The sequence below is a fragment of the Comamonas sp. GB3 AK4-5 genome, assembly GCF_041320665.1.
Classification (GTDB): domain Bacteria; phylum Pseudomonadota; class Gammaproteobacteria; order Burkholderiales; family Burkholderiaceae_C; genus Comamonas.
Map to the genome: position 1 here is coordinate 3,082,600 of NZ_CP166730.1, position 55,463 is coordinate 3,138,062.

The 55,463-nt window shown below is 63.7% G+C and carries 52 protein-coding genes and 2 pseudogenes (2 of these 54 only partly in view); 25 read left to right on the forward strand and 29 right to left on the reverse strand.

Features of this window, described 5'->3' with window-relative positions:
- Window positions 1-8, forward strand: partial view of a hypothetical protein gene (locus ACA027_RS13895; RefSeq protein WP_370678809.1) — the 3' end only. Its footprint begins 448 nt before the window's first position; only the last 8 of its 456 coding nucleotides appear in the window; the start codon falls outside the window, past its left edge; the stop codon is at window positions 6-8.
- 130 nt (window positions 9-138) lie between these two features.
- Here the strand turns inward: ACA027_RS13895 and tsaA are convergent, their stop codons facing one another.
- Together tsaA and ACA027_RS13905 are read right to left on the reverse strand one after the other, a co-directional pair.
- Window positions 139-639, reverse strand: coding sequence for a tRNA (N6-threonylcarbamoyladenosine(37)-N6)-methyltransferase TrmO (gene tsaA, locus ACA027_RS13900; RefSeq protein ID WP_370678810.1), 501 nt, complete (start codon window positions 637-639; stop codon window positions 139-141).
- A 128-nt stretch (window positions 640-767) separates the two neighbouring features.
- A complete protein-coding gene (locus tag ACA027_RS13905) occupies window positions 768-899 on the reverse strand; it encodes a hypothetical protein (RefSeq protein WP_370678811.1) in 132 nt (43 codons plus the stop codon).
- Between ACA027_RS13905 and modA the strand changes: the two genes are divergently transcribed.
- From modA to ACA027_RS13920, 3 genes are all read left to right on the forward strand, one after another.
- Window positions 898-1,617, forward strand: a complete 720-nt coding sequence (modA, locus tag ACA027_RS13910; protein ID WP_370678812.1) for a molybdate ABC transporter substrate-binding protein — start codon at window positions 898-900, stop codon at window positions 1,615-1,617. The two genes, ACA027_RS13905 and modA, sit on opposite strands and share 2 nt — an antisense overlap.
- A 15-nt stretch (window positions 1,618-1,632) precedes the next feature.
- Entirely contained in the window at window positions 1,633-2,301 is a 669-nt protein-coding gene (locus tag ACA027_RS13915) for a molybdate ABC transporter permease subunit (RefSeq protein WP_370678813.1), read from the forward strand.
- Window positions 2,302-2,471: 170 nt separating this feature from the next.
- Window positions 2,472-3,545: a linear amide C-N hydrolase gene (locus ACA027_RS13920; RefSeq protein ID WP_370678814.1), complete on the forward strand. Its 1,074-nt coding sequence runs from the start codon at window positions 2,472-2,474 to the stop codon at window positions 3,543-3,545.
- A gap of 45 nt (window positions 3,546-3,590) precedes the next feature.
- Here the strand turns inward: ACA027_RS13920 and ACA027_RS13925 are convergent, their stop codons facing one another.
- Both ACA027_RS13925 and ACA027_RS13930 read right to left on the reverse strand, forming a co-directional pair.
- Entirely contained in the window at window positions 3,591-5,021 is a 1,431-nt protein-coding gene (locus ACA027_RS13925) for a sigma-54-dependent transcriptional regulator (RefSeq protein WP_370678815.1), read from the reverse strand.
- Window positions 5,018-6,877, reverse strand: a complete 1,860-nt coding sequence (locus ACA027_RS13930) for a sensor histidine kinase (protein WP_370678816.1) — start codon at window positions 6,875-6,877, stop codon at window positions 5,018-5,020. Before ACA027_RS13930 ends, ACA027_RS13925 begins: the two co-directional genes overlap by 4 nt.
- 126 nt (window positions 6,878-7,003) lie before the next feature.
- Here ACA027_RS13930 and ACA027_RS13935 point away from each other — a divergent pair, with 126 nt between their 5' ends.
- From ACA027_RS13935 to ACA027_RS13950, 4 genes are all read left to right on the forward strand, one after another.
- Window positions 7,004-7,657, forward strand: coding sequence for a DUF4166 domain-containing protein (locus ACA027_RS13935; protein ID WP_370678817.1), 654 nt, complete (start codon window positions 7,004-7,006; stop codon window positions 7,655-7,657).
- Between the two features lie 15 nt (window positions 7,658-7,672).
- On the forward strand, window positions 7,673-9,172 hold the full coding sequence (locus ACA027_RS13940) for a TIGR01777 family oxidoreductase (RefSeq protein ID WP_370678818.1): 1,500 nt from the start codon (window positions 7,673-7,675) through the stop codon (window positions 9,170-9,172).
- Window positions 9,173-9,326: 154 nt separating this feature from the next.
- Window positions 9,327-10,119, forward strand: a protein-coding gene (locus ACA027_RS13945; RefSeq protein WP_370678786.1) for an IS5 family transposase whose coding sequence is annotated in 2 segments (ribosomal slippage) — window positions 9,327-9,586 and window positions 9,585-10,119 — 795 coding nt in all. Because the reading frame shifts where the segments join, the coding sequence is not laid out codon by codon here.
- A gap of 67 nt (window positions 10,120-10,186) precedes the next feature.
- Window positions 10,187-10,738 (forward strand): GNAT family N-acetyltransferase, encoded by a 552-nt coding sequence (locus tag ACA027_RS13950; protein WP_370678819.1) that lies wholly within the window; start codon window positions 10,187-10,189, stop codon window positions 10,736-10,738.
- Window positions 10,739-10,861: 123 nt separating this feature from the next.
- On the opposite strand, the pseudogene ACA027_RS13955 reads toward ACA027_RS13950, so the two are convergent.
- The 8 genes and pseudogenes from ACA027_RS13955 to ACA027_RS13990 all read right to left on the reverse strand — a co-directional run.
- Window positions 10,862-11,002 (reverse strand): annotated as a pseudogene (locus ACA027_RS13955) (IS3 family transposase); the annotation flags it as partial.
- Between the two features lie 115 nt (window positions 11,003-11,117).
- Window positions 11,118-12,875, reverse strand: a complete 1,758-nt coding sequence (locus tag ACA027_RS13960; protein WP_370682587.1) for a biotin carboxylase N-terminal domain-containing protein — start codon at window positions 12,873-12,875, stop codon at window positions 11,118-11,120.
- Between the two features lie 13 nt (window positions 12,876-12,888).
- A complete protein-coding gene (locus ACA027_RS13965) occupies window positions 12,889-13,011 on the reverse strand; it encodes a hypothetical protein (protein ID WP_370678820.1) in 123 nt (40 codons plus the stop codon).
- A complete protein-coding gene (locus ACA027_RS13970; protein ID WP_370678821.1) occupies window positions 13,008-14,642 on the reverse strand; it encodes a carboxyltransferase domain-containing protein in 1,635 nt (544 codons plus the stop codon). The genes ACA027_RS13965 and ACA027_RS13970 overlap by 4 nt, the downstream gene beginning before the upstream one ends.
- A gap of 5 nt (window positions 14,643-14,647) precedes the next feature.
- On the reverse strand, window positions 14,648-15,418 hold the full coding sequence (locus tag ACA027_RS13975) for a LamB/YcsF family protein (RefSeq protein WP_370678822.1): 771 nt from the start codon (window positions 15,416-15,418) through the stop codon (window positions 14,648-14,650).
- A 19-nt stretch (window positions 15,419-15,437) separates the two neighbouring features.
- Window positions 15,438-16,103 (reverse strand): pyroglutamyl-peptidase I, encoded by a 666-nt coding sequence (gene pcp / locus ACA027_RS13980; RefSeq protein ID WP_370678823.1) that lies wholly within the window; start codon window positions 16,101-16,103, stop codon window positions 15,438-15,440.
- A gap of 11 nt (window positions 16,104-16,114) precedes the next feature.
- Entirely contained in the window at window positions 16,115-17,068 is a 954-nt protein-coding gene (locus ACA027_RS13985; protein ID WP_370678824.1) for a DUF979 domain-containing protein, read from the reverse strand.
- A gap of 2 nt (window positions 17,069-17,070) precedes the next feature.
- Window positions 17,071-17,799 carry a DUF969 domain-containing protein gene (locus ACA027_RS13990; RefSeq protein WP_370678825.1) on the reverse strand — a complete coding sequence of 243 codons (729 nt, stop codon included), beginning with the start codon at window positions 17,797-17,799 and terminating at the stop codon, window positions 17,071-17,073.
- A gap of 458 nt (window positions 17,800-18,257) precedes the next feature.
- On the opposite strand from ACA027_RS13990, the gene ACA027_RS13995 reads away from it, so the two are divergent.
- The 4 genes from ACA027_RS13995 to ACA027_RS14010 all read left to right on the forward strand — a co-directional run bounded on the left by ACA027_RS13995 (window position 18,258) and on the right by ACA027_RS14010 (window position 22,070).
- Complete coding sequence (locus ACA027_RS13995; RefSeq protein WP_370678826.1) at window positions 18,258-18,932, forward strand: GntR family transcriptional regulator; 675 nt, start codon at window positions 18,258-18,260, stop codon at window positions 18,930-18,932.
- Window positions 18,933-19,219: 287 nt separating this feature from the next.
- On the forward strand, window positions 19,220-20,203 hold the full coding sequence (locus tag ACA027_RS14000) for a TRAP transporter substrate-binding protein (RefSeq protein WP_370678827.1): 984 nt from the start codon (window positions 19,220-19,222) through the stop codon (window positions 20,201-20,203).
- 72 nt (window positions 20,204-20,275) lie between these two features.
- Window positions 20,276-20,782 carry a TRAP transporter small permease gene (locus tag ACA027_RS14005; RefSeq protein ID WP_370678828.1) on the forward strand — a complete coding sequence of 169 codons (507 nt, stop codon included), beginning with the start codon at window positions 20,276-20,278 and terminating at the stop codon, window positions 20,780-20,782.
- Window positions 20,775-22,070 (forward strand): TRAP transporter large permease, encoded by a 1,296-nt coding sequence (locus ACA027_RS14010; RefSeq protein ID WP_370678829.1) that lies wholly within the window; start codon window positions 20,775-20,777, stop codon window positions 22,068-22,070. The genes ACA027_RS14005 and ACA027_RS14010 overlap by 8 nt, the downstream gene beginning before the upstream one ends.
- A gap of 141 nt (window positions 22,071-22,211) precedes the next feature.
- Here ACA027_RS14010 and ACA027_RS14015 read toward each other — a convergent pair whose 3' ends face one another.
- Window positions 22,212-23,207 (reverse strand): Bug family tripartite tricarboxylate transporter substrate binding protein, encoded by a 996-nt coding sequence (locus ACA027_RS14015; protein WP_370678830.1) that lies wholly within the window; start codon window positions 23,205-23,207, stop codon window positions 22,212-22,214.
- Window positions 23,208-23,567: 360 nt separating this feature from the next.
- On the opposite strand from ACA027_RS14015, the gene ACA027_RS14020 reads away from it, so the two are divergent.
- On the forward strand, window positions 23,568-24,482 hold the full coding sequence (locus tag ACA027_RS14020; protein ID WP_370678831.1) for a CaiB/BaiF CoA transferase family protein: 915 nt from the start codon (window positions 23,568-23,570) through the stop codon (window positions 24,480-24,482).
- Window positions 24,483-24,738: 256 nt separating this feature from the next.
- Window positions 24,739-24,896 (forward strand): annotated as a pseudogene (locus tag ACA027_RS14025) (IS481 family transposase); the annotation flags it as partial.
- Window positions 24,897-24,939: 43 nt separating this feature from the next.
- Here ACA027_RS14025 and ACA027_RS14030 read toward each other — a convergent pair.
- Both ACA027_RS14030 and ACA027_RS14035 read right to left on the reverse strand, forming a co-directional pair.
- Window positions 24,940-25,800: an oxaloacetate decarboxylase gene (locus tag ACA027_RS14030; RefSeq protein ID WP_370678832.1), complete on the reverse strand. Its 861-nt coding sequence runs from the start codon at window positions 25,798-25,800 to the stop codon at window positions 24,940-24,942.
- Window positions 25,801-25,902: 102 nt separating this feature from the next.
- Window positions 25,903-26,880 (reverse strand): Bug family tripartite tricarboxylate transporter substrate binding protein, encoded by a 978-nt coding sequence (locus tag ACA027_RS14035; protein ID WP_370678833.1) that lies wholly within the window; start codon window positions 26,878-26,880, stop codon window positions 25,903-25,905.
- Window positions 26,881-27,099: 219 nt separating this feature from the next.
- Between ACA027_RS14035 and prpR the strand changes: the two genes are divergently transcribed.
- Complete coding sequence (gene prpR, locus ACA027_RS14040; RefSeq protein ID WP_370678834.1) at window positions 27,100-29,064, forward strand: propionate catabolism operon regulatory protein PrpR; 1,965 nt, start codon at window positions 27,100-27,102, stop codon at window positions 29,062-29,064.
- Window positions 29,065-29,253: 189 nt separating this feature from the next.
- On the opposite strand, the gene ACA027_RS14045 is transcribed toward prpR, so the two are convergent.
- The 4 genes from ACA027_RS14045 to acnD all read right to left on the reverse strand — a co-directional run bounded on the left by ACA027_RS14045 (window position 29,254) and on the right by acnD (window position 35,082).
- Window positions 29,254-29,673, reverse strand: a complete 420-nt coding sequence (locus ACA027_RS14045; protein ID WP_370678835.1) for a GntR family transcriptional regulator — start codon at window positions 29,671-29,673, stop codon at window positions 29,254-29,256.
- Between the two features lie 206 nt (window positions 29,674-29,879).
- The gene (gene prpC / locus ACA027_RS14050; protein WP_370678836.1) at window positions 29,880-31,055 is read right to left on the reverse strand and encodes a 2-methylcitrate synthase; all 1,176 of its coding nucleotides are present in this window, start codon (window positions 31,053-31,055) and stop codon (window positions 29,880-29,882) included.
- Window positions 31,056-31,192: 137 nt separating this feature from the next.
- On the reverse strand, window positions 31,193-32,422 hold the full coding sequence (prpF, locus tag ACA027_RS14055) for a 2-methylaconitate cis-trans isomerase PrpF (RefSeq protein ID WP_370678837.1): 1,230 nt from the start codon (window positions 32,420-32,422) through the stop codon (window positions 31,193-31,195).
- Window positions 32,422-35,082, reverse strand: a complete 2,661-nt coding sequence (gene acnD / locus ACA027_RS14060; RefSeq protein WP_370678838.1) for a Fe/S-dependent 2-methylisocitrate dehydratase AcnD — start codon at window positions 35,080-35,082, stop codon at window positions 32,422-32,424. The genes prpF and acnD overlap by 1 nt, the downstream gene beginning before the upstream one ends.
- A 293-nt stretch (window positions 35,083-35,375) precedes the next feature.
- On the opposite strand from acnD, the gene ACA027_RS14065 reads away from it, so the two are divergent.
- From ACA027_RS14065 to ACA027_RS14075, 3 genes are all read left to right on the forward strand, one after another.
- Entirely contained in the window at window positions 35,376-36,836 is a 1,461-nt protein-coding gene (locus tag ACA027_RS14065) for a short-chain fatty acyl-CoA regulator family protein (protein ID WP_370678839.1), read from the forward strand.
- 331 nt (window positions 36,837-37,167) lie between these two features.
- Window positions 37,168-38,037 (forward strand): amidohydrolase, encoded by an 870-nt coding sequence (locus tag ACA027_RS14070; RefSeq protein ID WP_370678840.1) that lies wholly within the window; start codon window positions 37,168-37,170, stop codon window positions 38,035-38,037.
- Between the two features lie 25 nt (window positions 38,038-38,062).
- Window positions 38,063-39,040 carry a tripartite tricarboxylate transporter substrate binding protein gene (locus ACA027_RS14075; protein ID WP_370678841.1) on the forward strand — a complete coding sequence of 326 codons (978 nt, stop codon included), beginning with the start codon at window positions 38,063-38,065 and terminating at the stop codon, window positions 39,038-39,040.
- 176 nt (window positions 39,041-39,216) lie between these two features.
- Here the strand turns inward: ACA027_RS14075 and ACA027_RS14080 are convergent, their stop codons facing one another.
- The 4 genes from ACA027_RS14080 to ACA027_RS14095 all read right to left on the reverse strand — a co-directional run bounded on the left by ACA027_RS14080 (window position 39,217) and on the right by ACA027_RS14095 (window position 42,164).
- Window positions 39,217-40,134, reverse strand: a complete 918-nt coding sequence (locus ACA027_RS14080) for a LysR family transcriptional regulator (protein ID WP_370682588.1) — start codon at window positions 40,132-40,134, stop codon at window positions 39,217-39,219.
- Between the two features lie 100 nt (window positions 40,135-40,234).
- Window positions 40,235-40,822 carry an HD domain-containing protein gene (locus tag ACA027_RS14085; protein ID WP_370678842.1) on the reverse strand — a complete coding sequence of 196 codons (588 nt, stop codon included), beginning with the start codon at window positions 40,820-40,822 and terminating at the stop codon, window positions 40,235-40,237.
- A gap of 178 nt (window positions 40,823-41,000) precedes the next feature.
- Complete coding sequence (locus tag ACA027_RS14090) at window positions 41,001-41,570, reverse strand: helix-turn-helix domain-containing protein (protein WP_370678843.1); 570 nt, start codon at window positions 41,568-41,570, stop codon at window positions 41,001-41,003.
- Window positions 41,571-41,783: 213 nt separating this feature from the next.
- Window positions 41,784-42,164, reverse strand: a complete 381-nt coding sequence (locus ACA027_RS14095; RefSeq protein WP_370678844.1) for a tautomerase family protein — start codon at window positions 42,162-42,164, stop codon at window positions 41,784-41,786.
- An 84-nt stretch (window positions 42,165-42,248) separates the two neighbouring features.
- Between ACA027_RS14095 and ACA027_RS14100 the strand changes: the two genes are divergently transcribed.
- The gene (locus ACA027_RS14100) at window positions 42,249-43,106 is read left to right on the forward strand and encodes a LysR family transcriptional regulator (RefSeq protein ID WP_370678845.1); all 858 of its coding nucleotides are present in this window, start codon (window positions 42,249-42,251) and stop codon (window positions 43,104-43,106) included.
- Window positions 43,107-43,210: 104 nt separating this feature from the next.
- Here ACA027_RS14100 and ACA027_RS14105 read toward each other — a convergent pair whose 3' ends face one another.
- The gene (locus tag ACA027_RS14105) at window positions 43,211-43,849 is read right to left on the reverse strand and encodes a LysE family translocator (RefSeq protein WP_370678846.1); all 639 of its coding nucleotides are present in this window, start codon (window positions 43,847-43,849) and stop codon (window positions 43,211-43,213) included.
- Window positions 43,850-43,996: 147 nt separating this feature from the next.
- On the opposite strand from ACA027_RS14105, the gene ACA027_RS14110 reads away from it, so the two are divergent.
- Window positions 43,997-44,986, forward strand: a complete 990-nt coding sequence (locus ACA027_RS14110; RefSeq protein ID WP_370678847.1) for a LysR family transcriptional regulator — start codon at window positions 43,997-43,999, stop codon at window positions 44,984-44,986.
- 391 nt (window positions 44,987-45,377) lie between these two features.
- Here ACA027_RS14110 and ACA027_RS14115 read toward each other — a convergent pair whose 3' ends face one another.
- Together ACA027_RS14115 and ACA027_RS14120 are read right to left on the reverse strand one after the other, a co-directional pair.
- Complete coding sequence (locus tag ACA027_RS14115) at window positions 45,378-46,823, reverse strand: IS1182 family transposase (RefSeq protein WP_370678848.1); 1,446 nt, start codon at window positions 46,821-46,823, stop codon at window positions 45,378-45,380.
- Window positions 46,824-46,951: 128 nt separating this feature from the next.
- Window positions 46,952-47,836 carry a hypothetical protein gene (locus ACA027_RS14120; RefSeq protein WP_370678849.1) on the reverse strand — a complete coding sequence of 295 codons (885 nt, stop codon included), beginning with the start codon at window positions 47,834-47,836 and terminating at the stop codon, window positions 46,952-46,954.
- 153 nt (window positions 47,837-47,989) lie between these two features.
- Here ACA027_RS14120 and ACA027_RS14125 point away from each other — a divergent pair, with 153 nt between their 5' ends.
- From ACA027_RS14125 to ACA027_RS14135, 3 genes are all read left to right on the forward strand, one after another.
- Window positions 47,990-48,961 (forward strand): IS481 family transposase, encoded by a 972-nt coding sequence (locus ACA027_RS14125; RefSeq protein ID WP_370678850.1) that lies wholly within the window; start codon window positions 47,990-47,992, stop codon window positions 48,959-48,961.
- A gap of 85 nt (window positions 48,962-49,046) precedes the next feature.
- Window positions 49,047-49,841: a hypothetical protein gene (locus ACA027_RS14130; RefSeq protein WP_370678851.1), complete on the forward strand. Its 795-nt coding sequence runs from the start codon at window positions 49,047-49,049 to the stop codon at window positions 49,839-49,841.
- A 126-nt stretch (window positions 49,842-49,967) separates the two neighbouring features.
- Window positions 49,968-50,760 (forward strand): IS5 family transposase gene (locus ACA027_RS14135; protein ID WP_370678852.1). Its coding sequence is split into 2 segments (ribosomal slippage): window positions 49,968-50,227 and window positions 50,226-50,760, totalling 795 coding nucleotides; the frame shifts between segments, so codons are not numbered across the junction.
- 175 nt (window positions 50,761-50,935) lie between these two features.
- On the opposite strand, the gene ACA027_RS14140 is transcribed toward ACA027_RS14135, so the two are convergent.
- Window positions 50,936-51,847: a DMT family transporter gene (locus tag ACA027_RS14140; RefSeq protein ID WP_370678853.1), complete on the reverse strand. Its 912-nt coding sequence runs from the start codon at window positions 51,845-51,847 to the stop codon at window positions 50,936-50,938.
- Window positions 51,848-52,116: 269 nt separating this feature from the next.
- On the opposite strand from ACA027_RS14140, the gene ACA027_RS14145 reads away from it, so the two are divergent.
- Complete coding sequence (locus ACA027_RS14145) at window positions 52,117-52,434, forward strand: hypothetical protein (protein WP_370678854.1); 318 nt, start codon at window positions 52,117-52,119, stop codon at window positions 52,432-52,434.
- A gap of 85 nt (window positions 52,435-52,519) precedes the next feature.
- Here the strand turns inward: ACA027_RS14145 and ACA027_RS14150 are convergent, their stop codons facing one another.
- Together ACA027_RS14150 and ACA027_RS14155 are read right to left on the reverse strand one after the other, a co-directional pair.
- A complete protein-coding gene (locus ACA027_RS14150) occupies window positions 52,520-53,527 on the reverse strand; it encodes a BMP family ABC transporter substrate-binding protein (protein ID WP_370678855.1) in 1,008 nt (335 codons plus the stop codon).
- Window positions 53,528-53,544: 17 nt separating this feature from the next.
- A complete protein-coding gene (locus ACA027_RS14155) occupies window positions 53,545-54,534 on the reverse strand; it encodes a Bug family tripartite tricarboxylate transporter substrate binding protein (protein WP_370682589.1) in 990 nt (329 codons plus the stop codon).
- A gap of 356 nt (window positions 54,535-54,890) precedes the next feature.
- Here ACA027_RS14155 and ACA027_RS14160 point away from each other — a divergent pair, with 356 nt between their 5' ends.
- A protein-coding gene (locus ACA027_RS14160; protein ID WP_370678856.1) for an MFS transporter crosses the window boundary here: on the forward strand, window positions 54,891-55,463 show its 5' end (the start). The gene runs 666 nt beyond the window's last position; only the first 573 of its 1,239 coding nucleotides appear in the window; its start codon is at window positions 54,891-54,893; the stop codon falls past the right edge of the window.

Sequence of the window (55,463 nt, forward strand, 5' to 3'; positions counted from 1 at the left end):
TGGCCTAACCAAAGCTCCGGCTAGGGCGAGCAAGCCCCGTGCCCCCCTCACCAACCCCGCATGCTTGCCCGGCCTGCGGGGTTTTTTGATGCCTCCGTCACTCCGGCAGTGGCCCGCATGGAACAGGCCGCGTCCTGGCTAGCGCATCCGGTCATCCGACTGGGTGGAAGGCAGCTTTTGCAGGCCTTGCTGAAACCAGCCTATGCGCTCGGTGTGGCGCTGGTCCAGGGCCGGCACATAGGGCTTGATGTCCAGCACCGGCGTGCCGTCAAGCATGTCATTGCCCTTGAAGTAGAGGCAGCCGCTCTCTACCTTGGTCAGCTGCACGATAGACAGGCCGATGCGGTTGGGCCGGGCCGGCGCGCGGGTGGCAAACACGCCGTGGCTGCTGTTGTCCATAAAGGGCACAACCTCCAGCTTCTCCACGGCCTGGTGTAGATGGGTGATGAAGATCAGGTACTCGAATCCCTCGATGTCGCGCAGGCCAGGCTGGAACTGCGGCAAGACTTGCAGCTGCCCTTCGACCTCCGCGGCCGCCACGGTCTGGATGGGCATGCCTTGTACCGAGTGAAAAGGACTGCGCACATAGCCAAGGGCTTGCATGGCGATGGGGGCCGCTGGGGCTGCGGGTTTATTCATAGAAATCCGATGGCGCAAAGCCTCCCTGCAAGCGCCAGACTGGGCAGCCAGGCGCCATGGAAGGCGGTGAAAAAGACAGAAACAGTTGCCTGCACTTCGTTATTCCGCACAGGGATAACGGTGCAGTATTATTGCGCGCCGCGTGGGCCACGCTCGGAGAGGGCGAACTGCGTGCACTGCATGCGCAGCACCGACTCAGCTCCGCCCCATTCCCCTTCGATTTCTCGCATCAACGCCTTGCCTGGGCACTGGAATTTCATGTTGCTACGTCTTTTTCTCGGCTGCGTTGCAGCTGCCTTCAGCTTGTCCGTCTGGGCCAGCGACAGCCTCTTGATTGCCGCCGGCGCCGGTTACCGCAAGCCGGTGCTGGAGTTGCTGCAGGCCTTCACCAGCGCCACGGGCTTCAAGGCCGAAGCCAGCTTCGGCAATATGAAGCAGGTCGAAGTGCAGGCCAAGCAAAACACCGACATCCAGCTGCTGATTGGCGACCGGGCTTTTCTGGAGCCCATGCAGCTTAGCCAGCGCTTTGAGCACCTGGGCACCGGCCGCCTGGTGCTGGCCACCGCCAAGGCCCACCCGCTCAGCTCCATCACCGAGCTGGGCCAGGCCCGGTTCCAACGCATTGCCGTGCCAGACCGCAGCAAGGCCGTCTATGGCAAGGCCGCTTTCAGCTGCCTGCAGCAGCAGGGGCTGATGCAGGCCGTGGGCAGCAAATTGATGGAAGTGGCCACCGTGCCCCAGGTCAGTGCCTATCTGGTGACCGGCGAAGTGGATGCCGGCTTTATCAATGCCACCGAAGCACAGGCTTTGAAGGACAAGGTCGGCGCCAGCATCGCCATAGACCCCGCATGCCATGACCCCATAGAGCTGAGCCTGGCCGTACTGGAAGGCCGCGACCGCAGCCCCGCCGCCCAGGCATTCATCGCCTTCATCACGACGCCGCAAGCCCGCCAGGTCATGCAGCGCCACGGGCTCTGAGCACCGGCCCCACCTGTGGAAACCCCGCTGCTGTGCGCCAGCGCGCCCCTGTGGCTCACGGCCGAGGTCATTGCCTGGAGTCTGCTGCTACAACTGCTCCTGGGTGGCAGCCTGGCCTGGTTGCTGGCACGCCGCACGGGCGCGCTCTACCAGTTGCTGGATCTGCTGGTCACCCTGCCCCTGGTCTTTCCGCCCATTGTGCTGGGCTATGGCATTTTGCTGCTGCTGGGGCGCCAGGGCTGGCTGGCACAGTGGCTGCCTGAGGCGCTGCAGCCCCATATCGTCTTCACCCCCACGGGCCTGGTGATTGCGGCCTTTGTGGCCGGCCTGCCGCTGATGATCAAGCCGGCGCAGAACGCCTTTGCCGCCACCCCGGCCAGCCTGCGCGAAGCCTCGGCCACCCTGGGCTGCACGCCCTGGCAGACTTTCTGGCAGGTGGAGCTGCCCCTGGCCCAGCGCGGCCTGGCCGCCGGCCTGGTGCTCGCGGGTGGCCGCGCCCTCGGTGAAGTCGGCCTGTCCCTGATGCTGGGCGGCAACATCGTGGGCCGCACCGAAACCTTGTCGCTGGCCATCTTCAACCAGGTGCTGGATGGCAATCTGGACTGCGCCAACCAGCTCTCCCTGCTGCTGTGCCTGCTGGCCGTTCCCGTGTTCTTGCTGCTGCGCAGACTGGGCACGGTGTGATACCCACACTGTCAGACAAACACCTGTCTGCACAGGGCATGCAAAGACAAACGGCAAAACAAGTGAGAATTTGCAAGATACAGCCTGTATAAGCAGCGCTGCATGTCTCACCCCATTACGCCCCTGCGTACCCTGTTGTGCACTCAGTTACGTACCCCGAGGAGAATCTGATGAAGAAAGAAACGCTACGCATTCGCCCCAAACTTGCCGCCCTGCTGTTGGGCACGGCCAGCCTGGCCGCCATCTCCAGCGCCTGGGCCTGCACGCGCCTGGTGTTTCTCGGCGCTAATGGCCAGGTGGTCACCGCCCGCTCCATGGACTGGAAGAGTGACATCGTCAGCAACCTCTGGGTGCTGCCGCGCGGCATGGAGCGCAATGGCCAGACCGGCGCCAACACCCTGCGCTGGACCTCCAAATACGGCAGCGTCATCACCTCGGGCTATGACATCTCCACCACCGATGGCGTGAACGAGGCCGGGCTGGCCGCCAACCTGCTGTGGCTGGTGGAATCGCAATACCCGGAGTTTGATGCCAGCAGCAAGCCGGGCCTGACGATTGCGGCCTGGGCCCAGTATGTGCTGGACAACTTTGCCACCGTGCAAGAGGCCGTGGAGGCACTGCAAAAGCAGCCCTACACCATCGTCTCGGACAATGTGCCGGGTGAGAACCGCCTGACCACGCTGCACCTGTCCATGTCCGACGCCAGCGGCGACAGCGCCATCGTGGAATACATAGGCGGCAAGCAGGTGATTCACCACAGCCGCTCCTACCAGGTGATGACCAACTCGCCCACCTTCGACCAGCAGCTGGCCCTCAACACCTATTGGCAGCAAATCGGCGGCACCACCATGCTGCCGGGCACCAACCGCGCCGCAGACCGCTTTGCCCGTGCCTCGTTCTATGTGAATGCCCTGCCCAAGGAGCAGACACCGAACAAGACCCTGGCCAGCGTGTTCAGCGTGATCCGCAACGTGTCCGTGCCCTACGGCATCAGCACGCCGGACCAGCCCAATATCTCTTCCACCCGCTGGCGCACGGTGTTTGACCACCAGCGCAAGCTGTACTTCTTTGAGTCGGCGCTGACGCCCAACACCTTCTGGGTAGACCTCAAGGCCCTGGACTTCAGCAAACCCACGGGCAAGGTGCTCAAGCTGGATCTGGGTGCAGACCAGAGCCACACCTTCTCGGGCGACGCCACCAAGCAGTTCAAGCCCTCGGCGCCATTCCAGTTCCTGGGGATTTAATCAGATATCAGAGCGCCACCGCAGCTGCCGTGGCGCTCTGGCGGTTTATCTGAGCCCCAGGCGCGTGAGTTTTTTGATCAGGCCCACGCGCGAGATACCCAGCACCCGGGCCGCTTCGGACTGGTTGCCACCGGACTGGGCCATGGCCTCGCGGATCATGCGCGTCTCCAGCTCCAGCAGCGCGGCATCCATGCTGCCGAGGGCGGTGTTTTTTGGCGCACTGCCCTGCGCCGCATCCTGCGGTGTTTCGGGCAGCTGCGTGCTCTCTCCGCTGGCAAAGCCCAGCAGATCGGCCTCCACACAGGGGTGTTCGGGCAGCACCAGCTCACCCGCCGATTCCACCACGGCCTTCAGCTGCCGCACATTGCCTGGCCATTCCCGCGCTTGCAGCCACTGCAGAGCATCGGCACTGAAGCGGGCACTGGGCGCCACGCCCTGCAGAAAGCGGGCGGCCAGCAAAGGCACATCGGCGCTGCGTTCGGCCAGCGCGGGCGTGCGCAGCACCATGCCTTTCAAGCGATAGAAAAGATCTTCCCGAAAGCTACCCTCGCGCACCATGGCGTCCAGGTCGCGGTGGGTGGCGGCCACCACACGCACATCGGATTTTTTCTCCTGCCGCCCGCCCACCGGCATAAAGGTGCCTTCCTGCAAAAAGCGTAGCAGCTTCACCTGCATCAGCGCCGGCATCTCGCCCACCTCGTCCAAAAACAAGGTGCCGCCATGGGCGATTTCCACCAGCCCTTGCTGGTCACGGTGGGCGCCGGTAAAGCTTCCCTTGAGGTGACCGAACAGCTCGCTCTCCAGCAGCTCTGCCGACAGCGCACCGCAGTGGACGATGGCAAACGGCCCATCGCGCCGCGCGCTGCACTGGTGCAGGGCGCGGGCCACCAGTTCCTTGCCCGTGCCCGTGGGCCCCAGCACCATCAGATTGACCGAGGTGCCCCCCACGCGCCGCACCATGGCACGCAGCTGCTGCATGGCCGGGGTCTGGCCGACCAGGCCCATGGCGTCGGGATCGCCGCCGCTCTTGGCGGCGCGCAAGGTCCGCAGTTCGGCATCCAGCCGCGCCTTGTGCATGGCGCGCATCACCACCATGCGCAGCATCTCGGGATCTATGGGTTTGACCAGAAAGTCCCAGACCCCCAGCTCGACCGCACGCAGCGCAGTGTCGCGGTCGCCATGGCCGCTGAGCACCACCACCACGGCCGATGCAAAGCGCGGAATCAGCGACAGCCCGGCCTCGGGGTCCATGCTGGGCGGCATGGCCAGATCGAGCAGCACCACATGGGGCGGGTCGTCTGCAAAGGCCTGCAAGGCCTCGTCCACATCCCCGGCCACCGATACGCGATAGCCCAGCTGGCGCAAAAACGATGCGCCCAGCCGCTGGTAGGCGGGCTCGTCGTCCACCAACAAAATATGCCCCGAGGTCGCCACCGATGTGGTCATGCCAGTCTGGGCCGCGCTGGTGCTATTCATGGTGTGGGGTTCTCTTTCATGGGAAAAGTCAGCGTGAAACAGGTGTGCCAGGGCGCACGCTCGGTCAGCGCAGCCGTGCCGCCATGCGCGCCCATGATGCGGGCCACAATGGCCAGCCCCAGGCCCGTGCCACCCGGGCTGCGCGATGCAAAAGGCTGAAACAAGCGCTCGCGCAAATCGTCAGGAATGCCAGCGCCGTCATCGCAAACATGCAGCAGCACGGCGTCTGGACTGCACTCGGCATCGACCCACACGCGCGGGCTGGCAGCCAAGGAAGACGTGGACTGGCGAGCAGATTGGGCGTTGGTGAGCAGATTCACCACGGCCTGGTCAAAACGCACCGGGTCCAGCCAGGCTGGGCATGGGCTCTGCAGCCCAGGCCCCAGCTCCACCTCGGGCATGCGGCGCACCAGGCTGCGCACCCGCTGCGTGATATCGGTTTGCATGGCATGCAGCTGCCAGGGCTTGGCGTAGTCCAGCAGGTCTTCGGTCAGCCGCGAAATGCGCGCTATCTGCTCGCCCACTTCCTGGCGCGTGTCCTGCGGCGCCATGGCCACGGCCATGGCGATGATGTTCAGCGGATTGCGCAAGTCATGGGCCACCGTGGTGGCCAGCGAGCCCAGCTCGGCCAGGCGTGCCTGCAGCTGTGTCTCACGTTCCAGCAGCCTGGCTTGCTCCGCATGCTCCACAGATGCGCAGGCATCCGCCACGATGCTGCCAAACAGCTCGGCCAGATGGCGCTGGCCGGGTGGTGCTTCCTCAAAGCCCAGCAACTGGATCTGCCAGCCGCCATCTCCAGTTTTGGCACATTGCAAGCTGGGCTGCGATGCAGGGTGCATGGTGTGGCCGGTGCTCTGTTCACCGCGCCGCAGCTGCACCGCGATCTCCATGCCCATGCGCCGCGACAGCAGTTGCTGCGCTGCGCGCTCCAACGCATCCATGGTGCTGACCCGGCCGAGCTGCGTGCGCCAACTGCGCAAATCCTCGGCCGAAGGCATGCCCCCCGGATAAATCAGGCGCTCGGCAAAACGCCATACCGGCCCGCGCAAGGCCAGCGTGACAGCCGCCACGCCCACGGCCACCACCCAGCGCGACTCCAAAAAGGCAAAAGGCAGGGCCACGGCCAGCGCCACCACCAAGGCCCCCAGCCCCACCAAGATGGCCGACGCCAGCGCCCGCCGCGCCCAGACATTGGCCACGAACACGCGGTAGCGCAGGATGCCGTAGACCAGGATCACCGGGTAGGCCGGCGCGGTCAGCACCTGCCAGGGATAGAGCGGAATCTGCAGGGCCGCAAACGCATAGCCCGACATGGCCATCAGCCCCCAGGCGCAAGAAATGGCTACGGCCGCAATCTGCCGCCTGCGCTGGGCCAAGTCCGTGCGCCAGAACGCCAGCAGCAACGCCCCAATGCCCAGGGCGGCAAAGCAGCTCCAGACCAGGCTGGTGGTCCAGCCCACATGGTTGGGCACCACTACCCACTCCACGCCCGTAAACGGTTCAAAGTGTTCAAAGCTGCCCGGCGAGCGCAGCAAGGCGTTCAAGGCCGCCAACGCAGCCACCGCATAGGCCGCGTAAATCCAGCGCCTGGGTATCGCTGACTGGCAGAAGATGAGGCAGAAATGCAAAAACGCCGCCGAGGTCAGCGGCAGTGTGGACAGCAAGGCCATAGCCAGCGGCGCTGTGGCAATGCCGGCCCAGTTGGGCAGCTCGTTGCCCACGATCCAGGTGGCCACACCTGCCAAGAACACCACCAGCAGCCGCGCGCCCTGGACCTGCTTGGCCCACAGCAACAGCACCGCGCTCAGCGCGAGCGTTTCCAACAAGGTCAGCAGCAAAGCAATGTGAATGGCCATGGCCTGCACTGTAAACGGCGTTTACGCCCTCCGCCGTCAAGCTGTATACGTTGTTGACAATGGAATAAATAAATCCAATGAAATCAACAGCTTAAAAGTTGGCACGGATGCTGCACATCTCTGTGCATGAACACCTTGCACCACCCCACCGCATTCCAGGCTGATGGCTCGCATGGCTTGGCTCCGGCACTCGACCTTGCGGCACTTCTCGGCGAGCACGCATGGCAGCGCTTGTCCCCCGCCATCCGCCGGCGCTTTGCGGCAGGCCATGGCGATGTCAGCTACCAGGGCCGCATGGCGCTCCAGACCTCGTGCATGGGCCGCCTCTTTGGCTTTGCCGCCAGCCTGCTTGGCAGCCCGCTGGCCGCTGCGCAAAAGCATGCCGTGGCCGCCACGGTGAATGTGTACGGCGACGGCGCGGGCGGCGTGGTCTGGGAGCGCCGACTGGGCCTCCAACGCGTGCGCTCCACCAAGCGCCTGGGCCCTGACGGCACGCTGGAGGAATGCACGGCCGGTGGCCTGTCCATGCAGCTGGATGTGCGCGTGGAAGCCGGTGGTGCGCTGGTGTTCCAAAGCCGCCGCTATTTCCTGCTGATTGCAGGGCGGCGCATCACGATTCCCGCCTGGCTCACGCCCGGCACCTGCCGCGTAGCCCACCAGGACGTAGGCCCCGGCCAATTCCGCTTCACGATGGACATGAACCACCCGCTGTGGGGCCACACCTTCCACCAAAGCGGCGTCTTCCACGACCCGCAACCCAGCCACGCTGAACAAGATTGAACCGGAGTCTCTGCCATGACCATGACCCCCTTGCTTTTTGCCCTGCTCACCCTCCAGACCCTGCTGGGTGGCTTTGACAACCTCTGGCACCACGAGCTGCATGCCCGTCTGCCCCAGCGCAGCTCGGCGCGCCATGAGTTGCGCCTGCACGCCGCGCGCGAAGCCATTTACGGCCTGCTGTTTGCCGCCTTTGCCTGGGTACAGCTGCAAGGCTGGTGGGCCGCCCTGGCCCTGGCCTTGCTGCTGGTGGAGATGGTGGTCACCGTGGCCGACTTTCTGGAAGAAGACCGCAGCCGCACGCTGCCACCCTTTGAACGCGCGCTGCACACCGTGCTCACCGTGAGCTACGGCCTGCTGCTGGGCTTGTTAGGCCCCCAGCTCTGGGCTGCATCCAGCCTGCCCACCGAGCTCGTGCTGACCTACCACGGCCTCTGGACCTGGTTTTTCAGCGTCGCCGCCATCGGCGTGCTGATTTGGAGCGTGCGCAACACCATGGCCGTGGTGCAACTGGGCCAGCGGGCCGCGGCCGAGACCACCATTGCATCGGCCCCACAGGCCATCAATGCATCCACCGTCCTGGTCACCGGTGGCACCGGCTTTGTGGGCAGTGCCCTGGTCAAGCGGCTGCAGCATGAAGGCCGCCGCGTGATCGTGCTCAGTCGCGACACCGTGCAAGCCCGCAGCCTGTTTGGCAACAGCCTCTGGGTGGTGGACCGGCTGGCCGATATTCCATCGGAGACGCGCATCGACAGCATCGTGCACCTGGCCGGCGCCGGCATTCTGGGCGGCCCGTGGACAAAGTCACGCCGCCGCCAGCTGCTGGACAGCCGCTTGCACATCACCCGCGAGCTGCTGGCCCTGATGGCCCGCATGGAGCGCGCACCCGAGGCACTGATCTGCGCCTCCGCTGTGGGCTACTACGGCACCGCCCATGGCAGCACACGCATCGATGAATCCGCCGCAGCCGAGCCTGGGCGCTTCCAGTCGGATCTGTGCATCGCCATCGAAAACGAAGCCCGCCGCGCCGAGACACTGGGCACCCGCGTGGTCTGCCTGCGCCCTGGCATTGTGCTGGGCGATGCCGGCGGCGCCCTGGCCCCGCAAGCACTGGCCGCCAGACTGGGCCTGGGGAGCATCATGGGAAGCGGCGAGCAGCCCATGCCCTGGGTACATCTGGACGATGTGGTGGGCCTGATCCGCCACGCCATGGCCGAGCCCACGGTGCAGGGCGGGCTCAATGCCGTGGCCCCGGAGGCATGCACCCAAACCGTGTTTGCCCATGCACTGGCAGCAGCCTACGGCCGCCGCGCCCGCTTGCGCGTGCCTGCCTGGGCACTGCGCAGCGCGCTGGGCGAGCTGTCGGAGCTGCTGCTGTGCGGACAAAACGCCGCACCGCAAAAGGCCTTGGCCAGCGGCTACGTGTTTGCCTACCCCACGCTGGCAACGGCCTTGCCGCAGCTGACGGGTACCGCCGTGCTCGCCAATCCCCCCGAACTCCACCGCTGCGAGAACTAGAACTATGCGGCCATGAACAGCCTCTGTAAATCCCGGGACAATTCATCCAGCAGAGCCAGCCCATTGCATTCCTCAACCTCGGCGCCAGGCCGGCACGTTACTTGCAGGCCTTAGAACGTGTTCAAAGTCTCGCCAGATGTGAGAAGCTCGCAGGATGAGAAAAGGCTACCCCAGCGATATCAAGCGCGAGCAGTTCGAAGTGATCCGGCCAATGCTGGAGAGTGCGCGCAAAAGGACGGCCCCACGCAAGGTGGAGCTTTACGAGGTGTTCTGCGCCGTGCTGTATCTGCTGCGCACGGGCTGCCAGTGGCGAGCGCTGCCCAGCGACTTTCCCAAGTGGCGCACGGTGCATTCGTACTGGGCGATCTGGAGCGAGCCCCGCGAGGAAGGCAGCCTGCTGGAGCAGGCTTTAAAAAAATCAGGTTGGCGCGGCCCGCGAGAAACTGGGGCGCAACGCATGCAGCGCGTTCTTGATTGTGGACGCGCAGAGCGTGAAGAACACGGACACGGCGGGGCTGAAGGGCTATGACGCGGGCAAGAAGGTCTGTGGGATCAAGCGCCACATTGCGGTGGACACGCAGGGGCTGCCACATGCCATTGCGGTGACCACGGCCGAGGTAACGGACCGCAAAGGTGCCCTGCAGGCCCTGCAGCGCTGTAAGCGGACGTTGGGGCGAGTGCAAGGCGTGCTGTGCGACAGCGGCTACGTGGGCCAGCCCTTTGCGCAGGGCGTACAAGAGATTCTGGGCGAGCACGTGACGGTGCAAATCGCCAAGAGGAGCGAGATGCACAGCTTTAAGGTCATGCCCAAGCGCTGGGTAGTGGAGCGCAGCTTCGCCTGGCTGGAGAAGAACAGAAGGTTATGGAAAAACTGCGAGCGTTGGCTCAACACCAGCTTGCAGTTCGTCCATCTGGCGTTCTTGGGGCTCTTGCTCAGGAGACTTTGAACACGCTCTTAGCGGCGGCAGCCTTGCTGCCCGCTTCGCACAAGACCACTCGAAAGCAGCCCCGCACATGACCGATACAGCCCGTGTTCACGCCCCAGACTCCTTCACCATCCGCCGCCTGGGCAGTGAAGAGGCAACCGTCCGCATCGATGCTCTGGCCGATGTGCTGATGGACTGCGTGGCCGGCGGTGCCTCGGTCAGCTTCATGTGGCCGCTGCCCCGTGATAAAGCACTAGGTTTCTGGCGTGGCGTCGCCGGCAGCGTGGCCCGTAATGAACGGGTGTTGCTGGCCGCGGAGGATGCTGCGGGCACCATCGTGGGCACGGTGCAGCTCATCACCGACATGCCTGACAACCAGCCCCACCGGGGCGAAGTCGCAAAAATGTTGGTTCACCGCAGTGCTCGCCGCCAGGGCTTGGCTCTGCGCTTTCTGGCCGCAGTGGACGACGCCGCACGCGATGCAAAGAAGAGTCTGCTTGTCCTCGACACTTCTACGGGGAGCGATGCAGAGCGGCTGTACGAACGCGCGGGCTGGCTGCGTGTGGGTGTAGTACCCAACTTCGCACGCATGCCAGACGGCCCCCTCTGCGGCACGACGTTCTTTTACAGAGTTCTCTGAAACGCCGAAAAGATGACGCCAGGCGCAGAGGCCTGGGCGGTCGCCATTGGTAGCGCAGCGTTAGCGCCGTGAACGACTCATGCTCGGGCTGCAGAGGCTCAGTCCGGTGGAGTACCGGAAGTGACCTTGCGCCTCCACACACGCCCAGTGGCCCAAGCTGGCCTTGGGAATACCCAGCACCTTGGTCGCTTTCGCAACCGAGTGACCACTACGCAGCTGCCACACGGCCTCCTGCTTGAATTCTTGCGTGTACTGCGCACGCACTTTGGCTTGTTGGTCATTTCTTGCGCCGCTGACGTAATTTTCAACAACGCTAAAAACGACATTTTTTGGGGGCAAGGCCATACGCAGCCTGCCCCGCACAGCCGTCACTACCTATCTACGCGATCCGTGCCAATACGGCACCCAGTGCCTGGGCGCTGCTGGCCTCGGCAGCCAGCGTGATGCGGCCGCTCTTGTGGGCCGCCACCTGCATCTCCATCTTCATGGCTTCCATCACGGCGATGACATCGCCCTCTTGCACCTGGTCGCCATCAGCCACCTTCCAGGCATGCAGATTGCCTGCAATGGGCGAGGTCACGGCGTTGGCATCCACGGCCTCAGCCGCAGCGGGCGCAAGCGCGGCTGCGCCAATGCCTGCGGCAACACCAGCCGCTCCAGCCAGGCCGGCCAGCAAGCCAGCCGGAAGGCCCAGCTGCACGCGGTGGCCGTTGACCTCGATGGCGGTGCGCACCAGGCTGGTGTCGGGCAGGGGCTGGGCGCGCACAGCCGCGGCCAGAGGCTCGGCAAAGTCGGATTCGATCCAGCGCGTGTGCACCTTGAAGCCATCTGCGCCGATGAAGTCTGGATGGTCGATGACAGCGCGGTGGAAGGGCAGCACCGAGGCCACGCCCTCGATCTGGAACTCGGCCAGGGCACGGCGGGCGCGGGCCAGGGCCTGTTCGCGTGTGGCGCCGGTGACGATGAGCTTGGCCATCATGGAGTCAAAGCTGCCGGGGATGACGGAGCCGGTTTCCACACCCGCATCCAGGCGCACGCCGGGGCCGGAAGGCGGGGCGAACTTCAGCACAGGGCCGGGGGTGGGCAAAAAGCCCCGGCCCACGTCTTCGGCATTGATGCGGAACTCGATGGAGTGGCTGCGTGCTGCGGGGGTGGCGCTGATGGACAGCGGCAGGCCATCCGCCACGCGCAGCTGCTCGATCACCAGATCCAGACCGGTGCTTTCTTCGGTCACCGTGTGTTCCACCTGCAAGCGGGTGTTGACCTCGAGGAAGGAGATGGTGCCACTGCCCTGGCCATGGCCGCTGAGCAAGAATTCCACCGTGCCTGCGCTGACATAGCCGGCCTCGGCGCAAATCGCCTGGGCCGCGCTGTGGATGCGCGCGCGCTGTTCTTCGGTAATAAAAGGCGCGGGAGCTTCTTCCACCAGCTTCTGGTTGCGGCGCTGCAGCGAGCAGTCGCGCGTGCCCAGTACCACGACCTGGCCGTGGGTATCGGCCAGCACCTGGGCTTCGATATGGCGGGGCTTGTCCAGGAACTGCTCGACAAAGCATTCGCCCCGGCCAAAGGCGGTGACGGCCTCACGCACGGCAGAGTGGTAGAGCTCTTCCACCTCGTCCATGCGCCAAGCGATCTTCATGCCGCGCCCGCCGCCGCCAAACGCGGCCTTGATGATGATGGGCAGGCCATGCTGCTGGGCGAAGTCCAGCACCTCGCTGGCGCCTTTCACCGGTTCCGACGTGCCAGCCACCAGCGGCGCGCCGACTTTGAGTGCAATCTTGCGCGCCTGCACCTTGTCGCCCAGCTGGGCAATGGTGTCGGGCTTGGGTCCAATCCAGGTAAGGCCTGCGTCGATCACGGCCTGGGCAAAGGCCGCGCTTTCCGACAGAAAACCGTAGCCGGGGTGCACGGCGTCGGCGCCGCAGCGCTTGGCAATGGCCAGCAGCTTGGATGCGTTCAGATAGGTGTCGGCAGGCTTGTCGCCCTCCAGGCCAAAAGCCTGGTCGGCCGCGCGGGTGTGCAGGGCATCGATGTCGGCATCGGCGTAGACCGCCACCGACTTCACGCCATAGTCGGCGCAGGCGCGGGCAATGCGGACGGCAATCTCGCCTCTGTTCGCAATTAAAACCTTGGAAATCATAAAGGGCACCTCAGCCAGCAAAGATCGGGGTTGCGAGATCGCCGTAGCCTGCTGCGCAGGCACCGCAATTTGCTGAAACGTCCGCGTTGCGGCCGTTTTCGCCACGGTTGGCAATCAGGACTTTGGAAATCATGGTGTGAGTTCTTCAAAAGAACGAATGGGGTTAAAGCGAATCCAGGCGCCCACGGGAATCTGTCCCGCCAGGTCCAGGTGGTGGGGCGCCACGCAGCCAATGACGGGGTAGCCCCCAGTCAAAGGGTGGTCGGCCAAAAACAGTACGGGCTGGCCGCTGGCGGGCACCTGGATAGCGCCCAAAGCCGTGCCCTCGCTGGGCAGCTCGCTGGTGATGGAGCGGGACAGCGGCGTGTCGCCCGCCAGGCGCAGGCCCACGCGGTTGGACTGGGGCGTGACCTGCCAGCGCTGCGCGGCCAGCAAGGCCACGGCGTCGGGCGTGAACCAGTCGGTGCGCGGGCCCAGCTCCACGTCCAGCACCACGTCAAAGCCGGCAGCGGGGAGGCCCTGCGGCGGCAACTGGGCCGCGCCCACCACGGCCTGCGCGCCTTGCACGGGCTGTACAGGCAGCAACTGGCCGCGCTGCAGGGCTGGCGGGCCGACATGGGCCAGGGTGTCGGTGGATGCGCTGCCCAGCACCGGCACTACCCGGTAGCCGCCGCGCACGGCCACATAGCAGCGTGCGCCGGAGCAGGGCTGGTCTATCTGCAGCACATCGCCATCGGCCAGGGCCACGGGGGCATAGCGGGGCACAGACCAGCGCTGGCCGTCGGCCGTGCGCAGCCACAGCGGAGCATCGGCACCGGTGATGGCCACCACGTTGTCGCCCACGCTTTGCAGGGCCAGGCCACCGCCCACGGTTTCCAGCACCGGCAACTGGCTGGGATTGCCCACCAGGCGGTTGGCGGTCTTGAGCGCGCCCTGGTCCATGGCGCCCGAGGCCGATACGCCCTGCCCGGCCTGGCCATGGCGGCCCAGGTCCTGGAACAGGGTGAGCAGGCCGGTGGACTGCACGCGCAGTGCTGTGCCGGTCTCTGCAGCGGCCTCTTCAATTTGGATAGCTTTATGTGCTTTTACGGCCTGCACCTTGGCATTGTTTGGCTTGCAGTCTGGCTGTTGGTCTGCACCAGCAGCTATGGTTTTTGCTGCATCCACAAACTGCACGCGGTAGCCGGGCTGCAAGAGCGCGGGCAGTTCACGCTCCACATCCCACATGGCGGCGTCGGTCACGCCAATGATTTGCCAGCCACCTGGGCTGGCCTGGGGGTAGACCGCGCTGAAGGTGCCGGCCAGGGCCACGGCGCCCGCTGGCACCTTGGTGCGCGGCGTGGCGCGGCGTGCCACGTTGAAGATGGGGTCGCCGCCGCTGAGATAGGCAAAGCCCGGCGCAAAGCCGGTAAAGGCCACGGCCCATTCGCTGCCGGTGTGGCGGCGCACCACCTCCTCGGGGCTGATGCCCAGCATCTGCGCCACCTCGGCCAGGTCTTCGCCGTCGTAGCGCACGGGGATTTGCACCAGTACCTCGCTGCGCTGCACGCTGCCGCCCAGCTCGCGCCCGGCGATGGCCTTCACCAGCGCGGCCACCGTGATCTGCTGCGGGGCAAAGTACACCAGGATGGTGCGCGCTGCGGGCACCAGCTCCTGCACACCGGCAATGGGCTGGGCTTGCAGCGATTGCAGCAGCACCAGGGTCTGCGGCAGATCGGCCAATTCCACCAGCAAGGCCTGGCGGTTGACGGGCAAAAAACGCATGGCACTCATTTCGCTGACGCGTTCACAAAAGAAGCGATGCGCACGCCCTCTGCTTCAAAACGCTGGCGCAGCACGCGGGCCATGGCCACGGCGCCAGGGCTGTCGCCGTGCACGCAAATCGAATCGGCCGCTATGCGCACCTGGCTGCCGTCCACGGCTTCTATCGTGCCATGTCGCACCAGTTGCAGCATGCGCTCGGCAATGTGCACGGGGTCATGCAGCACGGCACCGGGCTCACGGCGCGACACAAGGGCGCCATCGGGCATATAGGCCCGGTCGGCAAAGGCCTCGGCCACCACGGTCAATCCGGCCTCGCGTGCCCAGCCAATCAGCGGCGAGCCAGCCAGGGCCATCAACACCAAGCCGGGGTTGATCGCTTTGATGGCATTGATCACATCGATGGCCTGGCGCTTGTCCTGGGCAATGGTGTTGTACAGCGCGCCATGCGGCTTGACGTACTGCACCGTGGTGCCTGCGGCCTGGGCCAGGCCTTGCAAGGCGCCTATCTGGTAGATCACGTCAGCCACCAGGTCGGCACTTGCCACATCCATATTGCGGCGGCCAAAACCGGCCAGGTCACGGTAGGCCACATGGGCGCCCACCACCACGCCGCGCGCCTTGGCAGCTTTCAGCGTGGCCAGGATGCCGGCTGCATCGCCGGCATGAAAGCCGCAGGCCACATTGGCGCTGCTGACAATGTCCAGCATGGCGGCATCGTCACCCATGGTCCAGGCGCCAAAGCTCTCGCCCAAATCGCTGTTCAAATCCATTTTCATCGTGTGCTCCTGGCTGGGCTCAATGCAATTGGCCGGCGTTTTCACGCAGGTCTTCTTTGGTGGTCATCGCCGTGTGAATTGCGGCACGGATGGCCTCGACCTGGGTGGACAAGGCCATGCTGGCCATACCCGGCATATTCGCGGCCTGCTGCGGCAAGGCCGGTATATGAATGAAACCACCACGCACGCCGGGCGCCCCACGGCGTGCCAGTCTGTGCATCAAGGCATAAAAAACATGGTTGCAGACAAAAGTGCCCGCAGTGTTGGACACCGAAGCAGGCATGCCCACCTCCCGCAGGTTGCGCACCATGGCCTTGATGGGCAGCGTGGAGAAGTAGGCAGCAGGCGCCTTGTCCACCACGGCCTCGTCCACCGGCTGCTTGCCTGCGTTGTCGGGAATGCGGGCGTCATCGATATTGATGGCCACACGCTCGGGCGTGATGTCGCTGCGGCCACTGGCCAGGCCCAAGCTGATGACCAGCGTGGGCTGCAGACGGGCCAGCGCCTCGTCCAGCACCGCCACAGCGTCGCCGAACACACAGGGCAGCTGCACGGCATGCACGGAGCCACCGGCGATCTCCGCGCCGTCGAGCGCACGTGCCACTTCCCAGGAAGGGTTGATGGGATCTTTGTCAAACGGCTCGAAACCGGTGAGCAGAATGCGGGCGTTCGTGTCTGCAGTCATGGCAGTTCTCCTCAGCGGAACATCAGGAAATTCAGCAGGAATATGTTGGCAATCAAGAGCGCAATGGCCGTGGGCATCTGCGCGCGTATCACCGCATTCTTGTCAATTTCCAGCAAGGCGGCCGGCACCAGGTTGAAGTTGGCAGCCATGGGCGTCAACAAGGTGCCGCAATAGCCCGAGAGCATGCCCACGGCGGCCATCACGGCGGGGTCACCGTGGTAGACGCCCACCAGCACCGGCACGCCCACGCCCCCTGTCATCACCGGGAAGGCGGCAAATCCATTGCCCATGATGATGGTGAACAACGCCATGCCAATCACATACACGGCCACCGCCACAAAGCGCATGTCCATGTTGATATAGGTGGTGGTCACATAGGCCACGGCCTTGCCCACGCCCGCGTCCGAGAACACCAGGCCCAGCATGCCCAGCATCTGCGGCAGCACCAGGGCCCAACCCAGGGCATCGGTCAGACGACGTGATTCACGCATGCCCTGGGCCGGTGTCTCACGGGTCAGCCAGCACACCAGCGCCAGCGACAGCACACAGCCCACACCCAGGCTCACCAGTGTGGCGTTCTTGGGGTCCAGCAGCGGCGTGCCACCGATGATCAAATGCGAGGCACTGAGCGTGCCGGCCATGGTCACCAGGGGAATGGCCAGGGCCGGCGCAAAAAGCTTGTTGCCCAGGCGCTTGGCGCTGGCCAGGTATTCGGCATCGCTGCGCGGTGCGTGGCGCCCACCGGCCACACCCCCAAAGCCGGCAATCACGGCCATGACCACGGCCCCCACGCCCACCCAGGTGGGAGGCAGTCGCTCGCCCACCAGGAAGACCGCCGCGTACAGCGCCCAGAACAGGCCGCTGCTGAAGCGCTTGGGGTTGCTGGCGTCGCGCAGCGTCATGACGGCCGTGACCGCCAGGACAAAGCCCACCAGATAGTAAAGATGCTGGATAGAGAGAATCATGTTCAGGCTTTCTGGCTGTCAGCGACTGGGAGGGCGGCTTGGTGGGCGGCCATTTCGCGGGTCAGGGTCTTGTCCAGGCGGCGCAGGCGCCAGGCGTGGATCGCAAAAGCGCAAACAGCCGTGGGAATGCCCCACAGCGCCACGTGGATGGGCTCGACCTCGATACCCGCCTCACGCAAGAAGGTGGTCATCAGCACGATGGCACCAAAGGCCACGAAGATGTCCTCGCCAAAAAACAGGCCCACGTTGTCCGTGGCAGCGGAATAGGCCCGCAGCTTGTCGCGCACCTTGGCGGGCAGCTTGCCGTAACGGGATTCGGTGGCGCCTTCGGCCATGGGCGCCAGCAGCGGGCGCACCATCTGCGGGTGTCCACCCAGGCTGGTCAAACCGATGGCAGCCGTGAGCTGGCGCGCCGCCAGGTAGACGATCAGCAGGCGACCGGCCGTGGCCGACTTGATGGAGCTGATCCAGCGCTGCGCATGCTGGCGCAGGCCGTGGCGCTCCAGCAGACCGATCACGGCCAGCGGCAGCAGAATGATCAGCGGCAGATTGCGCGTCTTGATAAAGCCCGTGCCAATGGTGGCCAGCACCTTGTCCAGCGGAAAGCCCGCCGCCATGGCCGTGCCAATGGCCGTGACGATCACGACCAGCATGGGGTTAAAGCGCAGCACAAAGCCCGCAATGATGATGGCCACCCCGATCAGGGGCCAAAGATTAACGTCAGCCAGCATGTGGTGATTCTTCCTACTCATGGGTTCCGGGCCCTCAGCGACGCAGCAAGGCGTGGCGAAGAACCCATTTGCCGGCGCGCGCCCACAGGGCACATCACCGCAGCATGCGATGCACATCGCATGTTGATCGAAAGACAAGAAACCGATACCTATTGATCGATCTTCTATTTTTTGTTGAACAAAAATTCAATCTTGTCTTACCAAACTCAATTTTCTATATGACACAAGAGTCACACATACAGTACAAACCCTAGGGAGCAGCCTGAAAAGCGCATGGGCCACATCACCAGGCAAGAAGGCCACAGCCCTCCGCCCTTCTGCGAGGCAATCGCTATCCTTGCTCCCTCTTCCTGGGCAAGAGGGCAACCGCATGCTTCTGTGCGAGCAAGAATTGGGCGCTGCAGCACGCGCGCTCTGGCTACACTGCGTGACTGCCTGCCTCCAACCCACAACCCACCATGAGCCGCACCACCGACACCCAGAACCTCGCCGACCGCGTGACCGAAGAACTGCGCAGCAAGTTGATCGCTGGCGACTGGGAGCCGGGCCAGCGGCTGTCCGAGGCCGCACTCAGCGAAAGCCTGGCCATTTCACGCAACACACTGCGCGAGGCCTTCCGGCTGCTGACCAAGGAAGGGCTTTTGGTGCACGAGCCCAACAAGGGCGTGTCGGTGGCGGCGCCCAGCATGGCGTCCATCATGGACATCTACCGCGTGCGCCGCATGATCGAGTGCCAGGCTCTGGCCCAGGCCTACCCCATGCACCCGGCGCGCAGCGCCATGCGTGCCGCCGTGGAAGATGCATTGCGTGGCCGCGAGGAGCGCGACTGGCCTGCCGTGGGCTCGGCAAATATGGCCTTCCACAAAGCCGTCGTCGCGCTGGCCGACAGCGAGCGGCTGGACACCATGTTCACCCACCTGCTGGCCGAGCTGCGCCTGGCCTTCGGCCTGCTGCGCGACCCGGAATTTCTGCACGCGCCCTATGTGGACATGAACTCCAAGCTGCTGGCGCTGTTCGAGGCCGGCAAGCTGACCGAGGCCTCCAACTCCCTGCACGACTATCTGGTGCATTCGGAGCGCATCATCCTGGCGGCCTATGCACGCCGCTTGGCCGAGCAAGGCGTGCGCGCCTGAGAACGTATTCACGCGCTCAGCGTGGCGAACGGGCAGCGCTTTCACATTGCTGCGCTGTTTTTCTTTCTCTTTTTTTGGTTGAACAATTTCAATCAAATCAACCAACAAGAGAAGAATATGAAACCTACCATCAGCATCTATTGTTGAAATCCCTGATGACCTCTTGCGGTGAGCAGTGCTAATTTCGGCGGGTGAAAGGCCACCCCCGTAACGCATACCGCGGCCTTGCCACACCATGACAGGGCAATGGCACCGCCCTGTCTTCACCCCAGTAAGGAGACATCACCATGCAACGACGCATCTTTTGCGCCACCACGGCCCTGATCGCCAGCATCGGCTTTGCCGGCGCTGCCGCCGCCCAGACCAAGTGGGACTTCGCCACGGCCTACCCGGCGTTCAACTTCCACTCCAAGAACAACGAACTGTTCGTCAAGGACGTGGATGCCGCCACCGGTGGCAAGCTCAAGATCACGCCGCACTTTGGCGCTTCGCTGTTCAAGATGCCCGAGATCAAGCGCGCCGTGCAAACCGGCAATGCGCAGATGGGTGAATTCTTCCTGGTCAGCTTCCAGAACGAATCGCAACTCTTTGGCGTCGACGGCCTGCCCTTTCTGGTGAGCAGCTACGAAGAAGCCTTCAAGCTCTACCAGGCACAAAAGCCGGCGCTGCAAAAGCTGCTCGACAAGCAGGGCCAGGTGCTGCTGTATGCCGTGGCCTGGCCACCACAGGGCATCTACACCAAAAAGCCCGTGCAGTCCGTGGCCGACCTCAAGGGCATGAAGTGGCGCGTGTACTCGCCCACCACGGCCCGCATCGGCGAGCTGATCGGTGCCCAGCCCGTGACCGTGCAGGAAGCCGAGCTGTCCCAGGCCCTGGCCACGGGCGTGGTCGACGGGCTGATTTCTTCCAGCGCCACCGGTGCCGACAACAAGCTGTTCGAAAGCCTGAAGTACTACTACAACGTCCAGGCCTGGATCCCCAAGAACGCGGTCACCGTGAGCAAAAAGGCTTTTGCCGCGCTGAGCAAGCCCGAGCAGGACGCGCTGCTCAAGGCCGCGGCGGCCGCCGAAGAGCGCGGCTGGAAGGAGTCGCGCGAGGTGGATGCCAAGTCCCAGGCCACGCTCAAGCAAGGCGGCATGAGCGTGGAGCTGCCCTCGCCCCAGCTGAAGGCGGATCTGGCCAAGCTGGGTGAAACCGTGGTCAAGGAATGGACCGAAAAGGCCGGCGCCGAAGGCAAGGCCATTTTGGACACCTACAAGGCAGGCAAGTAATACCCGGCCCACGGCATTGCACGGCAGCCATGCGGTGCAATGCCTGGCCCATTCCGCTTGGAAAGCCCTGCTATGCGAAAGTTTTTAGATGCTCTGTACGCCTCCAGCGCCTGGCTGGCTGGCTTGTCAATGATTGGGGTGCTGGTCATGGTGCTGCTCACCATCGCCAGCCGCCTCTTCGGTTTCAGTGCCCCTGGCACCGATGCCTACGCCGGCTATGCCATGGCCGGTGCCGGCTTCATGGCGCTGGCCAGCACGCTCAAAAAAGGCGAGCACATCCGCGTGACCCTGCTGCTGGGCGCCCTCAAGGGCCAGGCACGCAAGGCCATGGAAGTGGCCGCCCTGCTCATTGCCACCGTGCTCTCGGGATTCCTGGCCTTCTACGCCACGCACCTGGTGTGGCAGTCCTGGGACATTGGCGATATATCGGTGGGCATCGACGCCACCCCCATGTGGATTCCACAGGTTTTCATGGCATTGGGCACGGTGGTGTTCTTCATCGCCTTTTGCGATGAGCTGGTGCTGGAGCTGACGGGACAACGCAAGCAAGCGGCACAGGAGGATGCCCACCATGAATGAAATCACCGCAAGCATTGCCTTGATCGTGGTGCTGCTGGCTCTGCTGAGCGGCGGCGTCTGGGTCGGCCTCACGCTGGCCGGCGTGGCCTGGTTCGGCATGGAGTTTTTCACCGCCCGCGCGGCAGGCGACGCCATGGCCATGACCATCTGGGGTTCGGCCAGCAGTTGGACACTCACGGCCCTGCCGCTCTTTGTGTGGATGGGTGAAATCCTCTATCGCACCAATCTGTCGGAGAGCATGTTCCGAGGCCTGGCACCCTGGGTCAACGCCCTGCCCGGCCGGCTTTTGCACACCAATGTGATTGGCTGCACCATTTTTGCTGCCGTGTCCGGCTCGTCCGCCGCCACCTGCGCCACCGTGGGCAAGATGAACATTCCCGAGCTGCGCAAACGCGGCTATCCGGAAGACCAGGTCATTGGCTCGTTGGGCGGCCCCGCCACGCTGGGCCTGCTGATCCCGCCCTCCATCATCCTCATCGTCTACGGCGTCTCGGCCGAGCTCTCCATCTCCAAGCTCTTCATGGCCGGCGTGCTGCCCGGGCTGATGCTGGCGTTGATGTTCAGCGGCTGGATCATGGTCTGGGCGCTGATGAACCCCGAGAAAGTGCCCAAGGCCGATGCCTCCATGAGCTTTATGCAAAAGCTGCACGAGGCCCGGCACCTGATTCCGGTGGTGCTGTTGATTGCCTCAGTGATTGCCAGCATCTACACCGGCATTGCCACGGCCACCGAGGCCGCCGCCATTGGTGTGCTGGGCTCGCTGGTGCTGTCGGCACTGCAAGGCGCTCTGACCTGGAAGAACTTCAGGGACTCGCTGTTCGGCGCCACCCGCCTGTACTGCATGATTGCCCTGATCCTGGCGGGCGCGGCCTTTATGACCCTGTCCATGGGCTATATCGGCCTGCCGCGCCAACTGGCCGAGTTCGTCGGCAGCCTGCAGCTGTCTCCGGTGATGCTGATCATCGTGCTGGGCATCTTCTACATTCTGATCGGCTGCTTTCTGGATGGCATCTCCACCATCGTGCTGACCATGAGCGTGGTGCTGCCCATCATCCAGGCGGCGGGCATCGATCCGCTGTGGTTCGGCATCTTCCTGGTGATCACCGTGGAGACCGCGCAAATCACGCCACCCGTGGGCTTTAACCTGTTTGTGCTGCAAGGCATGACGGGCAAGCAAGTCACCTACATCGCCAGGGTCTGCGCGCCCTATTTCTGCCTGATGGTGCTGGCCCTGGCGATTCTGTGGATCTTCCCTGGCATCGTGACCGCGCTGCCCAACCACATGTAGCCACGACATGCTGCGGGCAGGTTCCTCTGCCCACCATCCGGCCACCGCTCCCTTGGGAGGGTGGCCATTTTTTCGCTGGCAAGCAGGCATAAAAAAACCCGCCTGGGCCATGCCAGGCGGGTCAGCGTCAGTGATGACTGCTCAGTTTTCCGGAGTGATGTTGGCGAACTTCACCAAGTCCGCATATTTGTCCATGTCGGTGCGGATGATCTTTGCCAGGTTCTCGTCGCCTTTGGCTGGGATCAGCCCGGCCGCTTCCAGTCGGCCGCGATATACGGGATCCTTCAATCCCGCAGTCACTGCGGCACGCAGCTGACTGACCACCTCGCTTGGCAAGCCTTTGGGCCCGGCCAGTGCGAACCACCCGGTCAGGGCATAGCCCTTCAGGGCAGCGTTCTCCCCCAGAGCCGGAACATCTTTCATGGCCGCAATGCGATGTGGTGTGGTGACCCCCAAGGCCTTCATCTTGCCGTTCTGCAAAAACGGCGCCGCCACCGTCGGCGAGATGATGGCGAAATCCAAATTGCCACCGGCCAAGTCGTTCACCATGGACGGAGAGCCGCGATAGGGCACATGGGTGATGTTCACCCCGGCGTATTTCTTGATCAGCTCACCCGAGAAGTGCGGCGTAGAACCTATGCCCGGGCTGCCATAGCTGTACTTGCCCGGGTTGGCCTTGACCAGCGCAATGAACTCGTCCAGGTTTTTGACCGGAACATGCGCGGCCGCCACCCACAGATTGGGCACTTCAGCGGCCAAAGCAATGCTGGTCAAATCCACGGCCGGGTCGTATTTCTGCGCGGCATTGACGAACTTGGTCCCCGCCATTTCATTGCTGGAGCCGGCCAGCAAGGTGTAGCCATCCGGCTTGGCACTGACCACCCGCTGCGCGCCCACCACGCCTGCTGCGCCGGCGATGTTCTCCACCACCACGGTTGCATTGAGGTATTTGGCCAATACATCGCCCATCACCCGCCCCACGGCGTCCACAGAGCCACCGGGCGCATAACCGACGATCAAACGAATCGGCTTATCCGGATAACGTGTCTGTGCACCAATCGGGCTGGCCAGCAATGCGGCTGCGCCTGCTATCAAAAAACGTCGGGAGAGAAAGGGGTTGGAGTGCTTCATGGCCATGCGATGTGAGGCGAAATAGGAGAATCAACAAAAATAACAATATTGCTCAACAATGTTACAAATATAAAAGAGCAAAACCAGAATCAACACAGCACAAACCCTAGGCTTCATGCCTGTGTGCCTGTGTGCCTGTGTGCCTGTGTGCCTGTGTGCCTGTGTGCCTGTGTGCCTGTGTGCCTGTGTGCCTGTGTGCCGTTGTGCTGTGCCGCTTGCTCCTGGGTTGCGCTGGCATTGGCGCAGCACATTGGCAGTGCATGGGCCATGGGTGAGCATTCCGGCCAATGGCATTGACCAGGACGGCCATTGCAGCGCCCCGCACTGGCTGACTAGACTGGCCCCAGCCTTTCTTTGCCAGCCACCATGTCACCACTCCACACACAACCTTCCACTGCGTCCACCCCTGCCACAGCAGCCCCCTTGGCGGGGGTACGCATTCTGGACCTGACCCGTTTGCTGCCCGGCCCCATGTGCACCCTGCACCTGGCCGACCTGGGTGCCGACGTGATCAAGATCGAAGACCTGGAAGCCGGCGACTACACAGCCGAGCCGGTGCGCACCCTGGTCAACCGCAACAAGCGCGGCCTGGGGCTGAATCTCAAAAGTCCCGAAGGCGTGGCGACCTTGCTCAAGCTGTGCGAGCAGGCCGATGTACTGGTGGAGAGCTTTCGCCCCGGCGTGATGGAACGCCTGGGCGTGGGCTGGCCCCAGGTTGCCGCCCGCAACCCCAAGCTGGTGTATTGCAGCCTCACCGGCTATGGCCAGACCGGCCCCTACCGCAACGCGCCCGGCCATGACATGAATTACTGCGCCCTGACCGGCGTAGCCGACCAGAACGACGCAGCAGGCCAGGCGCCGGCACTCACCAGCCTGCCGCAGGCCGATTTGCTGGGGGGCTCCATGCCCGCCGTCATGGGCATTCTGGCCGCGCTCTACGATGTGGCGCGTGGGGGGCCTGGCAGGCATGTGGACATCGCCATTGCCGACGGCGTTCTGGCCCATGCCGTCATTCCCCTGGCCACGGTCAATACCGAAGGCCGCAGCCAGCCCGCAGGCCAGAGCAAGCTCACAGAATCGCTGCTCTGCTATGCAATGTACGAGACTGCGGACGGCGGCCACCTGGCCGTGGCGGCCCTGGAGCCCAAGTTCTGGCTGGCCTTTTGCGCCCTGCTGGAGCGCGATGACCTGAAGGATTTGTACAGCTTCGACGATCCCGAAAAGATTGAGTGGGTGCGCGCGGAGCTGCGGCACATCATTGCCGCACAGCCCCTGGCATAGTGGACAGACAAGCTGGCGGGCAGCAACTGCTGTCATTTCCCAAGAGGTTGCTCCCCCGAGGTGAAAGAAAATGGATGCTCTCAAGCTGGCCAACTTCTTTCGAGGACTCCTCGAATGGACATCCACAAGAATGCCTCAATGACGCCGTGAAGACGAGAGCATCTGGTGAGCGAGATTGTCCGAATCGGGCTCAAGCCTGCGGCAGCCCGCCGCAGGCTTGAGCGAACACACCGTTCGCAAGTGGCAACGTCCAGGGCCAGCCTTCATCTACCCGACCTCACAGCACCGAGCGTGTGAATTGCAGCCTTGGCTGTATCACTACAACTTCCGTCGACCACATCCGCCACATCACATCGCCCTCCCATCACTCGCCTTGGCGTCAACGGGAACAGCGTGTTGAGAGACTACAACTAGCGGGCTACGGACAGAAAGCCCGTGCCAGCGCACCGCCGCCCGCTCACTTGTAACGCTGCTCCATGGCGTCCCATTCCGGCTTGCACACCAGGCGCTGGCGCTCGGCAAAGGGTACCACCAGGGCTGGGTCTTCCTGCAGATGGCGCTCGGCCTTGAGCGCGCCCAAAGCGCGCTGCATGCCGGCCACTGCACCCTGCAGCGTGGCGTTGGCGTAGAGCACGATGCTGAAGCCCATTTCGGCCAGCGATTCGGTGCTGGTGATGGGGGTCTTGCCACCAATCACCATGTTCATCAGCTGGGGCGTTTTCAGGCGCTGGGTCAGGGCACGGATCTGGTCGGCACTGGTCACTGCTTCCACAAACAGCATGTCGGCACCGGCTTCGGCATAGCGCTGGGCGCGCTCCACCGCGGCGTCAAAGCCGTGGATGGCGGCCGCATCGGTGCGGGCCATGATGAGGGTGTCGCCGTTGCGGCGGGCATCGCAGGCGGCCTTGATCTTGCCCACCATCTCGCTGGTTTCGATCACTTCCTTGCCACTGAAATGGCCGCAGCGCTTGGGCGAAATCTGGTCTTCCAGCTGGATGCAGTCGGCGCCCGCACGCTCCAGTGTGCGCACGGCGTGGTAGGTATTGAGGGCGTTGCCAAAGCCGGTGTCGGCATCGACGATCAGGGGCAGGTCCACTGCCTCGCGGATGCGTGCCGTGTGGTCGGCAATATCGGTCAGGCCCATAAAGCCCTGGTCGGGCAGGCCAAACCACATATTGGTCACACCGGCACCGGTCACATAAATGGCTTCAAAGCCCTGGTCGGCCACCACGCGGGCCGACATGGCGTTGAAGGCGCCGGGCACGATGACGCCGCGGCGTTCGTTGATGAGTTGCTTGAGTTTTTGCTGGGTGCTCATGGAGTGCATGCTGTGGTTGCTAAAAAAGACGGAAGCACTGCCGCAGCAGCACGCCCGAGAAAGAAAAGGCAGGCGGCCATGCCGCATGCCCGGGGAAGCGGCTTACTGCTCCTGCATCTTGGCGGCCTTGACGATTTCGCCCAGGCGCTGGCGCTCGGCGTCGGTGAACTTGATGAAGTCGGCGCGCGTGCCACCCACGGGCTCGATGCCCAGGGCCTTGAGCTTTTCAACGGTGGCAGGCTCACGCATGGCCTTGTCCACGGCAGCGGCCAGCTTGTCCATGGTGGCGTGCGCCGTGCCCTTGGGCGCATGCAGTCCGGCCCAGTGCGCGATCTGCAAATCCGGGAAGCCCTGCTCCACGGCGGTGGACAGCTGGGGATAGGCCGAGATGCGCTGGGTCCAGGTCGTGGCCAGGGGCTTGAACTTGCCGTCCTTCAGGATGTGCGGCAAGGCGATGATGCTGGCCTCGGACGTGCCTTCCACCTGCCCGCCCAGCACGGCGGTGGTGCTTTCCGAACCGCTCTTGTAGGGCACGGGCTGCAGCTTGGCGCCGTATTTCACATTCAGCATCTCGGCCACGAAATGCGGCGTGCTGCCGGTGCCGGCCGTGGCGAAGTTGAAACCCTCGCCCTGCTTGGAGGCCTCGATGAACTCGCGCAGATTCTGGTAGGGCGCGCTCTTGGGCACCACAATCACCGAGGGTGCCAGGCCAATCATCACCACGGGCAGCAGGTCATCGTCCTTGAAGGGCATGCGCTTCTTGATCTGGCTGTTGGAGATCACGCCGGCGGCGCTGATCAGCCAGGTGTAGCCATCGGGCTGGGACTTGGCCACCAGATCGGCGCCCACGGTGCCGCCGCCACCGGGACGGTTTTCCACCACGATGGGCTGGCCCAGCACGCGGGATGCGCCTTCGGCCGCCGAGCGTGCCAGCAAATCATTGGCCCCACCGGCCGAGAACGGCACGATGAAGCGGATGGGACGGCTGGGCCAGTTGTCTGCGGCCTGGGCGCTGCCGATGGCGGTCAGGACGGCCAGCAGCGCGGTGGCTTGCATCACGGAACGACGGGAAATAGACATGGACTGGTTCTCCTATTTGCGATGTCTCTGGTGTAGAGGCCGGCAGTACCGCCGGTACGCCCTCCACAGCGCAATCCCTGTGCCACCGTCTTTCAGTGAAAACCCTAGGCGCCTTAAACCCTTGATTCCATTGCAAATTCCTCCCTGGCGATGCACCACGCCATGGATGAGGGTGCAGCAGCCGGGGCCGATTGCTTCAGCGATGAAATAATCGATTGCATGCATGCAACCACCCACACCACAGCGTCCGCCCTGCCCCATATCGTCACCGTGGGCCGCCACCGTGTCGGCCGGGTCATGCAAGGCCTGGCCGGCCCCTGGGCAAGCCAGGTGAGGCTGAGCCATATCGGCGCTGCCTTCGATGAAGCCGTGCAGGCCGTGAGCGCCCTGCACGCACGCCAGCCCATCGATGCCCTGGTGGCGGCCGGGGCCAGCGGTGCCTGGCTGCGTGAGCGCGTGGACATGCCGGTGGCCATCGTCGAGGTGCGGGGGCTGGACCTGTTGCAGGCATTGCGCCAGGCGCGTGAACGCACCAGCGGCCAGGCCGGCCGCGTGGGCCTGGTGTCTTTCGGCCCACCCTCGGCCGAGGTGGCGCAGTTCGACGCCCTGTTCGGCCTGGGTCTGGCTCAATTCGCCTACCGCGGCCCGGAAGATGCGCCAGCCTGCGTGCAGCAGTTGCTGGCGGCCGGTGTGGAGGCCGTGGTGGCCCCCGGCCTGGTGGCCGATCTGGCCGAGCAGGCCGGCATGGCCAGCGTGCTGCTGTATTCGGACGCTGCCGTGCGCCAGGCGCTGCAGGATGCGCTGCTGCTGGCACGCCAACGCCGTGCCGAACGTGACCGCCAGCAGCGATTGGAAAGCGTGCTGGCCCAGTTGCAGGACGGCGTGGCAGCCGTCGATGCCCAGGGCCGCATCCGCGCCATCAACGCGCATATGGCGGCGCTGCTGGGCAGCCCGGCAGCGGCCTTGCACGGTCAGCAGCTGGCCCAGTTGGCGCCGGCGCTGGACATGCGCGCAGCCCTGACTGGTGAGGAAGGCAACGAGGATGTGGTCCAGCTGGCCGCGCGCACCCTGGTGGTACGCCGCGCCCCCATGCGCGAGGGCGGGCAGATCACCGGCGCCCTGGTCGTCTGCCGCGACCCTGCCGTGATCCAGCGCGCCGACCGCAGCCTGCGTGCCAGCCAGCGCCAGCGCAGCGTGGGCGCACGCTGGCAGCTGCAAGACTATGTGGGCAGCAGCCCCGCCGTGGAACGCCTGCGCGCACTGGCCCACACTTTTGCCGCCAGTGATGCCACGGTGCTGATCCAGGGAGACAGCGGCACCGGCAAGGAGTTGCTGGCCCAGGGTATGCACCGCGCCAGCGCGCGCGCCAGCCAACCCTTTCTGGCCGTGAACTGCGCCGCGCTGAGCGAGAGCCTGCTGGAAAGCGAGCTGTTCGGCCACGAGGAAGGCGCTTTCACCGGGGCCCGCCGTGGTGGCAAAACCGGCCTGATCGAGGCCGCCCACACCGGCACGCTGTTTCTGGACGAGATCGGCGACATGCCGCTGGCACTGCAGTCCCGCCTGCTGCGTGTGCTGCAGGAGCGCGAGGTGCTGCGCGTGGGCGCAACGGTGCCGGTGCCCATCGATGTGCGCGTCATGGCCGCCACCCATGCCGATCTGGCGGCGCAGGTGGAGCGCGGCCAGTTCCGCCGCGACCTGTTCTACCGCCTGGCCGTGCTGCGGCTGCAGGCACCAACGCTTTGGGCTCGCGGCAGTGCGGACGTGAGCATGCTGGCCCGCAGCCTGCTGGCCCGCCGCCTGGGCCTGGCCGGCCCCGAGGCCTTGCACAGCGGCAACGCGGCCGTGATGACCCAACTGCTCGATGCCGTGCTGGCGCATGCCACCCACCACCGCTGGCCCGGCAATGTGCGCGAGCTGGACAACTGGGTGGAGCGCCTGCTGGCTGCGCACAGCCATCTGCGAGATGCGCAAGGACAGGTGGACACACAGCGGCTGCTGGAGCTGTTTCCCGAATGTGCAACGCCCCCTCCTGCAGCCGATAGCGGCCGACTGCAACAGGCCGGGCGCCAGGCCGAGCAGGCCCATCTGCGCGAGGTGCTGGAATCGGTCCAGGGCGACCAGCGCCGCGCCTGCGAAATCCTGGGCATCAGCCGCGCAACCTTGTGGCGACGCATGAAAAAGTGAACTGGCTCCCCCTGAGCCGCTGCGCGCCCTCCCCCTCTTTATCGCTAGGCGATGGAGGGAGACGGCACCAGCGCGACGGGGCGGCGCGGCCGGCGTAGGCCCTTGCGCGGCGCCCTGGCATGGGAGCACACCACTGTTTCGCATAAAGCCATGGCGTATTCCGCCTTTGCCGATGTGCACCGCTGCCCTTCAAGCTACACGGGAGCGCTGTGCCGGCCAGCCTGCGGCAGCCCCGGGCACATGGCCCAAGCACACACGCTGCTCCGCCATGCGCAGCATGGCATACGCCAAGCTGTTGTCGGGCAGGCCGCTACCCTGCTCGCGCACAAAGCGGCCCAGCCACTGCTGCAGCGCCAGCGCCTCGCGCAACTGCGCGGCATTGGGCACGGCCACCGTCATGCCATGGTGTGGATGGGCTTGCAGCAGCCCGTCATGGCACAGCAGCTTGAGTGCCTCGCGCACTGACGCGCGGTTGACGCCGTAGCCGTGGGCGATGTCGGCATCGTTGAGCGATGCACCTGGTGCCCACTCATGCGCCAGGATGCGTTGGCGCAGCCTGTCGGCAATGGCCATGCTCAGCGAGCGCGGCTGCAGCAGAGAATCGCTCATGCATCTCCTTTCAATGGGCTGTTTGCTTCGTGTGGAGGCGGCCATACAGCGCTTGATGCTTTGTTGCGCGCCCTTGCCGTATAGACATACTGTCTGCGGGCACGCGCCGCGCCTGAAGCGTTGTCTGGCCGTTCGGGTTGTGCTTTGCGGGCCCGCTGTGCTGTGTGGGCCCGCTCCGGCATCCCCAAAACCTTCCAAGCCCCGGATCAGCTGCGCTGTTCGATGGGCACAAAGGCCAGATCGTCCGGGCCGGTGTAGTTGGCGCTGGGGCGGATGATCTTGTTGTCCTGGCGCTGCTCGATGATGTGGGCCGCCCAGCCGCTGGTGCGGGCAATCACAAACAGCGGTGTGAACATGGCGGTGGGCACGCCCATCATGTGGTAGCTGACGGCGCTGAACCAGTCCAGGTTGGGGAACATTTTTTTCACTTCCCACATCACCGATTCCAGGCGCTCGGCAATGTCGTACATGCGGGTGGAGCCAGCCTCATCAGAGAGCTTTTTGGCCACACCCTTGATGACCACATTGCGCGGGTCGCTGATGGTGTAGACCGGGTGGCCAAAGCCGATCACCACTTCCTTGTTCTCCACGCGCTGGCGGATGTCGGCCTCGGCTTCGGCCGGGTTGTCGTAGCGCTTCTGGATCTCGAAGGCCACCTCGTTGGCCCCCCCATGCTTGGGGCCGCGCAGCGCACCGATGGCGCCGGTGATGGCCGAGTACATATCGCTGCCCGTGCCGGCCACCACGCGGGCGGTGAAGGTGGAAGCATTGAACTCATGCTCGGCGTACAGATTCAGCGAGGTGTGCATGGCGCGCACCCAGCTGTCCGCAGGCTTTTCGCCATGCAGCAGGTGCAGGAAATGGCCGCCGATGGAGTCGTCCTCGGTCTCCACCTCGATGCGGCGGCCCGAGTTGCTGAAGTGGTACCAGTACAGCAGCATGGAGCCCAGGCTGGCCATCAGGCGGTCGGCAATATCACGCGCGCCGGGCAGGTTGTGGTCGTCTTTTTCCGGCAGGGCGCAGCCCAGGGCCGACACGCCGGTGCGCATCACATCCATGGGGTGGCTGGCGGCGGGCAGCTGCTCCAGCGCCACCTTCACACTGGCGGGCAGGCCGCGCAAGGCCTTGAGCTTGGCCTTGTAGGCCTTCAGTTCAGCGTTGGTAGGCAGCTTGCCATGCACCAGCAGGTGGGCGATTTCCTCGAACTCGCAGACCTCGGCAATGTCCAGAATGTCGTAGCCGCGGTAGTGCAGATCGTTGCCGGTTTTGCCTACGGTGCACAGGGCGGTGTTGCCAGCCGTCACGCCCGACAGGGCCACGGATTTCTTGGGTTTGAAAGCGGGTGCGGGTGCAGTTGCGGCGCTCGTGGTTGCAGTGGTCATGACAGGTCTCCTGGTTGTTGAAAAATGGGCAAAGCAGCGGCCCAACCCATGAAAAATGGGGCAAAAAATGGGTTCAGAAATTCAAAAAAGGCCTGGCTGCAAGGGACTGAAAGGGTGAGCAGCAGGCCCTGGCAGCATCAGCTGGGGTGGTGCGGAGCCGGCTCCACGTTCAGACAATCGCCGGGCACGCGCACCCAGCCCTCCATCAAGATGCGGGCGCTGCGGCTCATCAAGGCCTTGGTGACTTGCCATTGGCCATCGGCGGCCTGGCGGGCCTCGGCGCCCACGCGCAGCGTGCCCGAAGGGTGGCCAAAGCGCACGGCGCTGCGCTCGCCACCACCGGCCGCCAGATTCACCAACGTGCCGGGAATGGCAGCTGCCGTGCCAATGGCCACGGCGGCCGTACCCATCATGGCGTGGTGCAGCTTGCCCATGGACAGGGCGCGCACCAGCAGGTCCACATCGGCCGCTTCCACGCGCTTGCCGCTGGAGGCCGTATAGCTTTGGGGCGGCGCCACAAAGGCCACCTTGGGCGTGTGCTGGCGCTTGGCGGCCTCGGACAGGTCTTGGATCAAACCCATCTTCAGCGCACCATGGGCGCGAATGGTTTCAAAGCGCGCCAGTGCGGCAGCGTTTTCGTTGATGTCGCCCTGCAGCTCGCAGCCGGTGTAGCCGATGTCGGCCGCATTCAAAAAGATGGTGGGAATGCCGGCATTGATCAGCGTGGCCTTGAAGCGCCCTATGCCAGGAACTTCCAATTCATCCACGACGTTTCCTGTAGGGAACATCGCGCCCCCCTCTTCGCCATCGTCGGCCGGGTCCACAAACTCCAGCGCCACTTCGGCCGCGGCAAAGGTCACGCCATCCAGCTCAAAGTCACCGGTTTCCTGCACCGATCCGTTGCTGATGGGCACATGGGCGACGATGGTCTTGGCGATGTTCGCCTGCCAGATGCGGAGGGTGGCCATGCCGTTTGCGGGAATGCGCGCGGCATCGATCAAGCCCATGTGGATGGCGGCCGGGCCCACGGCGGCCGACAGATTGCCGCAGTTGCCGCTCCAGTCCACAAAGGGCTGGTCTATGGAAACCTGACCGAACAGATAGTCCACATCGTGGCCGGGCTTGCTGCTCTTGGCCAGGATGACGGCCTTGCTGGTGCTGGACGAGGCATTGCCCAGACCATCGATTTGCTTGCCATAAGGGTCGGGGCTGCCCAGGGTGCGCAGCAAGATGGCATCGCGCACGGCGCCGGGCTGCTGGGCTGCGGCGGGCAAATCGGCCAGATTGAAGAACACGCCCTTGCTGGTGCCCCCACGCATATAGGTGGCGGCAATCTTGATTTGCGCGGCATGACGGGCTGTAGCCATTACACGGACTCCATGGTGGGAATAGCTGCTTGTGCAGGTGTGGCCTGCGTTTGGGCCAGAAAATCCTGGGCAAAACGCTGCAGCACGCCACCGGCCTCGTAGATGGACACTTCTTCAGCAGTATCCAGGCGACAGGTGACAGGCACCTCCACACGCTCGCCATTTTGGCGGTGCACCACCAGCGTCAGCTGGGCGCGGGGGTGGCGTGCACCCAGCACGTCATAGGTTTCCGTGCCGTCCAATTTCAGGGTCTTGCGGTTGGTGCCGGGCAGGAATTCCAGCGGCAGCACACCCATGCCAATCAGGTTGGTGCGGTGGATGCGCTCAAAGCCTTCGGCCGCAATGGCTTCCACGCCGGCCAGGCGCACGCCCTTGGCGGCCCAGTCGCGGCTGGAGCCCTGGCCGTAGTCGGCGCCGGCCACGATGATCAGCCGCTGCTTGCGCTCCATATAGGTCTCAATCGCTTCCCACATGCGCATCACCTTGCCCTCGGGCTCCACGCGGGCGAGAGACCCTTTCTTCACCTGGCCGTCGACCACGGCCATTTCATTCACCAACTGGGGGTTGGCAAAGGTGGCGCGCTGGGCCGTCAGGTGGTCGCCACGGTGGGTGGCGTAGGAGTTGAAGTCCTCCTCGGGCAGGCCCATCTTGGCCAGGTATTCACCGGCCGCACTGCTAGCCAAGATGGCGTTGGAGGGCGAGAGGTGGTCGGTGGTGATGTTGTCCGGCAGCAGGGCCAGCGGGCGCATGCCCTGGAGGGTTCGCTCGCCCGCCAGCGCGCCTTCCCAGTACGGCGGGCGGCGGATGTAGGTGGACTGGGCGCGCCAGTCGTACAGCGGGCTGCTGGCCTGCTGCACCTCGCCCTGGGCGAACATGGGGATGTAGACGCTGCGGAACTGCTCGGGCTTGACGCTGGCGGCCACGATGGCGTCCACCTCCTCGTCGCTGGGCCACAGGTCTTTGAGGGTGATGGGCTTGCCGGCCGCGTCATGGCCCAGCACATCCTGCTCGATATCGAAGCGCACCGTGCCGGCAATGGCATAGGCCACCACCAGCGGGGGCGAGGCCAGGAATGCCTGCTTGGCATAGGGGTGGATGCGGCCGTCAAAGTTGCGGTTGCCCGAGAGCACGGCCGTGGTGTAGAGGTCGCGGTCGATGATTTCTTGCTGGATCACCGGGTCCAGCGCGCCACTCATGCCGTTGCAGGTGGTGCAGGCATAGGCCACGATGCCAAAGCCCAGTTGCTCCAGCTCGGGCAACAGACCGCTTTCTTCCAAATAGAGCTTGGCCACCTTGGAGCCCGGCGCAAACGAGGTCTTGACCCAGGGCTTGCGCAGCAGCCCCAGCGCATTGGCCTTTTTGGCCACCAGCCCCGCAGCCACCACGTTGCGCGGATTGCTGGTGTTGGTGCAGCTGGTGATGGCGGCAATGATGACGGCGCCATCGGGCATCTGGCCATGGGCCTCTTGCTGGTAGGCGGTCTGCAGCTTGGCCTCATCGGCAATGCCGCGCTCGGCCAGGGCCGAGGTGGGCAGGCGGCGGTGGGGATTGCTGGGGCCGGCCATGTTGCGCACCACGCTGCGCAGGTCAAAGGACAGCACGCGCTCGTACTCGGCCGTCTTCAGCGCATCGGCCCACAGGCCGGTGGTCTTGGCGTAATGCTCCACCAGCTTGACCTGCTCGGGCTCACGGCCGGTGAGCGTCAGATAGTCAATGGTCTGCTGGTCGATATAGAACATGGCCGCCGTGGCGCCATATTCCGGGCACATATTGGAGATGGTGGCGCGGTCGCCAATCGACAGGCTGTCGGCGCCTTCGCCAAAGAACTCCACATAGGCGCCCACCACGCGCTCCTTGCGCAAAAACTCGGTCAGCGCCAGCACGATGTCGGTGGCAGTAATACCGCTCTGGCGCTTGCCCGTCAGCTGCACGCCCACGATATCGGGCAGGCGCATCATGCTGGCGCGGCCCAGCATCACGGTCTCGGCCTCCAGCCCACCCACGCCAATGGCAATCACGCCCAGCGCATCCACATGGGGGGTGTGGCTGTCCGTGCCCACGCAGGTGTCGGGGAAGGCGATTTTTCCGCCCCGGCCATCGCTTTGCACCTGGATCACGGGGCTCATCTTCTCCAGATTGATCTGGTGCATGATGCCGTTGCCCGCAGGGATCACATCCACATTGCGGAAGGCCGTCTTGCACCAGTCGATGAAGTCAAAGCGGTCGGCATTGCGACGGTCTTCCACCGCGCGGTTCTTCTCAAAGGCCTCGGGGTCAAAGCCGCCATATTCCACGGCCAGCGAATGGTCCACGATCAGCTGCGTGGGCACCACGGGGTTGACCTGGGACGGGTCACCGCCCTGATCCGCAATGGCATCGCGCAGACCGGCCAGGTCCACCAGCGCGGTCTGGCCCAGGATGTCGTGGCAGACCACACGCGCCGGGTACCAGGGAAAATCCAGATCGCGCTTGCGCTCTATCAGCTGCTTGAGCGCATCGCTCAGCAGCGCGGGCTCGCAGCGGCGCACCAGGTTTTCGGCCAGCACGCGGCTGGTATAGGGCAGGCCGTCATAGGCGCCAGGTTGGATGGCATCCACCGCAGCGCGGGCGTCAAAGTAGCGCAAATCGGTGCCGGGCAGTTTTTTGCAGAAATCGCTCATGGGGTCGCTTGTCTCGTTGCTAGGCTCTTGGTAGATTCGCAATTTACGCAAACCAAGCCTTTTACAGAAGGGCTGAATGTGCGAAACATAGTGAATCGCAAAACTTGTTTTTGCGAATTTTGCGAATTTCGCCATACCAATACACCACACCATGGTTTCACTCGGAATAAGGGCGCAGGGCCCAAAGCTTGCATTGCCAGCCGGAGCGGGCCTCAGACGCTCCACTGCAGATGGAGTTCCCCACCACAAAACAGGGTTCCTACCCCGCAGTAACTCCGTGAAGAACTAAAAAAATGGCCAAGATTTTTATGGGCGTGCGCCTGCGCTCGCTGCGCCAGGAGCGCGGCATGACCCAGGTGGCGCTGGCCCAGGCCCTGGGCCTGTCACCCAGCTATTTGAACCAGCTGGAGCAGGACCAGCGCCCCTTCACCGTGTCGGTGCTGCTCAAGGTGCACCGCGTGCTGGGCGTGGACATCCAGCAGTTTTCCGAGGATGAAGAGGCCCGCCGCCTGGCCCAGTTGCGGGACGCCGTAGCCTCCCTGCCCGGCCTGCCCCCCGTGCCCCAGCCCGAGCTGCGCGAGCTGGCGGCCAAGCTGCCCCATCTGTCCCTGGTGCTGCTGACCCTGCACCAGCGCCACCAGGAAGACCAGCAGCGCCTGGAGGCCCTGCACGATCGCCTGCATGACCACCACGACACCGCCCTGCCCGGCGCCCGCAACCTGGTGGATATGCCGCTGCGCCAGATGCCTTTTGAAGCCGTGCGCGACTTTGTCTTTGCCCACCGCAACTACTTTGACAGCCTGGACCGTGCCGCCGAGGCCATGGCCCAGCAGGCCCGTCAGCAGGGCGGTGGGCTGAGCGAGTGGCTGATCCAGCATTTGCGCAGCCGGCATGGCGTGCATGTGCTGCGCGTGGAAACCGCGGCCAACGGCCAGGCCGCACCCAACCGCCATTTCGACGCCCACAGCCGCACGCTCTACCTGTCCAGCCATTTGCAGCCCGGCCAGCAGGCCTTTCAGCTGGGCACCCAGCTGGCCCTGCTGGAACTGGCCCCCCAGATCAATGCGCTACTGGACAGCACACGCTGGCAGGACGAGGCCACGCGCCGGCTGGCCCGCATCGGCCTGGCCAACTACACGGCCGGCGCCCTGATGCTGCCCTATGGGCCGTTTTTGCAAACGGCAGAACAGCTGCGCTATGACCTGGACCTGCTGGCCCAGCATTTCGGCGTGGGCTTTGAGACGGTGTGCCACCGCCTTTCCACGCTGCAGCGCGCCGAGGCACCGGGCCTGCCGTTTTTCTTTATCCGGGTGGACCGGGCCGGCAACATCAGCAAGCGGCAATCGGCCACGCATTTCCACTTCTCCAAAACCGGTGGCACCTGCCCGCTGTGGAATGTGTACGAGGCCTTTGCCCAACCCGGGCGCATCCTGCCCCAACTCGCCGCCATGCCCGACGGGCGCGTCTATCTGTGGATTGCCCGCTGCATCACCCACGATGGCCTGGGCTGGGGCGCACCCAGCAAGACCTTTTCCATCGGCCTGGGCTGCGATGTGCAACATGCCCAGCGCCTGGTGTATTCCAAGGGCCTGGACCTGCGCAGCCTGGACGCCGCCACCCCCATCGGCATGGGCTGCAAGGTCTGCGAGCGCGGCGCCTGCCCGCAGCGCGCCTTCCCCTTTGTGGGCAAGCCGCTGCATGTGAACGAGAACGAAAGCGGGTTTGTGCCGTATGGGGCGGCGGAGAAGCATTGAGGGCGGGTTGGCAGCCTCCTTGCCACGCGCAGCCTACCGCCTCGCCGGATAGACCCGGCCTGCACAAGCAGCTCCTGCTTCGGGAGCAAGCCAACCCCAGAGCATGTTCACTACCTCCTCGCAAGGCGGCATGGCGGCCGTCCCAGGACGCCCCGCGGCAATCCATAACGGCAGCTTATGGATCTGCACCAGATTGCGACTCACTGCCTCCGCTGGACCTGCCTACAGTCATAGCCAAGCCCCAGGCACAAGCCCTTCGCCGCCCAGGTAGTGCACACCACATCCCGGCATGCGAAGCGCCTGCAGGCAATCGGCAACACAGAGACAGTCCATGACGCCCAACACCTCTCCCCCCTCTCTGGTGATCGACAGCCACGCCCATGTTTTTCTCCAGAACATGCCCTTGGCCGCAACCCGCCGCCATGCCCCGGAATTCGATGCCACCCTGGAAGCGTATCTGGCACTGCTCGATCGCCATGCCGTCACCCATGGCGTGCTGGTGCAGCCGAGTTTTCTGGGCACGGACAACCGCTTCATGCTAGACGCCATGCGCCGCCATCCACAGCGGTTGCGCAGTGTCGTGATGCTGGACCCCACCACCGACGAAACGCAGTTGGCCGCACTGAATGCCCAAGGCGTGGTGGGCGTGCGCCTGAACCTGGTGGGCCTGCCGCTGCCCGATCTGAACCACGCCGAGTGGCAGACCTTTTTGTGCCGTCTCAAGGCCTTGGACTGGCACCTGGAGCTGCACCGTGGGGCCGCCGACCTGATGCCCTTGCTGGATGCTGCCTTGCATACCGGCTGCCGCATCGTGGTGGACCACTTTGGCCGCCCGGACACCCAGCTCGCCCAGCATGACCCAGGCTTTGCCCAGTTGCTGCGGCGTGCCGCATCCGGTCGCATCTGGGTCAAGCTGTCCGCCGCCTACCGCAACGCACAAAGCGCACAACGCCCGGCCGCCGAGCGCACACCGGCCTTGCGGGAGAGCGATGCACAGGCAGCTCGCGCCTGCGCGCAGCAGTTGCTGGCGGCCTTCGGCCCCGAACGCCTGGTGTGGGGCAGCGACTGGCCCCATACCCAGCACCAGGACCTGATCGACTACGGCAGCAGTCTGGCACTGCTGGCGGACTGGGTTCCCGACGCACAGCAGCGCAGCCTGATTCTGGGGAAAACGGCTGCCGAACTGTTCAAGATTTCCTGACACAACAACCCCAAGAGGAGACACCATGCAACGACGTTCCATCGCACTTGCCGCCCTGACACTGGCCTTGGCACCACTGGCGCATGCCCAGGGTACTGCGGCCACCGCCTTCCCCGACAAGCCCGTGCGCCTGCTCGTGACCTACCCACCGGGAGGCACGGTGGATGCCGTGGCCCGCATCGTCAGTCCCAAGCTCTCGCAGATCTGGGGCCAGCCGGTGGTGATCGAGAACCGTGCCGGTGGCGGCGGCCTCATCGGCGCCCAGGCCGTGTTGTCCTCGCGTGCGGACGGCTACACGCTGATGGTCGATGCCTCCAACCACGCCCAGAACCCCGCACTGAAAAAACGCATGCCTTTCGACACCGTCAAGGAGTTCGAGGCCCTGTCGCTGATGATCAAGGTGCCCAACATCCTGGTGGTGGCTCCCGGTTTTCCGCCGCGCACCGTCAAGGAGTTGATCAGCTACGTCAACGCCAACCCCGGCAAGGTGGACTACGCCTCCTCCGGCAACGGCTCCTCACCCCATCTGGCAGCCGAGCTGTTCACGCTGAAGACCGGCATCAAGATGACCCATGTGGCCTACCGCGGCGGCGGCCCGGCCATGACCGATGTCATGGCCGGCACCGTCCCTGTGTTCTTCGCCAGCCTGGGCTCCTCGCTGCCTTTTTTGCAAAGCGGCCGCATGATTCCCTTGGCCACCGCCGGCCAGTCCCGCTCGGCCGTGCTGCCCCAGGTCCCCACCTTCGCCGAGGCCGGTGTGCCTGGCGTGCACATGTACGAGTGGAATGCAGTCTTCGCGCCCGCAGGCACACCGCCGGAGCTGGTGGCAAAGATCAGCAAGGACATTGCCACCGCCCTGAACGACCGCGAGGTCAAGGCCCGGTTGATCGCCATGGGGGCCGAGGTGATCGGCTCCACCCCCAAGGAGCTGAACCAGTTCCGCAAGGACGAGATCAGCAGATGGACTGCCCTGGGCAAGCAGGCCAATATCGCGTTGGACTGACCTGAGCCGCTTCGCGGCGTCCCCATCTGGGAGCGACGGCCTTTGCTGCGGGGCGGCCCTTGCTGGCCACCTCTGGCGGAGGCCGCGCCAGTTTCATAGGCTGCCGACTATGCCCATCGCCCTGCAAGACCAAGCAGAAGTGGATGCCCCAGCGCTAATGCCCCGTACTTGCTGGGCTACAGCAGGCCGGCCAGTTGGCTGGCGATGGTGGGGCGGCCCGAAGCCTGCCAGAGCACACTGAGCTCGAAATGCGGCAGACGTTCACCGTCACGCAACGTGGCAAATTGCACGCCACGGTGCTGTAGCACCGTGGCGGACTGGGGCAACAGCGAGGCGCCTATGCCAGCAGCCACACAGGACAACACCGTGAGCGTGCGATTGGCCTCCTGTACCACCCGCATTTCCAGCCCCATGCGCAAAAAAGCGGCAGCAATGGCCGCACGTAAGGAGGGAAGTTGCGACTCCGGAAACCACACCAGCCCCAGACGCGCCACATCCGCCAGTGAAACCCTGCCATCCGGCTCCAGCGGATAGGCCGCCGGCAGCACCGCCATCAACCGGTCACGGCGCACCAGCTTTTGCCGCACTGCCCCCTGCACAGCCACCGGGGTATGCAGCATGGCCAGGTCGATATCACCCTGCCCCAAGGCATTCACCAAGTCGGCATTGCTCATCTCTGACAACACCACCTGCGTACCCCGAAACTCCGCATGCAGCAGCTTGAGCGCGGCCGGCAGTACCTCGTACACCGCATGGGTCACAAAGCCCACACGCAAACGCCCGGTCTTGCCCTCTGCAATCGCCCTGGCATGCTGCGCAGCCGATGCGGCCATGGCCAGGCTGGCGCGTACATCATCGATCACTGCCCGCCCGGCACTGCTCAGCACCGTGCCCCTGCGTGAGCGCTCGAAAAGACGCACACCCAGCTCTTGCTCCAGCCTGCGCATGGCCTGGCTCAGCGCAGGCTGGGCAATCCCCAAGTAGGAAGCCGCAGCCGTCATGCTGCCCTGGTCCGCCACGGCCAGCAGATAACGCATGCTGCGGGTATCGAAAGGGCCGGCATGCAAGGGAGAAGAAGGTGAAGGCAAGACCATGGCAAACGGGATCTCCAAAGCAGCGTTGCAATGCATGCCACGCATGGCAGACATACCGCCGTGGCAGCGGCCAGTGTGCCTCAGCCCAGCTCGCCTGCTCTCATGTCTTGGTGTGGGTGTCAGCCTTTTCCATGCGCTGGCGCGTGTCCGCATCCACCAGCTCCCGCAGCTGGGCAAACAGCGGTGCCGCATCGGTGTAGCGCTTGCCGTAGCCCAGGTTGAAGCCGTAGTCAAAATCCGGCGGATTGCGCCCCTGGTTGTGCTGAAGAATGGTCTCCAGCTTATCCAACGCCTTGACGGCCTGGGCCTCGGGGCTGGTGGCGTCTTCATACTCCTGCCACAGCGCCAGGATGGCAGCCTGGCCGCTGGCATCCAGGCTGCGGGTGAGCTGCTGCAGATCGCGCTTTTCCTGGGCGCTCTTGTCCGGGTGTTGGGCCTTGTGGATGGCGGGAATATCACCACCAATGGCCTCGCCCAGGTCGTGAATCACACACAATTTAAGCAGCTTGAGCATGTCCAGGCCCGCCAGCTCGCGCTCAAAAGCCATGGCCATCAGGCACAGCCGCCAGCTGTGTTCGGCCGTGCTTTCGGCACGCCCGCTCGAGGTGTGGGCGCTGCGCAGCACGCTTTTCAAGCGCTCGGCCTCGCGCAAAAATTCCAGGGTGCCGCAGAGATGGGAAGAAGACATGGTCATTGTTTTTTCAACGGAAAAAGCCTGGCCCGCATGGCGCAAGTTGGCTGATTCACACAAGGCCCCGCGCACGCCCACAAAGGGCCAACAGCTTCCAGCCTAACCAAGGGCCGCAGCCCGGGCAACGAATGAAATATTCGTGCCCCTCTCCTCACCTCAGCTCACCTTCGCCAGCTCAGACCAGGGCTTCGTTGCTCACCAGCAGGCCGGTACGGCCATCAGCCAGGCCTATGCGCTCCCAGAGCACGGTGCTGGGCAGTATGGGAATGTCGGCATTGGCATTGCCGCTGGTGGCAAAGCGCACGGCCTGGCTGGGCTTGCCCTCGAACCAGCCCAGCGCTTGCAGCCGGCGCTCGGTGTCCAATATTTCCGGCGTGGCAAAGCCCTGCAGCGACCGCCCGAACCAGGCACTGGCATCGATACGCCATTCGGCCTGGCGCGCGGGCGAGAGCGTCAGCAAGGCCAACCTATGCTCGCTCACCAGGTGTACGGGAAAAGGCGCGCTTTCAATCAGGCGCCGCAAGCTGCTGTCCATGCCCAGGCTTTCATGCTGGGCCAGCATGGCCTCGATACGGACCAGGGCCTGGGGAGAAGGCAGATGCACACCAGACTCCCAGCGCGACAACATGCCCTGGGAAACGCCCAGATCTGCCGCCAGACTGGCCTGCTTGATCTGCCGCAGCACGCGAAAGCGCCGCAGCCTACGGCCCAGCCCTTGTGCATCGCTTTGCAGTTCCATTCGCATACCTTGTTCTGTTCACCCCGGAGGCCAAGGCAGGATAGCAAACCAGAGGGTGCTCTTGTCTGGCAAAGCACCATGCTTTACGCAACACCCCCTCCAACGTCAGCTTGTTTTCTGCACCCCGTCTCTCCTGGGTGAAGAGACTGCAGCATGACCCCACATTCATGCCGCAAGCTGTGCAACGCGCGCTATGCACCGCCCGGACCATCCTCCCCCTCAGGCATATTGCGCCTGGCCATGGCCCAGCGACCAGTTGGCCCGGTCCACCTCAACCAAGTTAATGAATACATCGGCCGGGCGTATGCCAGGGCTGTGGCCCAGCCGCTCCACGATCTGGCAGTACAAGGCCTTTTTCTGCGCCACGCTGCGGGTGTTGTTGGCGGTGATCTGGATCATCACCAGATCATCGCTGCGCTCCACTCCCAGATAAGACGCGCTGTAGCGGAAGTGGGCGGCATCGCACTCCGTCATGGTGGCGAACTGGTTGTCCGCTGGCACATCAAAGCATGTGTGCATGGCCTGGTGCAGGCTGTCAAAGATTGCCTGGCGATAGGCCTCTGTCTTGCCGGTGCGCAGGGTGATGTGGGTCAGTGGCATAGGGACTCCTTGGTAATGCAAACAGTCCGCATGCTATGGATTTCAAATATTTATCAAAAGCAATTTCATTGATAAACTTTTGAAATGACAAACCGCCCTTTGGACCTGGATGCCGTAGCCGCTTTTTTGCAGGTGGCGGAGCTGGGCAGCTTTACCCGCGCGGCAGAGACCATGCAAACCACGCAGGCAGCCGTGAGCCTCAAACTCAAGCGCCTGGAAGACCGGCTGGGCTGCCGGCTGCTGGAGCGCACGCCCCGCTATGTGGAGCTTTCACCCCAGGGCACAGCCTTTGTGGAGCATGCCCGCGCCCTGCTGGAGGCCAACCACCAGGCGCTGCGCGCCTTTGCCGGCGCCCGCCAGCGGCTGAGCATTGGCATCAGCGACCATGTGGCCGGGCCCGAGTTGCCGGCCTTGATCGCTCGCCTGAACGCGCACCACCCCGAACTGCTGATCGTGGTGCGCATAGGCTCGTCCGGCGACCTATTGCAAAGCTATGACCGGCGCGAACTGGACGCCGCCATCGTGCGCCTGCACACGGGCCGCACCGACGGCGAGGTGCTGGCGGAAGAAGCATTTGGCTGGTTTGCGGCCCCACACTGGCAGCCCCACGCAGGTGAGCCCCTGCCCATCGCCACGCTGGCCGAGCCTTGCGGCGTGCGCCTGATGGCGGGCAAGCTGCTGGATACCGCCGGCATGTCCTGGGCCGAGGTGTTTGTGGGCGGCGGCGTGGCCTCCGTCAGCGCCGCCGTCATGGCGGGGCTGGGCATCGCGGCCCTGGCCCCGCGCATGCTGCCCCTGGGCGCTGTGGACGTGGGCGCCAAACTGGGCCTCCCCGCCCTGCCGCACCTGCCGGTGTTGCTCCATGGCCGCGCTCGCGATGCGCTGGCAAGCGCGGCCCTGGAGCAGTTGGCCGCTGCCTACCGCAGCGCCATCAGGCCGTAATCAAGCAGTAATTGGGCAGTAAAACCGCCGCCAAGGCATAAGTGGCAAGCACAAGCAGCTATCAAAACCAAAGCCCTTTACCGCCTCTTGTGGACGGCATCAGATCAGGACCACAGCGCCCACCCCGACCAACCCGCCGCCAGCAAGCCCATGACCAGCAACATCAACAAGGACAGCAGCGCCAGCAGCCTTTGGTGGCGCTGCACGCGCGGGTGCTGGGCTGCAGCGATATAGCCGCCCAGAATCAACAAGTCCAGCCCCACCCAGATGGCGGCCAGCAGACCCAGCCGCGCCATCGGGTTATCAGCGCCATGCAAAAACTGCGGGAACAGCGCAGCAAAAAACAGAATGTCTTTGGGGTTGGCCACCGCCACCAGAAAGCCACGGCGCCAGCCACCCAGGCCAGCGGGTTTGGCGGCGCCCACCGCCGTGCTGTCGGCATTTTTGTGGAACTGCCCGGCCCAGTCCCGCAGGCCGCTGCCCGCCAGCACGATCAAAAAACCGCTGCCCGCCAAGCCCAGCCAGGCCAGAGCCTCGGGCCGCAGCACCAGCAAGCCACCCACGGCCAGCGCCGCCAGGGCCATCAACACCAAGGCTCCGCTGCTGGTGCCCAGCGCCGTGCGCCAGGCCACGCCCCGGCCCTGCTGCAGCGCCACCTGGGTGACATAGGCCACTACAGGGCCCGGGGTGGCGATCAGCAAAACAATGGACAGCACATAGGACAGCAGCAAGGCAAAGGACATGGTGGGCAGCAAAGCGAAACAATGAAACGGCCCGGATTCTGCTGCGCCTCACACGCCAGGCAAAACGCAAATAAGGTATCTATACTGTGAGTTTTACGCACAGTAAAAACGTTCTTCGCAGCCCGCCGCTGCCCAGGCTTTTGCTTTATGTCTCTACCCCCGCTGTATGCCCTGCGCGCCTTCGAGGCCGCTGCCCGCACCGCTTCCTTCACCCGCGCGGGCGAGGAGCTGCACCTCACGCCCAGCGCCATCAGCCGCCATATCCGCACGCTGGAGGAGCAGCTCCAGCGCACGCTATTCCACCGCAACGGCCCGCGTGTGGCCCTCTCCGCCGAAGGTGAGCTGCTGGCGCGCGAGCTGGCCGCAGGCTTTCGCACCATAGAGCGCGCCTGCGCCCGCATGCAGCAGCGCAGCGACGGCCTGCGCCTGAAGACTCCCACCTCGCTCACCACCCGCTGGCTGCTGCCCGTCCTGCAGGCCCACCGCCCTGCCCTGCCGCAAGAGCGCGTGCTACTGCACAGCCAGTGGATGGATGTGGACCATGTGGACTTTGACAGCGAGCCCTATGACTGCGCCGTGCTGCTGGGCCAGTTCCGCCATCACCCGTGCTGGCACAGCCTCAAGCTGATGGAAGAGTGGCTGCTACCCGTATGCAACCCTTCCGTGGCCGCGCAACTGCCGCCACTGGCTCCCCATGCCGGCGCCGGTGATGCCACGGCCCAGGCTGCCCAGTTGCTGCAGCAGCTGGGCCAAACACCCGCCCCGATCACCACCATCCACCCCTCGCCCGACCACCGCGACTGGCGCCGCTGGTGCACTGGCCTCGGTTTGCACATGGACTTCAACGCCCCCTCCGCCCTGGTGTTCGACACCCTGGAGCAAGGTATGGCCGCCGCAGCCCAGGGCCATGGCGTCAGCATGGCCGACCTGGCCCTGGCGGCCGATGCCCTGCGCAACGGCCAACTGGTGGCCGCCGTGCCCATCGCCATGGCCACCGGCGACGGCTACCACCTGGTCTGGCCACGGGACAGCGCACATGACGGAGCCATCCGGGCGCTGGGCCGCTGGCTCAAGGCCCGGGTGCCACGGGTCAAGGACTTGGGGGTTGGGTTGTGGGGAGCGCAGGCCAAGGGCTGAGCGCGGGCTAGTTTGGGTACTCAAGCACCGGAGGCCTAGGTCTGCTGTGCAGCGATTGCCGCTGCTCGCAGCCGCGTCGAGACTTATCAGTCTTCGCTCCATAACGGCCATCCGAGCATTGATGCTGGCGACTGCCCTACGACTGGTATCAGGTGAGCAACGGACAATGGCTGCGGATAGGTCGTTGGATGTCCGCTGTCACCTCGTGCGAACAGGAGCTTGCGACCGAGGCTGTGTGGAAACTCAAAAACTTCACCGGCATCTCAGCCAATGGGTCAACAAGCTCTTGCATTTCGTGGTGTTGAAGATTTTTTCCCTCAAGAACGACCTGTCCCCTCCCAATCGGGCATCCAACGCCGTTTCTGACTCCAATTTCACCCTTTAAAAGGGCTCACCTGCCTACCAGACGCATTGCAGCCATGGTTCTTGCGAACCCAAGAATTCCAAGCACTCGCTTAAGGTTGTAGGCCAGCACATTCAAGCTCATCTCGGTGCTCACATTCGGCAGCCGCCTGGTTAGGAAGTGCGTGTACCCCATCCAATGCTTGAGCGTGCCGAACACATGCTCCACCGTCCGCCTTCTCACCATCATGGCGTCAGGCATTTGGTCCAAACGCTGCTGCGCTCGCTCCACGACGTCTTCGTGCTCCCATCGACTGATGCGGCGGTAATCGCTGGGCGTGCACTGGGATTTGATTGGGCATTGTTTGCAAGCGCTGCTCCAGTAGCGTCGCATTTGCAGACCTGCCTCCTCGCGGGTGAAGCGGTAGATGGCCCGCTGTCCTGCGGGGCACTGGTATTCGTCATCTTTCTGGATGTAGATGAAGTCTGAGCGATCGAAGCGGCCTTTGGCACGCGCACCAGATGTATTGGGCTTGGGAAGAATGGCTGCTACACCAGTGTCTTCGCATGCTTTGATCTGCTCACCACTGTAATAGCCACGGTCCGCAATGGCTTGCAGCTTGCGTTTGCCCATGGCCTTGCGTGCAGCCAGTGCCATGGAAGCAAGAGCACTTCTGTCATGGCCTTGATTGATCACTTCATGGGCGACGATCAGATGATGTTTGGCATCTACCGCTACCTGAACGTTATAGGCCACCATGCCAGAGCCTCGGCCACTGGTGGCCATGGATCTGGCATCTGGGTCTGTTGTTGATAGCTGCTTGTCCGGCTGCTCTTTGAGTTGTTCCTTCACCTCATCGAGTGCCTGCATTTGTTTGCGCAGCAAGGCTATCTTGTCTTGGAGTCGGGTGGTCCGCGCCTCAAGCTCCGCAGGCTGCGTGCGATCTGCTGTATCCAGATCTGCCAGGTAGCGCTGAATGCTTTCTTCGATCTGCTGTTGGCGCTTGTCAATCTTGCCCAAGGTGAAGTTCTTGTCACGAGTGTTGACGGCTTTGAACTTGCTGCCATCAATCGCTACCAGAGCCTTGGTAAACAGCTTCAGATCACGACACAGCACTACGAACCGGCGGCATACATTGCGGATGCCTGCGCCGTTATCTCGACGGAAATCAGCGATTGTTTTGAAGTCAGGTGACAAACGGCCAGTGAGCCACATGAGCTCCACATTGCGCTGCGCTTCACGCTCCAGGCAGCGGCTGGATTGGATGCGGTTGAGATACCCGTAGATGTAGACCTTGAGCAGTACCGCAGGGTGATAAGCCGGGCGACCTGTGGCTGCAGGTGTTGCCCCATCAAAGCCCATCGAACACAAGTCCAGTTCTTCAACGAACGCATCGACAATGCGCACGGGATTGTCTACACCCACAAAGTCATCGAGACACTCGGGCAGCAAGGTCACTTGCTCGCGGGCCTGGCCTTCAATGAATCGCTTCATGGGTCACCTCGCTAAAACCGGGTGCTGTGATTTTAAATTTTGAAGCGTGAGCGGCCAAGCGTTTTCACACAGCCTCGACCCAAAGCAGACTTTTCGCCTCCAAAAATGAAGCATGCCGTTGGCAACTGCTAAGGCGCTACCCGTTGTCTGATCTGAGGCGCCTCGACGGCATGCATTGGAACCAAGTTGAAATTGCAATCTTCAGCAGAAAGCCCGTTGAGCTTTAACAGCATGATTGCTTGGCCCTTTTGTACCAAATCATCAAGCATTGCTTGCTCTAATTTTTCAAAATGCGAGAGCATATGGGTGAACCCTGACAGAACATCATCACAATCTTTGAAAAGCTGCGCTTTTGACTCTGCCACCGTGCGTATGTTTAGCATTTGAATGTTTGAATGGGCTGCCTCAGTGTTCCGCTGTGTGTTGACTAGAGCCATATGGTCCATCGCGCAATGCTCGAATTCAAGGCACAGATCAAAAGGGTGCGCCAGGGTGCCAACCATAGAGATGCTATGCGGCTGCTTGCCATTTTCCTTTTTGCAACTTGGACACGGTGATTCGAGTAATGCACCGAGAGCCATGCGCTGGTACTGCTTTTCGGGAACTTGAGTGCAGTAGAGCAATTGCTTGATAACCACCTCGCAGAACCTTGCTGCGTAAAGGACGACTTCGTTATATATGCGAAGTCGCTCAACCTCCGCATCTACCTCATTATGGTTGATTGATTCAGAGTTTGTGTACTCATGCCAAAGATTGACGATACGCCCCAAAATCAATCCAAGTGTTGCCCCGCTGAATGTATACGGATTGCTGTAGCCGCTTTGCCCTCCCTTATCGCTTTCTGGTGGAAGTGAAAGAAATCCCTTTTGAGTAAGCCATGCCCGCATCTCTGTAGCAAGAGGCAGAAAGTTGGCCCCAACAATATTGCTGCCTTTCCAACGAAAGCAGTGAGGTCTATACGCCCAGGGATGATGTGCGCCATGCCAATCGCGCTTGGGAAGTTCTTGAGTCATGCTTGAAGGAAGTCTATACAGAAGGAACGCCACCTTGAAGAGTAGTTGTCGCATCCCGGATGATTGCATATACAAAAATCGTTATCCGCTGTTCATTGCTCGCGATGTGCTTCGTGAGCTTGTACAGTCCCTGCAATCAACAGGGAGCCTGTGATGCAAATTGATTTACACAAGAATGCCCGCACCACACCCGCTGTGCGTGCCGAGATCGCAAGCAGCAATGAGCCCGCACGTGTACTGGCACAGCGCCATGGCATTACCGAGCAGACGGTCTATAAATGGAAGAAGCGCGATAGCGTGCAAGACCGCTCTCACACTGCACACCATTTACAGACACAGTTGACGTCTGCGCAGGAGATCGTGGTGGTGCATCTGCGCCGGGCCTTGCTGTTGCCACTGGATGACTTGCTGGCCGTCACCCACGAGTTCATCAGCACCAAGGTCTCGCGCTCGGGCCTGGACAGGTGTCTGCGCCGCCATGGCGTTGGCAATCTCAATGCATTGAAACCTGCCGTGCCTGCGCAGCCTCACAAAGCCTTCAAAAGCTATGTTCCGGGCTTCGTGCACATGGATGTGAAGTACCTGCCGCAGATGCAGGATGAAACCAAGCGCCGCTATCTGTTCGTGGCCATTGACCGTGCCACGCGCTGGGTGTTTGTGCGGGTCTTTGTCAACAAGACGGCAGCCAGCGCCAAGGCGTTCTTGAAAGCTTTGCACAAAGCCTGTCCGATCAAGATCACCAAGCTGTTGACCGATAACGGCAAGGAGTTCACGGATCGCCTCTTTGCCAGCCGTGAGCGCGAGCCCAGCGGCAATCACGAGTTCGACGTGCTGTGTGAGCAGCTAGGCATTGAGCACCGCCTGACCAAGCCCAGGACACCGAAAACCAATGGCATGGTGGAGCGCTTCAATGGGCGCATTGCCGATGTTCTCAAGACCCATCACTTCAACAGTGCCGAGGACTTGGAGCAAACGCTGCTGCGCTACGTGGCCTTGTACAACCACCAACTGCCGCAGTCAGCCTTGCAAAGCAAAACACCCATGCAGGCCATGAAAACGTGGCACCAAACGCATCCAGATCTGTTCAATAAGCGACCATATGATCGTCCGGGATGCGACACGTAGCCAACCGCAATGCGTGCATTGCTAATAAGTTTTCAGTAGACCTGCATGGCAGCTATATGCTCACTGACTTTTGGGAGATGCTTTAATGCTGATCGTTAATCTCACGCCGGACGCACTGGCTGATGTGCTGCTGTTGGGCGGCCATGCCGCTGCTGTGGAGAACTTTCTTCTGACAAATGACGAGGATGCACCTGTTTACCCGGAAGCTCTCGTTCATGTTGAAGTTGCACGAATGCTGCGCGAGAGGCTGAACTTCAGCTCAATCGAACTAGAGGCGACAACAGAGAGGCTTGTTTGCGCAGCGAGCGGCCGATCTCCAGGTGATCCAGATTTTCCAGATATTGGACGTGACGGCAAGTTCGACATCGTCTGCTGGAACGGCTTCGTTCCTCAGGTCTTTGTGGAAGTCAAAGATCAGATTTCCGGAGCAGACGATGGGATTGTGGCCGACATGCTTCGAATGCAGTCGATGCTTCAGATCGTGCATCGCTGGGGTCCAAGAGCTCCCCACACAAAGGTATCCAGGTATGCCGCAGTTCTCTATTTCGTGGGAAAGAACACAGACCAATATAAAAAGAAAAGGCACTTGGCTTCGCAATTCATACCGTTCGCAAATCGAAGCGTTAACACGACTGTGCGTAACATAAGACGAGTTGTTGATTCATCGCGGTTCGACTTACTCGTGAAAAAGACAAGGGTGCATGATTCGGCGAAAGATGCCCCGCCCAATCTGGAGCTCGTAGGCACCGCTGAGGAAGAAACTGTTTCCGGCTCAGAGCAGCTCACATACTGTGTTGTATGTGTTTTGCGAGAAAGAAATCGGGAAACCACAGTCACCGATGAAACCTCTGCAGTGGGATGCGGTGAATTGGTCCGATAGCGATACCCATAGCGCCCCCTAAAGGCGTCTGAGGGCACCGCAGTCGATTGGCTGTTTGGGGCCGGCAGCACCAGTTCGCAGCTTAGAGCGTGTTCAAAGTCTCGCCAGATGTGAGAAGCTCGCAGGATGAGAAAAGGCTACCCCAGCGATATCAAGCGCGAGCAGTTCGAAGTGATCCGGCCCATGCTGGAGAGTGCACGCAAAAGGACGGCCCCACGCAAGGTGGAGCTTTACGAGGTGTTCTGCGCCGTGCTGTATCTGCTGCACACGGGCTGCCAGTGGCGAGCGCTGCCCAGCGACTTTCCCAAGTGGCGCACGGTGCATTCGTACTGGGCGATCTGGAGCGAGCCCCGCGAGGGTGGCAGCCTGCTGGAGCAGGCTTTAAAAAAATCAGGTTGGCGTGGCCCGCGAGAAACTGGGGCGCAACGCATGCAGCGCGTTCTTGATCGTGGACGCGCAGAGCGTGAAGAACACGAACACGGCAGGGCTGAAGGGCTATGACGCGGGCAAGAAGGTCTGTGGGATCAAGCGTCACATTGCGGTGGACACCCAAGGGCTGCCACATGCCATTGCGGTGACCACGGCCGAGGTAACGGACCGCAAAGGTGCCCTGCAGGCCCTGCAGCGCTGTAAGCGGACGCTGGGCCGAGTGCAAGGCGTGCTGTGCGACAGCGGCTACGTGGGCCAGCCCTTTGCGCAGGGCGTACAAGAGATTCTGGGCGAGCACGTGACGGTGCAAATCGCCAAGAGGAGCGAGATGCACAGCTTTAAGGTCATGCCCAAGCGCTGGGTAGTGGAGCGCAGCTTCGCCTGGCTGGAGAAGAACAGGAGGTTGTGGAAAAACTGCGAGCGTTGGCTCAACACCAGCTTGCAGTTTGTCCAGCTGGCGTTCTTGGGGCTCTTGCTCAGGAGACTTTGAACACGCTCTTAGAAGAGCTGTCGTTCAGGTTGTCTGGGGCACTGCGATGCAGCCAGCTTCCGGTTTGAGGTGAACAGCGGACGTCTACTCAGATAGCAGGTCAACGTCTGGTATCGGCGGCAGCGGTCACAGGCTTGCCAAATCTCAGCGGCTGCAACCAGCCTGAAGCCGCCCCTCACCTCCTCCCCCAATTCATCACCCCTGTCCCCACCACTGCCATGGCCCCGCCTATGAGCATGGAGGCGTCTATGGATTCGCCCAGCAGCAGGGCCGAGATCGCCACGCCAATCACCGGCACCAGGGTGATGTAGCCGGAGGCCGCGCCTGCGCCCAGGGCTTTGACGCCGTCGAAGTACCAGGCATAGGCCAGGGCCGTGGCGCCCCAGGAGAGGAAGAGCAGCGCGCCCCAGGCGGTGGCGTTGCTGTGCACGGCGGCCTGCAGGCCGGCCGGGCCTTCCACCACCAGGCTGGTCACCAGCAGCAGCACGGCGCCTATGGTGCTGGTGATGGCGGTGGTAGAGAGGGCATCCACCCCGGCCAGCAGCACCCGGCCCAGCAGGGTATAGGCCACCCAGCAGACCACACAGCCCAGGATGAGCAGCTCGCCCAGGCCCACCTGGCCCTGCAGCAGGTCTTGCGGCCGGCCGTGGGAGATGACCACCACCGCCCCCACGGCGGCCAGCAGCATGCCCAGCACAATGGTGCGGTTCAGCCGCTCCTTGAAGATCCATACGGCCAGCGCCAAGGTGACCACGGGGTTGAGCGTGATCACCAGCGCCGCCTTGCCGGCCGGCAAATACTGCAGGCCCGACAGAAAAAAGGCCGCATAGCCAAACACCCCGGTGGCGCCGGCTGCGGCCATGCCCAGCCAGCGCTGGGCGCTCCAGTTTTTGAGCTGTGCAAAGCCGCCTGCCCAGTACATCCAGGGCAGCAGCACCAAGGCCGCCAGCACAAAGCGCAGGCTGGCGCCCGCCAGCGGCGGCATGTTTTGCGCAATCACCCGGCCCGCAGGCCAGGAGGCACCCCACAGCAGGGCCATGCCCAGCAGGCGCAGATGGGGTCCAAATACACGTTGTTGCATTTCCATGGCGCAGCACTATGCCGCAAGCCAGGCCATCCATCCGGCATGGCGGCGACAGTGCCGGCAGCACTGAGGCTTTTTACCCCTCTCAAAAATTCAAGGATTTTTGGCTGGCAACGCAATACCCATCTACGTAGACAGCTCCTGAAATAAAAGCATGGGGAATAGCAAGCACCAGCTTGGTGCACAAGCACGTAGACTGTGTTGTTCCTCCTGTCCGGCCACTGCCCGCCAAAGGCCGGACGGTTCTTTATCCCCTTACAAGGAGAGAGTCCATGTCGACCCCACGCATCCAGGAAAAAGATCTGCTGAGCACCGCAGAGATGGAGCTGTTCAATCTGAGCCAGTCGCAGTCCGTGATGGCCCAGCGCAGCCCGGCCCAGCTGCGTGACAAGATCACGCGTGCCCGCGGCCTGCGTGACCGCGCACGCACCCTGTACCGCAAGCAGGTGGGCCACACGCTGGCCACCACCAGCACCAAGCGCGGCTTTACCGGCCTGGCCAATGAGCGCACACGCCAGAAGGCTGAGGTGCTGGATGGCGTGGTCACCCGCCTGAGCGCTGCGCGCGAGCAGCTGCTCGAAGCCGCCTGAATGGCCGATCGGGCCTGAGCCCCTTGCAGCACCGGCCTGGCCAGTCTGTCTACCAAGTCCAAGGAGCGTGAAAGCGCTCCTTTTTTTATGGCAGCGGCTTGGCTGCAGCCGGGCTGCCGGGGGCTGCACCCCTGCCGGCCGGCACCAATGCCGGCAAGGGATGCTCGGGGCCGTCATAGACCAGCTCCAGCACCACGTCACCACGCAGCAGGCGCTGCGCCCAGTCGTCGATGGCGGCGCGGTCCTCGGACCCCACGCGGTCGGCCATGTCCAGGCGCACCAAGGCCGGCTCCTCCAGCCCGAAAGCACGGTAGCCCCCCAATGGCAGTTGGCCACGGCCATGGTCTGCAATGGCGCGCAACACGGCCTCGCCGGAATCGCAAATAGCCGAGGCGATGAACACCTGCGGGTCGCGCTCCACCCAGGGCAGCACATTGCCGATCTGGGCAATTCCATGCTCGCGGCAGGCCGCGCTGACGCCGGGGCGGCCGCCGTCGATCATGGCAAACAGCACATCCAGCCCGGTTTGCACCGCCATGTCCTGCACGCACTGGCGCGCCCAGTCGGGCTGGTGCTGGTGGCCACAGAACTGTGTGATGAGTGGCCCGGCAAAGCCGGCGGCGCGCAGGCCATGGGCATAGGCCGCCCGCCCACGCAGCCCCGGCGGCACTTTCTCGCCCGAAAAATGCCCCACCACCTGGCTGCGGCTGAGTCGGGCCGCCAGCACCCCCGCCAAAAAGGCCGATTGCTCCTGCAGCACCTCGTAACGCGCCACATTGGGCGCCTGCAGACTGCCCTGGGTCACCGCAAAGGCCTGCCGTGGAAACTGCGGCGCCAGCAAGGCCACGGGGCCGTCACCCTGGCCGCCATGGGCCACGATGAGCGCATAGCCTGCGCTGCACAGCGCCTGCATCTCCTCGGCACGCTGCGCGGCCGACTGGCCGGCCACCCAGTGCACATCGACCGCATAACCGGCAGCCTGGGCGCGCCGGGCGCCCAGCAGGCCGGATTCATTGAAGCTGCCCTGGCCTTGCGGGCCAAACAGCACAACGGCATGGCGCGCCGTGCGCGGGCTCAGGTTTGATATGCCCATGGCGCTCTCCCGCCCGCTCACAAGGTGGCCCCTGTGCGCTGGGCAATACGGCCCCAGGTGGCGGACTGTGCAGCCACCAAATGGGCGAAGGCCGCTGGCTCCATATCCTGGGTGGCAAAGCCCTGTGCCTGCAGGGCCTGGGCGATAGCGGGGCGCAGGCAGGCTTGGCGCACGGCCTGGCTGATGCGCGCGGCCACCCCGGCCGGCACGCCTGCGGGTGCAGAGATGCCGACGTAGTTTTCAGACTCCAGCTGCGCATAGCCCAGCTCGGCCACCGTGGGCGTGTTGGGTGCCTGGGGCACGCGCCGCGCCGAGGTGACGGCCAGCAGCTTGATGCGGCCTTGCTGCTGCAGCGGGATGTTCTGCGGCAGGGCATCGACCGCCATGCGAATCTGGCCACCCAGCAAATCGCTGCGCATAGGGCCGGCCCCCTTGTAGGGCACATGCTGCAGTTTCAAACCCAGGGCCTGGGCAAACTGCTCCCCCACCAGATGGCCGACAGAGGCGGCACCACCGCTGCCAAAGGGCAGTGCCCCGGGCTGTGAACGAATCCAGGCCGCCAGCGCCTCGATACTGTGGGCGGGCACCGATGGGTGCAGGGCAAACACGGTTGGCACGGCGCCTATATAAGCCAGGTGGACAAAGCTGCGGCTGGGGTCGTAGCTGCGTTTTTCCAGCAAGGAAGGCGCAATCGACAGCGCTGCCGAGTTCGAGGCCAGCAGGGTGTAGCCGTCGGCGGGGCTTTGCGCCACCTGCTGCGCGCCAATCGACGAGCCCGCCCCCGGTTTGTTCTCGATCACCACGGGCTGGCCCAGTTGCTCGCCCAGCGCCGGGGCAAGCAAGCGCGCCACCAGATCACTGGAGCCACCCGGTGGGAATGTGACCACCAGCTTGATGGGCTTGCGGGGCCAGTCGGTGGTGGCCGCCGTGGCGGCCCAGCTCAAGGGGGTGGCAGCCAAGGCACCCAGCAGGGTGCGGCGGCGCAGGGATGGGGTGTGCGTGGGCATCATCAAAAGAACCGGCAGCGCCCCCTGCCCTGTGCCGGGTTGGCTGCCGCTTTATCGCCTTATGGTTTCAAGCAAGAGGCCTCCAATCTAGGGCGCCAGGCCTTTGGCGCCAAAACAATTTACGCATATGCGTATACGTACATCTTCCTTACGCGCAGACGCATTTTCGGACCATGCCTGGGGCCCTTCATGGTGCGGGGCATCGCCACAGCCAGTCTGAGGGGCCGCGCCCGCATATGGCGGCTGCTAATCCCGGCCCAGGTCCGGGGATATGGCGGGGCGCTGTGCCGGGCGAGTCGTACAAGCGTACGATTCCGTTCTTTCGTACGTGCGTACGACAAATTTCTCAAACACCCATGCACCCGGACACCGCAACCCTCAGCGTCACCGCCACGCCTTCCGCTTCCCCGCTCACCCGCAGCAGCGCCTTGTTCGGCCTGTTTGTACTGGTGGGCCTGGCCACTTCCACCTGGGTCACCCGCACGCCCGCGCTGCGCGATGCGCTACAGGCATCCACCGAGCAAATGGGCATGGTGCTGTTCGGCTTTTCGCTGGGCTCCATGCTGGGAATTTTGACGGCCAACACGCTGACCCAGCGCCTGCATGCCCGCCGCGCCACCGGGCTGGGCATGGTGGTCAACCTCTGCGGCCTGGCGCTGCTGGCTCTGGGCACAGGCTATGCCAGCGTGCCCCTGGCCTTTGGCGGCTTTGTGCTGTTTGGCCTGGGCATGGGCTGGAGCGATATTGCCGTGAATGTGGAATGCGCCGCGCTGGAAAACGCCGTGGCCCGCCCGTTGCTGACCACACTGCACGGCTGCTTCAGCCTGGGGGCCTTGCTGGGCGCCCTGTTGGGCAGCCTGATGGCCTGGCAGAACGTGCCCGTGCTGTGGCATTTGCTGGGGGTGGCCGGGGTGGCGGCGGTGCTGAGT

What these genes read in the sequence shown, in the direction of transcription:
- ACA027_RS14110 (WP_370678847.1), top strand. Translation starts at nt 43,997, where the DNA reads ATGTCTCTACCCCCGCTGTATGCCCTGCGCGCCTTCGAGGCCGCTGCC.
- ACA027_RS14020 (WP_370678831.1), top strand. Translation starts at nt 23,568, where the DNA reads ATGTCACCACTCCACACACAACCTTCCACTGCGTCCACCCCTGCCACA.
- ACA027_RS13930 (WP_370678816.1), bottom strand. Translation starts at nt 6,877, where the DNA reads ATGGCCATTCACATTGCTTTGCTGCTGACCTTGTTGGAAACGCTCGCG.
- pcp (WP_370678823.1), bottom strand. Translation starts at nt 16,103, where the DNA reads ATGACTGCAGACACGAACGCCCGCATTCTGCTCACCGGTTTCGAGCCG.
- prpR (WP_370678834.1), top strand. Translation starts at nt 27,100, where the DNA reads ATGCATGCAACCACCCACACCACAGCGTCCGCCCTGCCCCATATCGTC.
- prpF (WP_370678837.1), bottom strand. Translation starts at nt 32,422, where the DNA reads ATGGCTACAGCCCGTCATGCCGCGCAAATCAAGATTGCCGCCACCTAT.
- ACA027_RS14115 (WP_370678848.1), bottom strand. Translation starts at nt 46,823, where the DNA reads ATGAAGCGATTCATTGAAGGCCAGGCCCGCGAGCAAGTGACCTTGCTG.
- ACA027_RS14095 (WP_370678844.1), bottom strand. Translation starts at nt 42,164, where the DNA reads ATGCCACTGACCCACATCACCCTGCGCACCGGCAAGACAGAGGCCTAT.
- ACA027_RS14150 (WP_370678855.1), bottom strand. Translation starts at nt 53,527, where the DNA reads ATGGGCATATCAAACCTGAGCCCGCGCACGGCGCGCCATGCCGTTGTG.
- ACA027_RS14080 (WP_370682588.1), bottom strand. Translation starts at nt 40,134, where the DNA reads ATGGTCTTGCCTTCACCTTCTTCTCCCTTGCATGCCGGCCCTTTCGAT.
- ACA027_RS14030 (WP_370678832.1), bottom strand. Translation starts at nt 25,800, where the DNA reads ATGAGCACCCAGCAAAAACTCAAGCAACTCATCAACGAACGCCGCGGC.
- ACA027_RS14000 (WP_370678827.1), top strand. Translation starts at nt 19,220, where the DNA reads ATGCAACGACGCATCTTTTGCGCCACCACGGCCCTGATCGCCAGCATC.
- ACA027_RS14105 (WP_370678846.1), bottom strand. Translation starts at nt 43,849, where the DNA reads ATGTCCTTTGCCTTGCTGCTGTCCTATGTGCTGTCCATTGTTTTGCTG.
- ACA027_RS14035 (WP_370678833.1), bottom strand. Translation starts at nt 26,880, where the DNA reads ATGTCTATTTCCCGTCGTTCCGTGATGCAAGCCACCGCGCTGCTGGCC.
- ACA027_RS13950 (WP_370678819.1), top strand. Translation starts at nt 10,187, where the DNA reads ATGACCGATACAGCCCGTGTTCACGCCCCAGACTCCTTCACCATCCGC.
- ACA027_RS14085 (WP_370678842.1), bottom strand. Translation starts at nt 40,822, where the DNA reads ATGTCTTCTTCCCATCTCTGCGGCACCCTGGAATTTTTGCGCGAGGCC.
- ACA027_RS13905 (WP_370678811.1), bottom strand. Translation starts at nt 899, where the DNA reads ATGAAATTCCAGTGCCCAGGCAAGGCGTTGATGCGAGAAATCGAAGGG.
- ACA027_RS14145 (WP_370678854.1), top strand. Translation starts at nt 52,117, where the DNA reads ATGTCGACCCCACGCATCCAGGAAAAAGATCTGCTGAGCACCGCAGAG.
- ACA027_RS14140 (WP_370678853.1), bottom strand. Translation starts at nt 51,847, where the DNA reads ATGGAAATGCAACAACGTGTATTTGGACCCCATCTGCGCCTGCTGGGC.
- ACA027_RS13965 (WP_370678820.1), bottom strand. Translation starts at nt 13,011, where the DNA reads ATGATTTCCAAAGTCCTGATTGCCAACCGTGGCGAAAACGGCCGCAAC.
- ACA027_RS14075 (WP_370678841.1), top strand. Translation starts at nt 38,063, where the DNA reads ATGCAACGACGTTCCATCGCACTTGCCGCCCTGACACTGGCCTTGGCA.
- ACA027_RS14070 (WP_370678840.1), top strand. Translation starts at nt 37,168, where the DNA reads ATGACGCCCAACACCTCTCCCCCCTCTCTGGTGATCGACAGCCACGCC.
- ACA027_RS14100 (WP_370678845.1), top strand. Translation starts at nt 42,249, where the DNA reads ATGACAAACCGCCCTTTGGACCTGGATGCCGTAGCCGCTTTTTTGCAG.
- ACA027_RS14065 (WP_370678839.1), top strand. Translation starts at nt 35,376, where the DNA reads ATGGCCAAGATTTTTATGGGCGTGCGCCTGCGCTCGCTGCGCCAGGAG.
- ACA027_RS14090 (WP_370678843.1), bottom strand. Translation starts at nt 41,570, where the DNA reads ATGCGAATGGAACTGCAAAGCGATGCACAAGGGCTGGGCCGTAGGCTG.
- ACA027_RS13920 (WP_370678814.1), top strand. Translation starts at nt 2,472, where the DNA reads ATGAAGAAAGAAACGCTACGCATTCGCCCCAAACTTGCCGCCCTGCTG.
- ACA027_RS13935 (WP_370678817.1), top strand. Translation starts at nt 7,004, where the DNA reads ATGAACACCTTGCACCACCCCACCGCATTCCAGGCTGATGGCTCGCAT.
- ACA027_RS13940 (WP_370678818.1), top strand. Translation starts at nt 7,673, where the DNA reads ATGACCATGACCCCCTTGCTTTTTGCCCTGCTCACCCTCCAGACCCTG.
- ACA027_RS14005 (WP_370678828.1), top strand. Translation starts at nt 20,276, where the DNA reads ATGCGAAAGTTTTTAGATGCTCTGTACGCCTCCAGCGCCTGGCTGGCT.
- ACA027_RS14120 (WP_370678849.1), bottom strand. Translation starts at nt 47,836, where the DNA reads ATGACTCAAGAACTTCCCAAGCGCGATTGGCATGGCGCACATCATCCC.
- prpC (WP_370678836.1), bottom strand. Translation starts at nt 31,055, where the DNA reads ATGACCACTGCAACCACGAGCGCCGCAACTGCACCCGCACCCGCTTTC.
- ACA027_RS14125 (WP_370678850.1), top strand. Translation starts at nt 47,990, where the DNA reads ATGCAAATTGATTTACACAAGAATGCCCGCACCACACCCGCTGTGCGT.
- ACA027_RS14010 (WP_370678829.1), top strand. Translation starts at nt 20,775, where the DNA reads ATGAATGAAATCACCGCAAGCATTGCCTTGATCGTGGTGCTGCTGGCT.
- modA (WP_370678812.1), top strand. Translation starts at nt 898, where the DNA reads ATGTTGCTACGTCTTTTTCTCGGCTGCGTTGCAGCTGCCTTCAGCTTG.
- ACA027_RS14045 (WP_370678835.1), bottom strand. Translation starts at nt 29,673, where the DNA reads ATGAGCGATTCTCTGCTGCAGCCGCGCTCGCTGAGCATGGCCATTGCC.
- ACA027_RS14015 (WP_370678830.1), bottom strand. Translation starts at nt 23,207, where the DNA reads ATGGCCATGAAGCACTCCAACCCCTTTCTCTCCCGACGTTTTTTGATA.
- ACA027_RS13970 (WP_370678821.1), bottom strand. Translation starts at nt 14,642, where the DNA reads ATGCGTTTTTTGCCCGTCAACCGCCAGGCCTTGCTGGTGGAATTGGCC.
- ACA027_RS13975 (WP_370678822.1), bottom strand. Translation starts at nt 15,418, where the DNA reads ATGAAAATGGATTTGAACAGCGATTTGGGCGAGAGCTTTGGCGCCTGG.
- ACA027_RS13990 (WP_370678825.1), bottom strand. Translation starts at nt 17,799, where the DNA reads ATGCTGGCTGACGTTAATCTTTGGCCCCTGATCGGGGTGGCCATCATC.
- ACA027_RS13985 (WP_370678824.1), bottom strand. Translation starts at nt 17,068, where the DNA reads ATGATTCTCTCTATCCAGCATCTTTACTATCTGGTGGGCTTTGTCCTG.
- acnD (WP_370678838.1), bottom strand. Translation starts at nt 35,082, where the DNA reads ATGAGCGATTTCTGCAAAAAACTGCCCGGCACCGATTTGCGCTACTTT.
- tsaA (WP_370678810.1), bottom strand. Translation starts at nt 639, where the DNA reads ATGAATAAACCCGCAGCCCCAGCGGCCCCCATCGCCATGCAAGCCCTT.
- ACA027_RS13925 (WP_370678815.1), bottom strand. Translation starts at nt 5,021, where the DNA reads ATGAATAGCACCAGCGCGGCCCAGACTGGCATGACCACATCGGTGGCG.
- ACA027_RS13995 (WP_370678826.1), top strand. Translation starts at nt 18,258, where the DNA reads ATGAGCCGCACCACCGACACCCAGAACCTCGCCGACCGCGTGACCGAA.
- ACA027_RS14130 (WP_370678851.1), top strand. Translation starts at nt 49,047, where the DNA reads ATGCTGATCGTTAATCTCACGCCGGACGCACTGGCTGATGTGCTGCTG.
- ACA027_RS14155 (WP_370682589.1), bottom strand. Translation starts at nt 54,534, where the DNA reads ATGCCCACGCACACCCCATCCCTGCGCCGCCGCACCCTGCTGGGTGCC.